Raw genomic sequence first — 57,671 nt, 5'->3', positions numbered from 1 at the left:
GCCGTTGCGCTGCTCGAAGGTGAGCAGCTCGATGAGGTCCTCGACGCGCCCTTCGCGTACGAGATGCCACTTCACGCGCAGCGCGACGGGCAGCCCCGAGATGACGCCCGGATCGGCGCGGCGCACGAACGCCGCGGCGTCCTTCATGAAGGCGGCGCGGTACTCGGGCCCGCCCATGGGCAGCCCCTCCAGGAAGTACACGAAGTCGTCGCGCAGGCAGGAGACGTCGTACGTCCTGCGCATCTCGGGGTCGTGCTCGGCGAGGAACCGGCTCACATGCGCGCAGGCGGCGATGCGGTCGCGCACGCCCTTGACGTCGGTGCGCCGCCGCGTGATGGACCCTTCGCGCACCCGCCAGTAGTAGACATGGTCGCTGAGCACGTCCACCGACCCGGCGAGGAAGTGCGCGGGAATCATGACGGGGGTGTCCTCGTACAACTTCCCCTCGGGGAAGGTGAAGCCGTGCCGGTCCCAGAAGGCCCGCCTGAAGACCTTGTTCCAGGCGACGCGGTCGGCGAGCAGCTCCAGATCGCGGCTGATGTGGGTCCGCGAGCGCGGCTCGGTGAGCCATTTGTACTGCCAGGCCTGCTGCCGCCCCCGCTCGTTGAGCCGCCAGACGTTGCCGCTCGCGAAATCGGAGCCGGTGGAGTCCAGACTGGCGGTCATCCGGGCGTAGGCGTCGTGCGGCACGACGTCGTCGCTGTCGACGAAGGCCAGGTATTCGGCGGTCGGAGTCGCGTGCCGCACGCCGGTGTTGCGGGCGGCGCTGAGCCCAGCGTTCGGCTGGCGCACATAGACGAACCGCGGATCCTTCGCCGCGAACTCGCGCGCGATCCGCGGGCTGCCGTCCGTGGAGCCGTCGTCGACGAGTACGGCTTCCAGATCGGCCATGGTCTGCCCGGCGATGGACTCCAGGCACTCCTCGAGGAACTCTTCGACGTTGTAGATGGGCACGACGACGCTGAGACGGGGCTGCACGGCGACCGGCCTTTCGTACGCTCCCGGTCAGGGGAGTGTTCATACGCTCCCGATCAGGGAGGCTGCGAATCAGGGGGCTGCGAATCAGGGAGGCTGCGAATCATGGGAATACGGGCGTATTCATCCCCTTTGCCCCCTCCGGTCAATTTCTTTGCCTCGGTTCACCCTGATGAGTGAGGAAGGGTCTTCGACAGGCCGTATCCGACTGGCTACCGTCGGTGCGCATGACGCGCTTCTCGGTAGTCGTCCCCGCCCATCGAGTCCAGGGCTACCTGCGGGAATGCCTGGACTCCGTGCTCGGCCAGAGCTTCGCCGACCTGGAACTGATCGTCGTGGACGACGCGTCGCCGGACGCCTCCGCCGCGATCGCCGCGCAGTGTGCGGAGCGCGACCCGCGCGCGCAACTCGTCCGCGCCCCCGCGCAGGCGGGCCCGGGCCCGGCCCGCAACATCGGCGCGGACCGCGCGACGGGCGACTACCTGCTCTTCCTGGACGGCGACGACGTACTCCTGCCGGGCGCGCTGGAGTCGATCGCCGCTGCCCTGGGTGACGCGGACGACCCGGACGTACTCCTGCTCGCCCACGACCGGATCGACTGGTGGGAGAACGTGCGGGGCGGCGGCGACGACCTGGCCGGGGACCCCCTCGCGGTGACGGTGGCGGCCTGGAACCGCGTCTTGCGCCGGGTTTTCTGGCAGCGGCACCGACTGGCGTTCGGCGACGGCCCGTACGAGGACGTGATCCCCGTCCACCGCGCGACCCTCGCGCCGGGTGCCCGCATCGCGGCCCTGGACGAACAGCCGTGCGTGCGCTGGCGCGAGCGCCGGGCCGGCAGCTTCGCGAAGTCGCCGGGCCGGGAGCATTTCGCGGTCGTGGGGCGGTACGAGGAGCTGCTGGCGGCGGCGGACGGGGCGGACCGCGCGCGGCTGCTGCCGCGGGCGGCGGCGCACTTTCTCTCGGTGCTGGAGGATCCTGGCCGCATTGCGCGGGCTGATCGCCGGGAGTTCTTTGGGACGGCGGCGCGGTTGTGCCGGACGTACGCGGCGGGGTCAGGGTCGGGTACGGGTACGAGTGCCGGTCTGGGCGCCGGCGCCGACGCGGGCGAGAAGGCCTTGGCGGCCCTGGCGGCATCGTCCTACGCCGCATATGAGACGCACCGCAGGCGGGAGTCGCACCGCGAGGACATCACGCGCCGCCTCACCCGGCAGAAGAAGAGGCTCAGGGCGCGTGTGATGCGGGTCAGTTACGGCGCGGACCTGCGCCGCCCGCTGGATCCCCAACTGGCGGTGTACGGCGCGTACTGGAACCGCGGGGTCTCCTGCAACCCGGCGGCGATCTACACCAAGGCGCGCGAACTGGCCCCCGAGATCCGGGGCGTCTGGGTGGTCTCCGGCCGGAACAGACACCGGGTGCCGCAGGGCGTCGAGTACGTCATCGAGGGCTCGCGGCGCTACTGGCAGGCGATGGCGAGAGCGACGTACCTGATCAACAACTCCAGCTTCCCGGGCGGCTTCACGAAACGCCCGGGCCAGATCTACCTCCAGACGCACCACGGCACCCCCCTCAAGAAGATGGGCCTGGACCAGCGCCGCTACCCGGCGGGCACGCACGGCATCAGCTTCCAGAAGGTCCTGGACCACACCGACCAGTGGGACTACAGCCTCTCCGCGAACCCGCACTCCACGGAGGTCTGGGAGCGGGTGTACCCGTCGGTGTCGTACGAGGCGCTGGAAGTGGGCTATCCGCGCAATGACGCGTACTTCGGGGTGCAGCTGGAGGCGGAAGCGGCCCGCATCCGCGGCGAGCTGGGAGTACCGGAGGACCGAAAGGCCCTCCTCTACGCCCCCACGCACCGCGACTACCGGAAGGGTTTCCTGCCCCGCCTGGACCTGGAGCGCTTCGTGCGCTCGCTGGGCCCCGAGTACGTCGTCCTGGTGCGGGCCCACTACTTCTACGGCGCGGACGCGGGCCTGCGGGCGCACCCCCAGCTGGTCGACGTCACCGCCCACGCCCGCGTGGAGGACCTCTGCCTGGCCGCGGACGCCCTGATCACCGACTATTCGTCCCTGATGTTCGACTACGCGTGCCTGGACCGCCCGATCGTGACGTACGCCCCCGACTGGCAGGCATACAGCCTGGCCCGAGGCACCTACTTCGACCTGCTCTCGGGCCGTCCGGGGGAGACGCCGGGGGCGGTGGCGAGGGACGAGGAGGAACTGACGGAGGTTTTCCGGGGCGGGAGTTGGGACTCCGGGGAGTCGGATGTGCTGCGGGCGGCCTTCCGTGAGCGGTTCTGTCCGTACGACGATGGGGGCGCGGCGGAGCGGGTGGTGCGGAGGATGTTTCTGGGGCTGTGAGGGGCTGGGAGGGGCTGCTGAACGATGGAGACTTCAGAACTGCGGCGTGCGGTGGCGGCGGCGATGGCGACGGCGTCAGCGCTCGGCCTGCCGGCGGACGACGTGACGGTCCTCCACAACTCGAACAAGCTGACGCTGAGGCTGCGGCCGTGTGACGTAGTGGCGAGAGTCGCCCCGGCCCCGGTAGTGCCTGGGGCCGTCGCGCAGCTGGCCTCCGAGGTGGATCTGGCGCAGAGTCTGGCCGAAGCGGGCTGTCCGGTGGCGGCGCTGGACCCCAGGGCGGGAGCGCGGGTCCACGAGCAAGGGGGCTACGCGATGACGCTGTGGACGTATTACGACCCACAGCCGCCGCCCCACCACCTCAGCCCGCCCGAATACGCCACAGCCCTCGGCGGCCTGCACGCAGGAATGCGCCAACTGGCCACCCCCACACCGCACTTCACGGACCGGGTGGAGCAGGCACAACGCCTGGTGGCGAACCACGACCGCACGCCGGCCCTGACGGATCCGGACCGGAACCTTCTCGCCGAAACGCTGCGAGACCTGCGCCGGACGATCACCGGGCGCGGCGCGACCGAACAACTGCTGCACGGCGAACCACACCCGGGCAACATACTCAGCACGCACACCGGCCTCCGCTTCGTGGACCTGGAGACCTGCTGCCGAGGCCCCATCGAATTCGACCTGGCCCACGCACCTGAGGGGGTCGGCGAGCACTACCCCGCCACCGTCGACCAGCCCCTCCTACGGGACTGCCGACGCCTGGTCCTGGCAATGATCACAACATGGCGCTGGAACCGCGACGACGAGTACCCGGAGGGCCGCAGGCTGGCGAGGGAGTGGCTGGCGGAGCTTCGAGAGGGCTGCTGACTCAACGCTCATAAGGCGACCGCACCGGAAAGTAGGCCGTCAGGAAGGCGCGGATCGTCAGGGCCATTTCCTCCTCCGACACATCGCTGTCCGGGGATTCGCCGATGCAGAACGCCGTCTTGTTGCGGGTCTGGAGGAGTTGGCCCAGGCGGTGGTGGTCGTCGCGGCGGCCGATGTCCACGAAGTCGTAGGCGATGGAGCCCGGCACGGAGCGGCCCGTGAGGTAGGCGTAGTGGTGGTGCAGGGATGAGACCAGGGACAGGTCCGTGGTGGAGCGGAAGCGGCTGCGGGATGTGGCGTCCAGTTCGGGCGCGAAACGTTCCGTGAGTTCCGCAAGGACGCTGCGGCGCAGGGCGTACGGCGCGTGGAAGAAGCTGTGGGTCGGGGTGCGGCCGCCGAACTCCCGTTGCAGCAGGGCGCGGTTGTTCTTCGCCGCCGCCAGGTAGCCCTCGTCGTCCGGTGCCACCGGCAGTGCCGGTACCGACGCCGACGACCAGAAGAAGCGGGCCGTGCCCGAGCTGAGGAAGAAGGTGTCCGGCGTGGTGGGGCGGCCCAGGAACATGTCGTCGTTGAAGTAGAGGAAGTGCTCCGACAGGCCCTCGATGCGGTGCAGTTGGCTCTCGATCGCGTGGGAGTTGAAGGTGGGGAGGGCCGTCTCCGGGTCCGCGAACAGCGTTTTGTGGTCGATCAGGGTTACGTTCGGGTGGTCCGTGTTCAGCCACTGTGGCGTCTGACCCGCCGTCACCAGGTAGATGTGCCGCACCCACGGGGCGTACATCGCCAACGAGCGCAGAGAATAGCGGAGTTCGTCTCGGTTGCGGAAGCGGACCGGGCCGTGGTCCGGCGACCCGGCGTCGTCGCGGTCGCCGTCGCCGCCGTCTCCCAGCGCCGCCGCCCGGCTCGCCCGCCATGCCGGGTCGGAGTCGTCGACCCAGGTGTAGACCGCGTCGACCGGGAAGTCGATGTCGTTGATGAGGAGTCGGGTGAAGATGTCCGGGGTCGGGTACGTTCTGTTCCCGACCCGGAGGGTCGCCGTCGCGGTCAGTGACGGTAGTTCCGTCCCCGCGAGCGTCGTGCCGAACGGGGCGCGGCGGGCCTCCGGCTCGGCCGCCGTCCCCCTTCCGTCAGCCGCCGCCCGTGACCAGAACGCCACCGTGCAGGCCTGGCCCACCCCGTGCCGCAGGGAGAGGGTCGTGGTGGTCACCGGCTTGAAGAGTCTGACGCCCGCCACCTCGCCCACCCGGTCAAGGCGTTCGGCCAGTACCACTCCGGGGGCCGCGTCCCGGGGGTTCACCAGCTCGGCGTACACGGGCTGGCCGTGCAGGGACTCGGCGAGTGCCTTCAGTGCGCCGTCCCGTTCGTCGTCCGCCACGGCGAGCGTGTGCGCCGTGCCCGCGGTGCGGACCAGGACGTAGGGGATGTCGCCCGCCTCGAGCGCCGTGGCGGCGAGGGAGAGGTTCCAGTCGGTCATGGCCGGCGCGAGCACGTCGTCGCGCCGCTCGGCCAGGCGGCCCACCGAGCGGATGAGGAGGCCGTCCGTGTCGGCGGCGGCGATCTCGTCCTCGCGGGCCCGCTCATCGGCATTGGGAGCGGCGTCCAGGGTGTACGGCGTGGTCGGGCGGAAGCCGCTGCCGCCGGATGCGACGCCGAGCGCCACCCGGTCCGCGCGGTCGCGCAGCCGCTCGGGGGCGTCGCGCCGGGCCACCAGCCTGGAGTACAGCTCCTGCCAGCGTGCGGTGACGTCCGCCGAGGAGAAGCGGGCGTAGACGCCTTCGCGTGCCGCACGGGCGTAGCTGCGGCGCGTCTCCGGGTCTCCCATCAACTCGGCCATTGCCGCTGCCAGTTCGCCCACCTCGCCGGGTGGGACCAGCAGGCCGTCCACGCGGTGCCTGACGATCTCCGCGGGGCCGGTCAGGACGTCGTACGCGACAACCGGCACCCCTGCGGCGAGCGCCTCCAGCAGGACCAGCGGGAACGCCTCGTTGTGTCCGGCGGTCATCAGCGTGAGGCCCGCCTTGGCCCACTCGGCGGCCATGTCCCGGCAGGGGCCGAGGAGTTCGACACGGTCCTGGAGGCCGAAGCCGTCGACCAGACGGCGCAGGCTCTGCCCGCGGTGGCCGTCGCCGAAGATCCGCAGGGTCCAGTCCGGATAGGCCTCGGCCAGCTCGGCGAAGGCGCGGATCGCGTGGTCGACGCGCTTCTCGCCGGTGAGCCGCGCCGCCATGACGATGACCTTGCTCTCCCCGTCGGCGCGCGGCCGGAAGCCGTCGGGTACGGCGTTCGGGATGACCGCGAGCTCGGGGGCGGTGGCGCCGAGGGACTCCGCGATCCAGTCCCGGGTGCGGTCGGTGAGGGTGACCAGGGCGTCCAGGCGCGGCGCGTGCAGCAGCAGGGGTTCGCCGGAGGGGCCGCGGCGCTGGGTGGGGCGGTGCTCCTGGTGCACGGTGACGACGCGGGCGGGGACCAGCTCGACGGCCGCCGCCATCAGGGCGGGCGTGGTGGTGACCAGGACGTCCGTGTCCAGGGTGGCCAGGGCGGCGGACATCTCGATGTCGGAGAGCCGGTCGAAGGCGGACTCCCAGGCCGGTTTGATCAGTTCGCTCGGCAGCGCGGCCAGCGTCCGGCACGCCGCGTCGTCGATGCGTGAACCGCGTACCGGACGCTCGGGGGAGACCGTGCGGTCCACCAGATAGCGGACGGGGAGGCTGCGGGCCTCGGGGAAGAACGGCTCGGGGCGGGTCCGGAAGACGGAGACGACCTCGACGTCGTGCCGGTCGGCGAGGTGCTGCGCCTGGGTGTAGGTGGCCAGCTCGGTGCCGCCCATCTCGTCGCCCCAGCCGAGGAGGTACGTGATCTTCATGAGGTCGTCTCCCGAGTGAGGTCCCTTGTTTCCGCAATTGATTCCGCACTTGCTTCTGCACTTGCTTCCGCACTTGTTTCCGCGTGCGTGATGTCCCAGCAAGTCACCGCGAACGCACCCGACTTGGTGAAGTGCGCGTGCGCCCGGATCAGGGCGCCGCCCGGCAGGGCGAAGACACGGAAGGGCGTGGGGCAGGCGGCGGGGTCGCGTACGTCCCGGAGCCAGCGGCCCAGAGGGAGCGGGGCGCCGCCGCCGGCCGCCGTCTCCTCCTCGATGTGGAAGTCCCACACCCACTGGCCGGGTCCCGCGGCGGCCATCTCCGCGAGCGGCAGCCGGAAGCTGAAGTCCGCGCCTTCCCAGAGGGCGCCGACGGGGACGGTCACGCCGTCGCGGCGCCGCACGGCACGGGCCCGCCGACGCCGTCCGGCGGGGGCCATGACGAGACGGCCGTGCACGGTGATGCCGTCGCCCCGGGGTACGAAGCGGAGGAGTTCGGCACGGGGGCGGGAGCGGGTCACCTGGAGTACCGCGCGGCCGGTGCGGCAGCGGACGACGCGGATGAGGGTGCCGGTGCGGGGGTTGGGGGCGTGCGGCACGGTGGGGGTCGGGGGCGGGGTGGTGTCCGCGGGCGCCGCGAAGCCGTGGCGGCGGGTGCGGCCGTGGGTGTCCGTGGTGATGAGGGTGAGGCGCCAGACGCCTTCGGTGAGGCGGGGGGTGCCTTCTTCTTCGCGTACGTCTTCGAGTGCGTCGCGCAGTGTCGTCGTACCCGTGAGGAGGGGGCCCTCGGAGGTGAGGGGCACCTTGTAGCGGCGGTGGGCGCGGGAGATGAGGAGGTGGGCGCGGGTGATGTTCGCGTCGCTGTGGGGGGTGGGGATGGGGATGGCGAGGTTGAGGGTGCGGCTGTCCCGGAGCGAGAGGTGAACGGGCGGGGGGAGCAGCTCTGTCCGGCCGTTGGCGCGGCCCGCCGTGGCTCGCTCCACTCGGAAGCGGGTGCTTCGGGCGGTGGCTCGGATGCGGTGCATTGTGCCACTTTGCCCGGTGTTCACTCCGGGGCTCGGCGTGGCGGGGTGTGGGTCACTCGGCTGGCGCAGGGGGTGTGACGGGGACTGGGGTGCGTGGGATAGGCCCCTAATGATCATTTCCCGTACGCGGCTTCGGATGTTGCCGCCGCTTCGTGTGCCCCTTGCCCTGAAGCCCGCTCCATCGCTCACTCGGCAACGGGGGCTGTGCCCACCCGTTCCGCCCTGCGGAACGCCTGCCCACTGCAAAGGCGACGGGGATGGGGGCGCGCGGGACATCGCTCCCCGCGTCGACTCCCTGACCGGGCTGCGGTTCCTCGCCGCCCTCGCCGTCTTCGTCCATCACTTCACCGGCATCAGCTCCCACGGCGGTGTCGCGCACGCGCCCCTCCTCTTTCCCTACTCGACCATGGGTGTGCACGGCGTCGGGTTCTTCTTTGTGCTCTCCGGGTTTCTGCTCACCTGGGGGCATCGGCCCGGTACCCGTGCCGGGCTCTTCTACTGGCGGCGGATCGGGCGCATCGGGCCCGCGCACATCGCCGCCGCCGTGCCCTGCGTCTGGGTCTTCTACCTCTGGGGCGGCATCCCCACCGACGACTTCAGCTTTCTCGCCTCGGTGTTCCTCGTGCAGACCTGGTTCCCCGGAGTGACGCCGACACTGCCGGGCAATCCGGTCTCCTGGACCCTCGGCGTCGAAGCCTTCTTCTATCTGCTGTTCCCCTTCCTGATCCGCTTCGCCCTGCGGCCCCGCACCCGCACCCTCGCCCTCCTCGCCTGCGCCGGGCTCGCGGCGATGTGGGCGGTCAACTGGTGGGCCGCCACGCACCTCTCGCCCTTCGCCACCGAGTGGATCATGCGGCATCCGATCACCCGGCTCCCCGAGTTCGGCGCCGGAATGGTCTGCGCGCTCGCCCTGCGCCGGGGCCACCGGCTGCGGATCAACCCGCCCGCCGTCGCCCTCGCCTTCGTCGCGTACGCCGTCGTCTACTGCCACCGCGAGACGGTCGACGGACCCGGACCCGGTCAACTCGACTGGACCGTACGCCCGTTGGTCGGCGCCTTCGCCGCCCTCCTCATCACCGCCTACGTCCAGCGCGAGCTGGCCGGCCGCCGGGGCTGGCTCTGCTCGCGCCCCATGGTGCGGCTCGGGCTCTGGTCGTACGCCTTCTATCTGCTGCACCAGACCCTCAACCGGCTGTACGTCGACACCTGGGGACAGCCGCAACCGGCCAACTCCGCGCTGTTCACGCTGATCGGTGTCGCCGCCGTGGTGACCGCGCTGTCCTGGGCGATGTTCACGTACGTCGAGGAACCGGCGAGGAAGTGGTGGGCCCGGCACACGCCCCGCGCCCTGACCGTCAAGCGGACGGCGGCTCAGGCCAGTTGGCGGGCGTGACCGTTTGGGGTGATACGCGTTACCCGTACCGCCCATGTTGTCCGCGTGTTGGAGGAGCCGTGCACCAGTCCGCCTACGAACAGATGGAACTCTGCGTCGAGCAGTACATGCCCAAGGGGCGGCGTCACCGCGTCGTCGATCTCGGCGCCCGTGTCTCCGACGGGCAGACCCGCACGCACAAGGCCCTTCTGGAGGGGCGCGACACGGAATACGTCGGCGTGGACGTGCTCGACGGTCGCAATGTCGACCGGGTGATGACCAAGCCGTACCGCATCCCCGTGAAGTCCCGCAGCGCCGACTTCGTCATCTCCGGACAGGCCTTCGAACACATCCCCTTCTTCTGGGCGACGATGCTGGACATCGCCCGCATCCTGAAGCCGAACGGCATCGCCTTCGTGACCGCCCCCTCGCGCGGCCATGTGCACGACGCGCAGGACTGCTGGCGCTACTACCCGGACGGATACCGTGCCCTCGCCGCCTACACCCGGCTCGAACTCCGCGAGGCGTATACGGACTTCCCGCCGATGAAGGGCATCCGGCACGCCTACGGAAGCATCGACGCCAAGCACGCCTACTGGGGCGACTCCGTGGGTGTCTTCCAGCGGCCCGCGCGGTATCCCCGGCTGACCATGGCCTTCGTGCGCGGCACCACCAAGTGGTGGGCGAACCGGGTCGGCGGTGTCGACGGCGTCCCGCTGCCGGAGCCCGTCGCGGGGCGCGCGCAGTGCGGCAGGCCGAAGGTGGTGGCCCAGCGCGCGACGGACGAAGCGCCTGTAACGGCATCAAGTGAGGCCGGTTAACCCCAGGTTGACGAAAAGTGACATCACGGATGAGTCACGCGTACCGTCCGATCCCATGGCATGGCGACGCGCAGTGAACGGCGCTCTCAAGCAACTGACCGGATATCAGCTGACCCGCAACCCCCTGCCGGGCCAGCGCGCGACGGTGCCCGGAGCGCCGAAGCCCGCCCCGGCGCCCAAGGCCGCCGCGAAGCCGAAGGGGCTCAATCTCCCGGCGGACTACGACGACGAGGCGAAGGACATCATCCGTGCGGTGAAGCCGTACACGATGACCTCTCCCGAACGTCTCAACGCCTTCATCCTGGCGACCCGGCACGTCGTACGGCACGACATCCCCGGCGACATCGTCGAATGCGGCGTGTGGCGCGGCGGTTCGATGCAGGCCTGCGCGAAGACGCTGCTCTCCGTCGGTGAGACCGACCGCGACCTGTACCTCTTCGACACGTACGAGGGCATGACCCCGCCCACCGAGGAGGACCTGCGGCGGGACGGCAAGTCCGCCGAGGAGCTGCTCAAGGTGCAGGGCAAGGACCGGCCGATCTGGGCGGTCGCCTCCCTGGACGACGTCAAGTCCGGGTTCGCGAAGGTCCCGTACCCCGAGGAGCGGGTGCACTACGTCCAGGGAAAGGTCGAGGAGACCGTCCCGCAGCGCGCCCCCGAGCAGATCTCGATCCTGCGCCTGGACACCGACTGGTACGCCTCCACGAAGCATGAACTGGAGCACCTCTACTCCCGGTTGGTCAGCGGCGGCGTCCTGCTCATCGACGACTACGGCTACTGGCAGGGGTCGCGGCAGGCGGTCGACGAGTTCCTCGACAAGACCGGCGAGCGGCTGCTCCTGCTGCGCATGGACGAGGGGCGGATCGCCGTCAAACCCTGAGGCGCAGGCCCTGAGCGTCAAACCCCGAAGGCTCCCCGCACCTTGACCGAGCCCCGCGTCCGACAGCCCCGTGGCAGCCGTCGGACGCGGGGCTCGTCGCGCGATCACCCGAATGGCTCTGTGCGGGTGACCCGCGACGGCGGCTGTTGTTAACCAGTAGGTCCCCCGCAGGACGCGCAGCCGTGCCCGACAGTTCTCCGGAAGGAATGTGCGCAGCGCATGACACCCCGACTCGCCGTCGTCGTCCCCGTCCACAACGTCGAGGAGTTCCTCGGCGCCTGCCTACGGTCACTGGCCGAGCAGACCATGCCGGACCTCGAAGTCGTCATGGTCAACGACGGTTCCACCGACGGGAGTCCGCGCATCGCCCGCGAGTTCGCCGCACGGGACGGCAGATTCAGGCTGGTCGAGCAGGAGAACGCGGGGCTCGGCGCGGCCCGCAACGCGGGGGTGCGGGAGGCACGGGGCGCGCACCTCGCGTTCGTGGACAGCGACGACGTCGTGCCGCCCGACGCGTACGAGCGGATGCTCGCGGCGCTCGACGCCTCCGGCTCCGACTTCGTCACCGGCAACGTCCACCGGCTGCGGGCCGACGGGGTCAGCGAGCAGTCGCCGATGTTCCGCAAGATGACGGAGAAGGAGCGGACCGGTACGCACGTCACCCGCGACTGGGGGCTGCTCGGCGACCGCATCGCCTGCAACAAGGTCTTCCGCAGGGACTTCTGGGACCGGCATGCCTTCGCCTTCCCGGAGGGCGTGCTCTTCGAGGACACGCCCGTCATCGTCCCCGCCCACTTCCTGGCCGGCTCCGTCGACGTACTCAAGGATCCCGTCTATCTGTGGCGCGACCGCGACGGCTCCATCACCAACCGCCGCGCCAAGCCGCGCGCCGTCCGCGACCGCACCGCCGCCGTCCTGACCGCGAGCGGCTTCCTGGCGGAGAAGGCGGCCGGGGCGCCGGACGCGGAGATCTGGGACGAGGCCAAGCGGCGGTACGACAAGACCGTGCTCGCCGGGGACCTGTGGCTGTTCATGGAGGCGCTCGCGCACGGCGACGCCGAGTACCGCGAGGTGTTCTGCGAGCAGGCCAACGCGTTCGCCGACACCGTCGACCGGGCGGTCCTGGACGGGCTTCCGCTCGCCCTGCGCGTCAAGTGGCGGCTCATCCGCCAGCGCCGCGTCGACGATCTGCTGACCTTCATGGCGTACGAGAAGGCCAACCCGGGAGCCTTCCGCGTCCGGGGCCTGCGCGCACGCCGGGCCGACTTCCCCGGCATCGAGGGGCTGCCCCGCGAGACGGTCGCCCTCAAGCGCTCCGACCTGCCGCTCACCGCACGGCTGACGCACGCCGCGTGGGACGACGAGGGCCGGCTGCGGCTCAAGGGCTTCGCCTACATCCGCAATCTGCCGGCCGGACGGATCGGGGCGCGGGCCAGGGTGGCGTGGCTGCGGGCCGGGCGGCGGCGGGTGCTGCCGCTGAAGCTGCGCACCGTGCGGGCGCGCGAGGCGACGTACCGCTCCAAGCAGGGGCTGCACAACTACGACCGGTCCGGGTTCGAGACGGTCGTCGACCCGCGCAGAACCGTCGGCAAGCGGCGCAGCACCACCTGGAACGTCGAGATGGGCGTGGTCAGCGGTGGACTTCCGCGCACCGGACCGGTGCGGATGAGCGGGCTTCCGGCGCTTCCCGTGCGGTATCTGGAGGAGTTCCTGCGGGTGGCCGTCACGACGAGCGGGGGGCGGCTGCGGCTGCGCACCGAACGCGTCGCGGCGCGGCTGCTCGCGCACGAGGGCTGCGGCGGCGCGGTGCGGCTGCACGGGCGGCTGGCGCCCGGCGAGTCCCGTGGCATCGACTCCGTACGCGTCGAGAACTGGTACACCAAGGACGCCCTCGACGTGCCGGCCCTGGTCAACGGCCGGGACTTCAGCGTGGACGTGCCGCTCGCCCTCTTCCTGCCGGGGGTGGACGAGCGCACCGGCGAACCCCGCAAGGCCGACCCGTGGGGCGTCGCGCTGATCCGGGACGGCGGCGAGCCCACCCCGGTCGCCGCCGTCCCCGAAGTGGCGCCGGGGCGGTACGGGCTGCGGCCGGGGCGCGAACTCCTCGTCCTCGCCAACGCGTCGGGCAACCTGGAGCTGCGCGACCAGACCGTGCGACCCCTCGTCGACGGCGTGACCTGGGACGGCGAGCTGGTCCTCGAGGGCAGCCACCCCGCCGAGGGCACCCGGCCCGCCGAACTGGTCCTGGTGCACGGCGGCCACGGCGACGAGGCCGTGCTGCCCGTGCGGATCGACGGCGGGCGGTTCACGGCGGCGCTGCGCCCGGAGGCCGTCGAGGGGCCCGGCGGCACCCTGCCGCTGGCCGAGGGCCGCTGGAACCTCCACCTGCGCGAGCCCGGCGCGACGGACCCCGAGGAGTACACCCCGGTCTGCCTCGCCCCCGGCGCCCATCGTCAACTGCCCCCCGCACAGACCCTGTTCGGCCGCGAGATGACCTTGGAGCGGCACGCCCACGACGGGCTGCACATCCGGTCCGGGTCCGCGCTTCCGCTCGCCGACCGGGGCGCGCCGAGCCAGCGTCGGCTGCGCGAGCGCTACACCGCACACCGCGCCGAGCCGCTCCGGGACGCCGTCCTGTACTGCAGCTTCGACGGCCGGCAGTACTCGGACTCGCCCCGCGCGATCCACGAGGAGCTGCTCCGCAGGGGCGTCGGCGCGCAGCACCTGTGGGTGGTGCGCGACCAGCAGGTCGAGGTGCCCGGCAGCGCCACGCCCGTCGCGCTGTGGAGCGCCGAGTGGTACGAGGCCCTCGCCCGCTGCCGGCACATCGTCACCAACACCCAGCTGCCCGACTGGTTCGAGCGCGCCGAGGGGCAGTTCGTCGTACAGACCTGGCACGGAACCCCGCTCAAACGCATCGGCCGCGACCTCGCGGGCCACGCCTCAGGAGACCCCGCCTACATGGCGACGCTGCCCGCCCGCGCCGCCCAGTGGAGCGTGCTCGTGTCCCCGAACCGCTTCTCGACGCCCTTGCTGCGCGGCGCCTTCGGCCACACCGGCGAAGTCCTGGAGTGCGGCTACCCCCGCAACGACCTGCTGCACGCCCCCGACCGCGCGAAGGTCGCCGCCTCCGTACGCGAACGCCTCGACATCCCCGAGGGCAAGCGCGTCGTCCTGTACGCCCCGACCTGGCGCGAGAACCAGCCGAAGAAGGGCGGCCGGTACGGACTCGACCTCCAGCTCGATCTGCCGGCCGCCGAGCGCGCGATCGGCGACGACTCGGTGCTGCTCCTCCGCAGGCACTACCTCGTCGGCGGCACCGTCCCCGAGTCGGACTTCGTCCGCGACGTCACACGCCACCCGGATGTGAGCGAACTCCTGCTGATCAGCGACGTGTTGGTCACCGACTACTCGTCCCTGATGTTCGACTTCGCGCAGACCGGCCGCCCGATGCTTTTCCACACCTACGACCTCGACCACTACCGCGACACCCTGCGCGGCTTCTACTTCGACTTCGCGGCGCAGGCCCCGGGACCGCTGCTCACGACGGGCGACGAGGTGATCGCCGCGCTGCGCGACCCGGCGGCGGCCACCGCCGAATACACCGGCGCGTACGACAGATTCCGCGAGGTCTTCTGCGATCTGGACGACGGGCACGCCGCCGCCGGTGTCGCCGACGCGATGTTCCGGGGAGGCCGCGCATGAGCACGCCCGATCTGCACGACGTCAGCTGTGTCGTCGTCGGCGGCAAGGACCCGGCCGCGCTGCGGGGCTCCGTGCGGTCCGTCATCGGCCAGTCGATGGGGAGCGTCGAGGCCGTGGTCGTCGACCCAGGCACCGATGCGGCCGTCGGTGAGGCGGCAGCCGCGCTGGCCGCCGACCAGCCGCACCGCGTACGGCTGGTGCGGGCCGAAGGGGAGCTCTCCACAGGGGCGTTGCGCAATCTCGGCCTCGACGCCGCGCGCGGCCGGTACGTGATGGTGCTCGGCGAAGGCGAACGGCTCCAGCAGCAAGCCTGCCGAAACCTCTTCGAGGCCGGGCGCTCCAGCGGCGCCGACCTGGTGGCGGGCCGCTGGACGCGCCGTGGCGGCAAGAAGGAACGCGGGCCCGGCTGGCAGGCGGCGCTGCACCGCAGGACGCGGACCGTCGACGACCTGGGCGCCGACGCCCCCGAGCTGGTCGTCAGGGACTCCCTCGTCGCCGGGTTCTGTGTCCGCCGGGACGCGCTGGAGCGGGCGGGGCTGCGGTACGCGGAGGACCTCGACCACAGCGAGGTCCTCTTCGGCGTGCGGGCGGCGCTCGGTGTCGGCGCCATCACCCTCGTACCGAACCTGATCAGCACCCACCGCGCGCCGGCCGACCCCGCCCGCGAGACCCCGGCCCTCGCCGATGCCAACTCCCGTGTCGCCACGCACCTGTTGAGCCTCGGCCGGCTCGACCTCTGCGACCGGCGCGAACGGGCCTTCCTCGGCGACCATGTGCTGCCCTGCGCCCGCACGTTCCCCCGGCTCACCGCCGAGCGCCGCCACGAGACGGCCGCCGCGCTCGCCCCGCGTCTCGCGGGCCGCGCGGACGCACGCGCCCTGGACGAGCTGGCGCCGGTGGAGCGTGTCTGCGTACGGCTGCTCGCGGAGGGCGACACGGACGGCGTCCTGGCCGCCGCGTACGCCCTCGACCGGCCCGGCACGGTGGTCTCGGAGCTGACCGAGCGCGACGGGAAGGTGTACTGGCGGTCCGAAGGGGCCGAGGATCCGCGCGTACGTGAAGTCCTCGACGTCACGGAACTCGGCCACCAGCACCGGGAGTCGGCGGACCTGCGCCTCCTGAACCGGCTCACCCGCTGCGATGTCGAGGGCGCCGAAGCGGTCCTGGAGGGGCGTATCGCGCTGCCGGCCTGGCTGCTCCCGGAACGGCCGCGACTCACCGCCCGGCTCGACGTGCGGGCGCGCGGCACCGGGCGGCGGGGCTTTCGCGTACCCGTCGACGAGGTGCGCTACGACGGCGGCGCGATCGTATGGCGGGCCACCGTCGGCCTCACCGGCGGACTGCGGGACCTCGGCAGCGGGGAGCGCGTCTGGGAGCCCAGGCTCCAACTGACCGCTGACGGTGATGAGTTGTGCAATGAACTCGTCGTCGAGCGGGAGACGGTGAGTGGCGACGCCCGGGGAGTCACCGTCACCGGCAAGGGGAAGCTGGAGCTGCGTCTGCGGCCCCGTGGCCGTGCGGTCCGGCTGCTGCGGGCCGCGCTGCACTACGCCACCCACTTCCGCCCCGCCCGCAAGCTCAGGCTGCGGGTCCGGGGCCTGCGCAAGCGGCTCGACCGGCTGCGCGCACAGCCCTTCAAGCTGCGCGTCTACCGGCGGGTGCTGCGCCGCCTGCCCGTCAGCAAGGGCTCCGTGGTCTTCGAGAGCCATATGGGCAAGTGCTACGGAGACAGCCCGCGCGCCGTCCACCAGGAGATCCTCGACCGGGGTCTTCGGCTGCGCTGCACCTGGTCGTACGCCACGTCCGCCGACGGATTCCCCAAGTCGGCGCGGCTCGCCCGGCGTTGGTCCTGGCGCTACCTCTGGGCCCTTGCCCGCGCCGAGTTCTGGATCGACAACCAGGGCTTCCCGCACGCCCTGGAGAAGCCGCGCCACACCACGTATCTCCAGACCTGGCACGGATCCGCGTACAAACGCATGGGCTTCGACGAGGCACGGATCAAGACGCAGAACGCCCCGCAGCGGGCGCGGCTGCAACGGGCCGTCGACCGCTTCGACCACTTCCTGGTGCGCTCGGAACACGACGAGCGGACCCTCGCCCGCGCCTACGGCATCCCCGACGAACGGCTGCTGCGCTGCGGCTATCCGCGCAACGACCGGATCGTCGCCGCCCGCGCGCGGGACGAGAAGACGGGCCGCTTCCCGCGCCCGGCCGTCGCCGCCGCGCTCGGCATCCCCGACCACAAGACGGTCGTCCTGTACGCGCCGACCTTCCGGGGCCTGCCCAAGAACAACAGGGCGGTACGACTCCCGCTGGACGTACGGAAGTTCGCGGACCGGTTCGGCGACACGCATGTGCTGCTCGTGCGGGCCCACTACATGGAGGCGGCCGGCCTTCCGGTCTGCCCGCCCGGCACCGTCCTCGACGTGTCGGCCCAACATGACGTCAGCGAACTGCTCTGCCTCGCCGACGTCCTGGTCACCGACTACTCCTCGATCATGTTCGACTTCGCGCTCCTGGACCGTCCGCTGGTGCACTTCGCGCCGGACCTCGACGCGTACGTCGCCGAGCGGGGCAGCTATTTCTCGCTGCGGGACGACGCGGGCGGGCCCGTGGTCGAGTCCGAGGAGGAGCTGCTGCGGACCCTGGCCACGCTGAAGCAGACCGACGGGGCGTGGGCGGACGCCCGGCGGGCCTTCGCGGAACGGTTCGGCGCGTACGACGAGGGGCGGGCCGCGGCGGACGTGGTGGACGCCCTGTTCAGGGAGCGGTTCGGGAACGCCGACAAGCTCGGGAGCACCGGCAAGCTCGGGAACGCCGACGACAAGAAGGGGGCCGGCGCATGACCACCACGACCATGCCCACCACGACCCTGGCCACCGTGCGCAAGAGCCGCGATGTCTTCCTCATCGCCAACACCGTCGACGAACTCGGCGGAGTCACCGCCTGGGCCCACCAGATGGCCCGCCTCTTCCAGGACAACGGCCACCGGGTGCACGTCATCGGCGTACACGAAGCCGAGTTGAAGCTCGACCTGCCCGACGACCTCGGCTACCCCGTGACCAGCCTCTACCGCGAGCACCCGCCGACCCCGCGCCCCGTGCGGGGTACGGGCCGCCTGAACCTGGTGGCCTGGCGCAGGGAAGCCGTGCGCATCGCCGCCAAGAAGCGGACGGTCGACCGGCTCTCCGCGCTGTTCCGCGCCGCACGCCCCGGCGCCGTCGCCGTCGTCACGCAGGTCTGGCCGATGGAGTGGATCAGGGAGGCGGACACCGCGGGCCTGCGCATCATCGGCATGAGCCACGAGTCGTACGCCTACACCCGTGCCTGTCACCGCTACCGCGCCGTCAAGCGGAACTACCCCGCCGCCGACCGCTGGCTCGCGCTCACCCAGGAGGACGCCGACGACTGGATCGCCGACGGCATGCACAACGTCGGCGCGATGCCCAACGCCCTGGCCCACCTCCCCGAAGTGCCCTCGCGGCGCGAGGAGAAGGTGGTGTGCAGCATCGGCAGGCTCGCCGACCAGAAGGGCGTCGACATGCTCGTCGACACCTGGGCCCTGGTGGCCCCGCAGCGCCCCGACTGGACGCTGCGGATCTACGGCGCGGGCGCGGACGAGGCGGACCTCAGGCGGCAGTGCACGCGGCTCGGTCTCGACGGATCGGTGGAGTGGCTCGGCCGGACCTCCGACGTGCCGGGCGTGCTCGCGCGGAGCTCGGTCTTCGTGCAGTCCTCGCGCGGCGAGGGCTTCCCGCTGGCCCTGATGGAGGCGATGGCCTGCGCGGTGCCGTGCGCGGCCTTCGACTGCGCGCCCGGCGTACGGGAGATCGTCCGGCACGGCGAGGACGGACTGCTCGCCCCGGCAGGCGACATCGAGGCCCTCGCCGACCGGCTGCTGAGGCTCACCGGCAACCCCAGGCTGCGGGACGCGATGGGGGAGCGGGCGCGGAGGAACGTACAGCGGTTCTCCCAGGAACAGGTGCTGCGGCGGTGGGAGGAGCTGTTCGAGCTGCTGGAGAGGTGACGGGGGGAACGGCGAGGGGCCTGTCCCGGACGACACCGTCCGGGACAGGCCCCTCGCCTCGTTCTGCGCCGCTGACGGCCCTCAGGAACGCCCCGAGCGCGAGAGCAGCGAGGCGAACAGGCCCTTGGCGCGGCCGTTGCCCCCGGACTGCGGCGCGGGCTCCGGCGTCCGCTCGTCCAGGACCGGGATCTCGTCGGCGTGGCGGGAGACCGGCTGCTCCGGAGACTTCGCCTTCTTGCCGCTGATCCGGATCATCGGGAAGTCGGCGACCTCCTCCGCGCCGTGCCACATGTCGTCCCGCTCCTTCAGGAACGCGGCCAGGTCTGCGTGCAGGGAGTCGTAACTGCCCCAGGTCCCATAGAACTTGGTCGCCGTGATGCACAGCGGCTTCAGGCCCGTGTTCGCCACCGCGCCCCAGGTCGCCGCGGCCACTCCCGGACAGTGCTCGGCGCGGAAGTCGTCCAGGACGACGATGCCGTCCTCGCCGAGCACCTCGCGGGCGGCGGCGATGTCTGCGTGCACGTGCTCGTAGAGATGCGAGGCGTCGATGTGCACGAAGCGGCAGCTGTCGGGCTCGACGTGCGCGGTGATCCCGGACGACGGCTCCTGGACGATCTGCGGCAGATCGTCGTGGAAGGCGCGGTAGTTGGCCTCGAAGGCGCGGCGGGTGAGCGTCGAGCGGTAGGAGCGGCCCATCTCCGCGGAGTTGGCCTCGTCGGGCGCGGGCGAGTCGAACAGGTCGCAGACCGTGAAGGTCTCGGCCGCCCGCAGATACGTCCCCATGAAGATCGCGCTCTTGCCGAGATAGGCGCCCAGTTCGAGCAGGTCGCCCGCTTCGGAGCGGTCGGCCTGGCGGCTGAGGATCCAGTCGAAGAGCACCTGGTCGACCGGATGGAACCATCCCTTCACATCGGCGAGGCGGCGCGGCCGCGGCAGCTCGTCCGTGGCGTTGCCGGGCGCGGACGCTTGGGCTGTTGCTTGCTGCATGTCTGGTCCTGGAGATGGGGGGAGGCTGACAGTGCTGCGGTGCTGCCGGACGTGTGGGGGCCGCCGGACGCACGGTGCCGCTACAGGCGCGGAGTGGGCTCGGTGACGTCGGCCCGGGGCAGCGGCTCATCGGCCACCCCCGCGGCCGGCGCGGGGTGCCGCTCCGCCAGTGGCGCCACAGACGGTAGACCCCCTGCCTCACCGAGCACCACATGCCTCACAACTCGTTCAGCGGCCCGTCCGTCGTCGTACACGCAGAAGCGGTCTCGGAAGGCCGCGCGCAGCTGGGCCGAGCGCGAGCCGCGCCAGTGGCCGGTGGCGAAGATGTCGGTGAGTTCGTCCTGGCTGCGGGCGATGGCGCCGGGCGGGAAGGCGCGTACGTCGAAGTAGGTGCCGCGGGCGGCTTCGTAGGCTTCCCGGTCCTCGGCGTGCAGGACGATCGGCCGGTCGAGGTTGGCGTAGTCGAACATCAGGGAGGAGTAGTCGGTGACCAGGGCGTCGGAGGCCAGGCAGAGGGACTCGATGCTGGGGTGGTCGGAGACGTCGATGAGCCGGCCGGAGGTCGCGGCGAGGGGTGCCTTGTAGGTGTGGTGGGCGCGGGACAGGACGACGAAGCGGGGGCCCAGCGCCCGCAGGAGGCGGTCCAGGTCGAGGGTGTGGAGCTGGGTGGTGCGGTAGTCGCGGTGGGTGGGCGCGTAGAGGATGGCGACCGTGCCGCGGGGGATGCCGAGGCTTTCGCGGAGCCGGGCCACGTCGGCGGAGGTGGCGCGCTGGTAGATGTCGTTGCGCGGGTAGCCGTATTCGAGGGTGGTGTAGGCGGCGGGGTAGACGCGTTCCCAGACGAGTGTGGAGTGGCGGTTGGCGGACAGGACGTAGTCCCATTTGTCTACGTTCTTCAGTAGTGCTCCGAAGTCGGTGCCGCGGGCGGCGGCGGGGCGGTCCTGGAGGTCGAGGCCCATTAGCTTCAGGGGTGTGCCGTGCTGGGTCTGGATCATGATCTGGCCGGGTCGTTTGACCAGTCTGCGGTCGAAGTTGACGTTGTTGACCAGGTACTTGGAGCGGGCGAGCGCGGTCCAGTAGGCGGCCGTGCCGGGGCGGATGCGGCCGGTGGCGGTGGGCAGGGTGTGGTGGTGGGCCTGCTCGGCGATCCAGGCGGTGCGGATGTGCGGTGCGTGTTCGCGTACGGCGGCCTCCAGGGCCCCGGGGTTGCAGCCGTAGCCCCGCCCCCAGTACGCGGAGAACACCGCGCGGTCCGAGCGGAGGGGGAGGCGCAGCTGGATGCGGTAGTGCAGCTGGAGCAGCGCCCCCCTGATCTTGCGGCGCACGGCGGCGGCGTACCGCCTGGCCCTGGTCCGCACCCGCATGGCCGTCCACAGGGTCCGGTAGGTGCGGTGCGAGCCGAGGCGTACCAGGGTGTGCCGCAGCCGGTCGCGGGTCCGCACGCGGGCGCCGGGGACGCGGTAGCGGCGGTAGTGGGTGCGGGCCTTGCGCAGGAAGTCGGGGCGGCTGCCGCGCGGCAGCCGGTTCCGCTTGGTGAAGATCACCGAGAGGTGGTCGACCATCCGCCGGAACAGCACGGGCCGCCAGGCCGCCGAAAGCTCCGGGCGCTCGTCGAGGAACGCGAAGACCCGCTCGTACTGGTCGAAGATGTCGAAGTGCCTGCGGGTCGTGGTGCCGAGGATGTTGCCTCCGCGCCGCTGCCGGTAGTGCAGGCACACCCGGTCGAGCGTGGCGATCGAGTCCGCCGACAGCATGACCGGGAAGGTCCAGGGCGTGTCCTCGTAGAGGCCGGGCGGGAAGACGAAGCCCTCGCGCTCGATGAACTCCCGGCGGTAGGCCTTGTTCCAGGCGACCATGAGCAGCCGCAGCAGGGCGGGCCGGTCGGCGAGCCGGAAGGGGGCCTCGCCCTCCTCGTCCAGGAGGTTCGCGTACTGGTTGCGGACGGTCTCGCCGGACCAGTGGCTGCGCGCGTAGTCGTAGACGAGGACGTCCGGCTCGTCCGTCTCCTTGAGGCGGTCCGAGATCGCGTGCAGGGCATCCGGGGTGAGGGTGTCGTCGCTGTCGAGGAAGATCAGGTAGTCGCCGGTCGCGTGCTCCATGCCGGCGTTGCGGGCGCGGCCGAGCCCGACGTTCTCGGCGAGGTGGACCGCCTTGACCCGGCCGTCGCCGACCGCGAACTCGTCGATGATCGCGCCGCAGGCATCCGGTGAGCAGTCGTCGACCGCGATCAGTTCGATGTCCGTGAACGACTGGTCGAGGACGGACTCCAGACATGCGTGCAGATACGCCTGCACCTTGTACACGGGGACGATGACACTGAACCGGGGCAAGGGACATCCATGGGTCGGCGCGGGCATACTGCCCGAAAACGCCCCGGGGGCCGGTCGGGTTACGCCGGATGCGGCAGACGGGGGACAGACGCGGACGGGGCGGCCCGGTCACAGGCCGCCCCGCTCGCCGTACGTATACTCAACAGCTTTGATCTCCGGGCCATTTGACGGTTGATCTGAAACTGTCTACTTGACCGCGCCCGCCATCACCCCGGACACGAACTGCCTCTGGAACGCGAAGAACACGGCCAGCGGGATCACCATCGAGATGAACGCGCCCGGCGCCAGGATCTGCACGTTGTCGCCGAAGGACCGCACCTGCTGCTGGAGCGCGACCGTGATCGGCGGATTCTCCGAGTCGGCGAAGATCAGCGCGATCAGCATGTCGTTCCAGACCCAGAGGAACTGGAAGATGCCGAGCGAGGCGATCGCGGGCGCGCCGAGCGGCATCACGACCCGTACGAACAGCCGCAGTTCACCGGCGCCGTCCAGGCGCGCCGCCTCCAGGAGTTCGCGGGGGATCTCCGCGAAGAAGTTCCGCAGGAGGAAGATCGCGAACGGCAGGCCGAAGGCCACGTGGAAGACGACCACACCGGTCGTCGTCTCGAAGATGCCGATCGAGCCGAAGATCTTCGACACCGGAAGCAGCGCCACCTGCACGGGCACCACGAGCAGCCCGACGACCCCGAGGAACCACCAGTCGCGTCCCGGGAACTCCATCCAGGCGAAGGCGTATCCGGCGAGCGACCCGATGACGACCACGAGCAGCGTCGCCGGGACGGTGATCATGATGCTGGACAGGATCGAGTCGGTGATCGTCTCGTCCTTGAGCAGGTTGCTGTAGTTGTCCAGCGTCATCTGGGACGGCTTGCTGAACACCGTCCACCAGCCGCTCTCGGCCATGTCGGACGAGGTGCGCAGCGAACCGAGCAGGAGCCCGACCGTCGGCACCAGCCAGAACAGGCCGATGACGACGAGGAAGACGCGTACGGCACTGCTGCTGAGGGCGCTGGTGATCCGCCCGCCGAGGGACTGCTTGGCCTTCACCACTTCGGTCTGACCGCTCACCGCTTCGGACTGGGTGGTCATCGCCGGGCCTCCCGCCGAAGTCGCCGGATGTTGCTGTGCTTCCCCGGGGGATAACCCCCGGACCCCCAGCCGGATCGTGGGTGACGCATCATCGCCTTCCCTCTCGCCGGAGCCGCCGAATGTTGCTGTGCCTTCCCGGGGGATAACCCCCGGACCCCCAGCCGGATCGTGGGTGACGCATCATCGCCTTCCCTCTCGCCGGAGCCGCCGAATGTTGAAAAGCATCACCGGGATCACGAGCAGGAACAGGAGCACGGCGATCGCGCTCGCCACTCCCGAGTCCTTGTCGAGGAACGCGGAGTTGTAGAGCTGAAGGGCAAGGACGTTCGCGTCGTCCTTCGAGGAGTTCGGCGCGATGATGAAGATCAGGTCGAAGATCTTCAGTACGTTGATCATGAGCGTGACCGCGACCACGGCGAGCACCGGCGCCAGGATCGGCACGGTGATCCGGCGGAACACCTGCCACTCGTTGGCGCCGTCCACGCGCGCCGCCTCCAGGAGTTCACGCGGCACGCTCGCCAGGCCCGCCGCGATCAGGACCATCGCGAAGCCCGTCCAGATCCACAGGTACGAGCCGATGACCGCTGGCGTGATCAGGGAGGGGCCGAGCCAGTCCACGCCGTTGTACGGCTCGCGGAAGTTGGAGGCGGGGAGGCGGAGTTGGGCCCCGTCGGCCTCCTTGGGGAGGGCGAAGGTGCCGTCGGCCGCCGCCTCGGTCGAGGCGACCACCTCGCCGCCCTTGACGGCCTCGATCTTGATGCCGGGGTAGCCGAACTCGGCCTTGTCCGGGGCGTTGACCTCGCCCCGGCCCTTGCCGCGCGTGAAGTCCTGCCAGGCCGTGCCGGTCACCTTGTCGGGGTCGGGCTTCGGTGCGGCGGCCGCCTTGGCGTCGTCCGGCATGTTGTCCGGGGCGACACCGGTGAGGGGGAGAACGACGGGGGTGCCCGCGTTCACCGTCTTACGGGTGATGAAGGCACCCCCGTCCGCCGACTTCAGCGGCGACTGCGTACTGGGATGCGCCTGCGGGAAGGCCGACGACTCGGCGAACGTGTCGTGCGCCGTCACCAAGATCGCGTTGGCGACACCCCGGTCGGGGTCCGACTCGTACACGAGCCGGAAGATGATGCCCGCCGCGAGCATCGAGATCGCCATCGGCATAAAGATGACCAGCTTGAACGCCGTCCCCCAGCGGATCCGCTCGGTGAGCACGGCGAAGATCAGGCCGAGGCCCGTCGCGACGGTCGGGGCGACCACCACCCAGATCGCGTTGTTCTTGATCGCGGTGAGGATGGTGTCGTCCGTGAACATGGTCTTGTAGTTGCCGAACGCCGTGAAGTCGCCCGACTCGTCGAAGAAGCTGCGGAAGACCGAGTACCCGATGGGGTAGAGGACGAGCGCGCCGAGCAGCACCAGGGCGGGCAGCAGGAACAGCACCGCCACGGACCTGCGGGTGCCGGTCACGCTCTTGCGCGACTTGCCGGCCGGGGGCAGCGCCGCGCTCGGCGTACCCCCGGCGTTCGCGGACGCCATCGCGCGTCAGTCCTTGTAGGCCGCGGCGGCGGCCGTCTCCAGCGCCTTCTGTGTGCCGGCCACGTCCTTCGGGTTCTTCAGGAAGTCCTGCAGCGCCTTCCACTCGCCCTTGCCGGGCGTGCCGCCGAAGGCCTGCGGGGCCTGGTCGGACATGTCGTAGCGGATGTCGTCGCCCGCAGCGATGAGTGCCTTGGCGATGGCACGCTGCACGTCGTTCGGGTACACCGCGAAGTCCAGGGCCTTGTTGGGGGAGACGAAGCCGCCCGCCTCGGCCCAGATCTTCGCCGAGTCCGGCGAGGCCAGGAAGGTCAGCAGCGCCTGCGCGCCCTTGCTGTCCTTCAGCGCGACGGCCGCGTCACCGCCGACGACCGCGGGGGACTCTCCGCTTCCGACCGCCGGGAACGGGAACACCTTGGCGTCCGTGCCGATCTCCGCCTTCGTCTCCGAGATCGGCAGCGAGACCATGTCGCCCTCGAAGACCATGCCGGCCTTGGGCTGGTCGCCGCCGGTGAAGGTCTGCTTCACGGAGGCGGGGAACTCGGTCTGCAGCGCCTTGTCCGCGCCGCCCGCGACGAAGCCCTTCTTCCCGAAGAGCTCGCCGAGGGTGGTCAGCGCCTTCGTCACGGAGGGGTCGGTCCACTTGATCTCGTGCTTGGCGAGCTGGTCGTACTTCTCGGGCCCCGCCTGCGAGAGGTAGATGTTCTCGAACCAGTCGGTGAGGGTCCAGCCGTCCGCGCCCGCGACCGAGATCGGCGCCACCCCGGAGTCGTACACGGTCTGGGCGGCCTTCATGAAGTCGCCCCAGGTCTTGGCCGGCTTGACGCCCGCGTTGTCGTAGACCAGCGCGTTGTACCAGACCAACGACTTGTTCGCGGCCTTGAAGTACACGCCGTACTGCTTGTCGTCGACCGCCCCGAGATCCTGCCAGCCCTGCGCGTAGTTCTTGTCGAGCTGCTTCTGCGCCTCCGGTCCGACCGGCTTGGCCCACTTGTTCTCGACGGCCTGCTCGATGGCGCCGACCTGCGGGAGCATCGCCACGTCCGGCGGCTGGCCGCCCGCGACCTTCGACTCCAGGAAGCTGATGATGGGGTCCTGTGCGGGTACGAAGGTGACGTCGGCGCCGGTCCTCTTCTCGAACTCGTCGAGAACCTTGAGGAAGACCTTGCGCTCCGAGCCGCCCCACACGGCGGCGACGGACACCTTCTCCCCGTCCAGTTTCGGAAGCTTGACCGCGGCGGCGCTTTCCTTGCCTCCGCCGTCCTTGTCCCCGCCGTCCTTGCCGTCGTCGTCCCCGCCGCAGGCGGTCATGGTGAGCGCGAGCGCTCCCGCGACGGCCGCTGCGGCGATCTTGGCGGTGGTACGCCGATGGTGCGGTGCCCTGCGTATACGAAGAGTGCTGCGCATCACTGCCCCGTTCTCTGCCCGGACGAGTCCCGTGCGGCTTTGTCTACGCCCGCCCGGGGAGCACCGGCAAGAGCGCCAACCACGTCAACTGCGTGATCGTGATGGCGTTGTGACGTGGCGTCATCGGCTGCCCGTCCAGGTTGTGGGCAGGTGTTCCGCACGGCGAGTGGGGTCTCCCCTGCTCGAGCGAAGCCGAGAGCTTGGGGAAGGGTGGGCACAACCCGCGGCGCCGGGCACCGATGAAGCAGGGCCCGGCGCAGGCGCAGTGCTACAGCAGCGACGGCACCTCGTCCGCAGCAACGGACCGCGCCGCCCTCTCCAACGCGCTGGCCAGCAACGCCAGATCAGTAGGGCCGTTCCCCAGCTCGCGAACAGGCCGCCGCGCCGGCGGATCCCCCATCCGCTCCCACTCCAGGGGGACAACGGTGGGCCGCAGCGTCGCCGTACGAGGAATCCGCCCGGTGACCCGCCCCGCCTGGAAGGCGACCACCCGCCCCTCGGCCGTACGCAGCTCACCGCGCCCAGGAGCAGGCTCCTCCGCCCCAGGGGAAACCGCGTCCAGAACGATCCGCGACGACGCCCGGCCCCCGACCTCCGACTCCGCCATCCGCTCCGCACGCCCCGAGGCCGCGGCCGTGGCCGTAGCCACGACATGCACCCCCAGCCGCTCCCCGTCCCGGGCCACCGCTTCCAGCGCCCGCACGACGGACCCCGCCGCAGGCCGCCCGGGCGACCCCAGCGCAGGTGAAAGCAGTGCGTCGAAGTCGTCGACAAGTACGACGAGTCGAGGCAGCGGAGGCCCCGGCTCAGGCCCCTTCCGCGCCCCGGCGGGCCGCAACCGCATCGTGGAACTGGGCGGCGGATCAAGATCCCCGTCGGAACCGGCAACCGGCCGCGCGGGCTGCGCCGCCGCCACGGAGCCCCCGGCCCGCTGCCCGACCAGTCGCCCGGAAACCTCCTGCCGCGTATGCCACTCGGCAAAGCCCAGCCGCCCCAGCAGCTCCGCCCGCCGCTTCAGCTCGGCCGTCAGCGACTGCGCGAACTCCCGCATCCGCACAGGGTCGTTGGCGGCGAGGTAGGTCGTGACATGCGGCAGATCCGTGCAGGCGGAAAGCCCCTCACCGAGCCGCACATTCCCCCCGCTGGTCCCGCCGACCGCGCTCCCCGTGCTGTCCCGCCCGTCGATCAGCACGATTCCCAGCCGGTCGGGCCGCTCGGCCGCCGCCAGCGACGCCGCGACGGACCGCAGCAGCTCCGTACGCCCGCTCCCCGCGGGGCCCTCGGCCAGGAGATGCGGCCCCTCGGCGGCGAGGTCCACGACGACGGGCCCCCGTGGCCCCGCCCCGAGCACCGTCCAGGCCCGCCCGCCGAGCGCCTCCGGATCATCGGCGGCGGCCGCCCAACGGGCCATCAGGGATGCCGGCGTGGCCCGAGCGAGCCCCAACTCGTCCAGAAGCCGCGCCATTTGGGGCAGCGGCGCGGACACGCGCGCGTGCCCCTCACCGGGCGCCCCGTCCGTGCGGAAAGGCGCCAGCGCGCGGGCGAACCGCTCGGCCCAGGCCTGCGACACCGCGTCCACCGCGGCTATCGTCCCGTGCCCCACGGGCTGCCCGTCCGCCGTGCGCAGCAGCCGCAGCGCCGTCGCCACGTCACCGCTGAGCAGCGCGACGGCACCGCAGGCCCGGAAGGCGGGCGACACCGAGCAGGCCGCTTCGTACGTCGCGGACACCGGGGACGCGGGCGAGGCGGCCGGCGTCTCGGCGAGGCAGACGACATGGATGCCGGCCGCGCGCCCGTCCCGCGCGAGCCGCACCACGGCCTCCCGCAGATCGGCGGAGCCGGGGTCGCCGTCCACCACGACGACGGTGCGGGACGACGGGCCTTCGGCGGACTCGGCCCGGCCCGCCCCCGAGGCGTCGGCCAGGTGGTCCTCCAGGCGGCGCAGCAACTCGTCCGTACGGGACAGGGCCTGCTCGCGGTCGTAGGCGAGCAGCAGGCGGCAGTCCTGGCCGTGCGTGGGCCGCAGATGGGGCAGCCAGCCGAGCCAGGACCACTCGGCGACCCGCTCCGGCAGCGGCCGCGCCCGGTCCGCGCCGAGCAGCACGAGCTCCAGGGTGTCGGGGGAATGCAGCGCGGCGAGCTGGGCCACCACCGCGCGGGACAGGCCCGTGAGCCGCTCGCGCGGTCCCGCGAGGCCGAGCGCGCCCGCTTCCCGCAGGCTCACGGTGACGGGGACGGCGGGCAGCAGGCCCCGGTCGTCGGGGGTGGCCCGGTCGACCGTGCCGAGCCGGACCGCGAGCGCCTCCGGGTGGCCGGGACCGCGCTCCCAGAGGCGCGGGCCGGGGCCGAGCGCCGTCAGGAGCAGCGCGGCGGGATCGGGCCAGGACTCCGGGGTGCGCGCGGCGGCGGCCACCGCGAGGTCCTCCGGGGTGGGTCCGGCGGCCGGGTCGGGGGACGTGGCATCGTCCCCGGTGTCGTACGCATCGTCGTACGCGTCGTGACCCGCCTGTGCGTGCTCGTCGTCCCGCCCGCCGGTCAGCCGCCGGGCCCATGCGGAGAGGCCGCCGCGCTTGCGCAGGCCGCGCGGCACGGTCGTCCCGCGCGGTGGCGTCCCGGTGCGGGTCCGCTCGGCGTCGGGGGCGCCGCCCTGCTGGGGTACGAGCGGCGCGTCGGCGGCCGAGGTCTGTCCCGCGTGCGCCCCGTCGTGACCGCTCTCTCCGGAGGCGCCCCAGCTCGCCGAGCCGTACGCGTGATGGGTGGCGTCGACGGGGCCGGACGACTGTGGGGCGTCGGCGGCCACGCGGGTGCGCACGCGCACGTGCCCCTCGCCGTCCGGGGCCGTCGCGGGCGCACCACCGACGGTGTCCCCGCCGGTGAGGCGGAGGGCGGACTCGCCGATGCGCAGCAGGGAGCCGGGGGAGAGCCGGACGGGGCGGCCGGTGACCTCGCGGCCGTCCACCGACGTGCCGTTCGTGGAGTCCAGGTCCGTGACCGTCACCCGGCCGTCCGGGCCGAGCGTCACCGCGCAGTGCAGCCGGGACACGTCCGGGTCGTCCAGCGGGACGTCCGCGTCCGCGGAGCGGCCGATGCGGATCTGCCCGCCGTGCAGCAGGTGCACACCGCCCGCGTCCGGGCCCGCCACCACGTGCAACTGGGCTGTCGCGCCCGCCAGTTCGGGCCCCGGCTCGGCGGGGGAGCCGAGCGAGAGCACCGCTCCGTCGATCAGCGGGGGCTCGCCGAGGGTGCTGCGCTGGGCGTCGAGGCGCTCCGCGTCCGCGTACAGGACAAGGGGTCCTTCGCCGGCCGCCACGGCCGACGCGAGGCCGGAGGCGACGGCCGCGAGCGAGGTCCCTGCGGGCGCGGTGACCAGCACGTCACTCGCGCCGCGGGCGGCGGGGCCGCCTTGGGGCTCGGTCTGGCCGCTGCGCGGCCCGAGGACGGTCAGCCGGATCTGCATCGCCGTCAGCGGTCCCTTCTGCCCTTGCCGCCGGGCAGGGGGACTCGCGCTGTGATTCCCCCACCACACACGGGCACGTCGGCCGGTATCGATACGCATCCTCGCACCTGCCACTGACAACACGCCCGGCGGCCACCCGTAAGTGATCTTGATTGGTCGGCTCTGCTCGGAAAAGTGCCTGCTTGGACCGTTGCGATCACTACTCGCGCGTCAGTGACGGAGGTCAATTCGCCGCCACCCGGCAACCAACGGCCCCGGTCGGGCGTCTTTCCACCGAACAACGATCCGGACACCTTGGGGTCGGGGTGGAATGTGACCCGCCGGTGCCCCGTTCGGCGGCATTACAGTGGGTCGGAACACCTTCCGGCGGGTAGCCGGGTCCGGACAGACCAGCCAGATCAGCAGGGAGCGCATGACGTGCGGCCGGTAGGCAGCAAGTACCTGCTCGAGGAGCCGCTCGGGCGCGGCGCCACGGGCACCGTCTGGCGAGCCCGCCAGCGCGAGACCGCGGGCGCCGAGGCGGCCGTCCCCGGCCAGCCGGGCGAGACGGTCGCGATCAAGGTCCTGAAGGAAGAGCTCGCCAACGACGCGGACGTCGTGATGCGCTTCCTGCGGGAGCGGTCCGTCCTGCTCAGGCTCACGCACCCGAACATCGTGCGCACCCGCGACCTCGTCGTCGAGGGCGATCTGCTCGCCCTCGTCATGGACCTGGTCGACGGCCCCGACCTGCACCGCTACCTCCGTGAGAACGGCCCGTTCACGCCGGTCGCGGCGGCCCTGCTCACCGCGCAGATCGCCGACGCGCTCGCCGCGAGCCACGCGGACGGCGTCGTGCACCGCGACCTGAAGCCGGCGAACGTCCTCCTGAAGCAGTCCACGGAGGCCGACGGCGGCGCGCTGTACCCGATGCTCACCGACTTCGGCATCGCCCGCCTCGCCGACTCCCCGGGCCTGACCCGCACCCACGAATTCGTCGGCACGCCCGCGTACGTGGCGCCGGAGTCCGCCGAGGGCCGCCCGCAGACCAGCGCGGTCGACATCTACGGCGCGGGCATCCTGCTGTACGAGCTGGTCACGGGACGTCCGCCGTTCGCCGGGGGCTCCGCACTCGAAGTCCTGCACCAGCACCTGAGCGCCGAGCCGCGCCGCCCCTCCACGGTCCCCGGACCGCTGTGGACGGTCATAGAGCGCTGCCTCAGCAAGAACCCGGACCACCGGCCCAGCGCCGAGAACCTCGCGCGCGGCCTGCGGGCCGTCGCCGAGGGCGTGGGCGTGCACGCGTCCAGCGCGCAGATCGCCGCCGCGGAGGGCGTGGGCGCCCTCCTGATGCCCGATCCGGCGCCCGCGACGGTTCCGGGCACGGCCGGCGCCGCCGACCCCACGCAGGTGCTTCCGAGCAACGCGGGGTCGTACGACCCGAACGCCGCGACGAGCGTCATGCAGAACACCGGCCCGGGCGCGGGCCCCGGCTCCGGAGACGCCGACCCGACGTCCGTACTGCCCTCCGGAAGCCACGGCGCCGCCGACCCGACGGCCGTCATGCCGCCGGTGCCGCCGAACCAGCCCGGTGCGAACCCGGACGACCCGCACCCCTGGCAGGGCCAGATGCGGGCGGCCCGCGACCGCAACGAACAGACGCAGGTCCAGTATCTGGACCCGAGCCAGGACCCGCTGCGCCGCCGCCCCCAGCGCCAGGTGGCCCGCCCCCAGCAGCAGCCGCAGCAGCAGCGCCAGCAGTACGCGCCGCAGCAGCAGCGCCCGCAGCAGTACGCTCCGGCGCCGCAGCCCCAGCAGCAGCCGCGGCCCTACGCCGCGCCGCCGCAGCAGGCGCCGCCCCAGCAGGCGCCGCCCCAGCAGCCGCCGGCCGGGCGTGCGCCGCGCGAGCCGCGGCAGCGCAGCGCGAACCCGATGAAGATCCCGGGTCTCGGCTGCCTCAAGGGGTGCCTGTTCACGATCGTCATCCTCTTCGTGGCGAGCTGGCTGATCTGGGAGCTGAGCCCGCTCCAGGAGTGGATCGGTACGACGAAGGGGTACTGGGACCAGCTGACGGACTGGTACGACACGGTGTCCGACTGGATGGGGAAGTTGGGCGGCAACTAGCACGCGCGACATGAGGCCGGCCCGGGACCACTGGTCCCGGGCCGGCCTCTGTTTTTCGGTCTCTTCTTGACGAATCCCCTCCCGACTCTGGGGATTTGTCGACACCTGTGGGGTGATTTCTGCTCCTGGAGTGAAGGTTGGCGTCGAGGCCGCGTAGTTTTGTCGCCAACACGCATCCGTAGGAGCAGTCTTGACTCGCAAGATCGGCAGTCGGTACACCGCCCACCAGATCCTTGGTCGTGGCAGCGCCGGCACGGTGTGGCTCGGCGAGGGGCCCGAGGGGGCCGTCGCCATCAAGCTCCTGCGCGAGGACCTGGCGTCCGACCAGGAGCTGGTCGGCCGCTTCGTCCAGGAGCGCACGGCGCTGCTCAGCCTCGACCACGCGCGCGTGGTCGGCGTCCACGACCTGGTGGTCGACGGCAACGACCTCGCGCTCGTCATGGACCTCGTCCGCGGCACCGACCTGCGGACCCGCCTGGACCGGGAGCGGCGGCTCGCCCCGGAGGCCGCGGTCGCGATCGTCGCGGACGTCGCGGACGGCCTCGCGGCGGCGCACGCGGCGGGCATCGTGCACCGTGACGTGAAGCCCGAGAACGTACTCCTGGACATGCAGGGCCCGCTCGGCCCCGGCGGCTCGCACCCGGCACTCCTGACGGACTTCGGCGTCGCCAAGCTGATCGACTCCCCGCGCCGGACCCGCGCGACGAAGATCATCGGTACGCCGGACTATCTGGCCCCGGAGATCATCGAGGGCCTGCCCCCGCGCGCGGCGGTCGACATCTACGCCCTCGCGACGGTCCTGTACGAGCTGCTCGCGGGCTTCACGCCGTTCGGCGGCGGCCACCCCGGCGCGGTGCTGCGCCGCCATGTCACGGAGACGGTCGTCCCCCTCCCCGGCATCCCGGACGAGCTGTGGCAGCTGATGGTCCAGTGCCTGGCGAAGGCCCCGGCGTCCCGCCTGCGCGCCTCGGAGCTTGCGGCGCGCCTGCGGGAGCTGCAGCCGCTGGTCGCGGGCATGCCGCCGCTGGACGTGGACGAGCCGGACACGGAGCCGCTCCCAGAGGAGGAGGCGGAGGAGCCCGCCGCCGAGCCCACCCCGGGTGCCCCACGCCGCGGCGCGGTCCCGCTGGTCCCCGGAGCGGCCCCCGACTCCAACCGGGACACCCACACGTCGATGCGCGTGCCGGGCCCGGACGAGCTGGCCGGCGGCGCCCGCGGCACCGCCCGCGCCCCCCGCGCCACCGGCACCGCCCGCCCCGGCTCGGCCCGCCACCGAGCATCGGCCCGCCGCCGAAGGATCACCCTGGGCGTGGCGGGAGCGGTCCTGGCGGCAGCGGCGGGCATCGGCACCTGGGCAGCAACCAGCGACAACGACGCGGACGCAACCCCCCAGGACACCAAAAACTCAACCCCAGACTCCCCCTGACCAGCCCACCCGGTCCGGCAACTACCGCGCCCACTGCCTTGGCGGCCCCGCCCTTTCGGCGGCTGCCCTGCCCGCTGCTTTGGCTGCGCCGCCCTTTCGGCGGCTGCCCTGCCCGGTGCCTTGGCCGCCGCGCCCCTCCGGCGGCTGCCCCGCCGGTCCCTTGCCGTGGCTGCCCTGCCCGGCGCCTGCCGCAGCCGCCCAGTCCCTCCAGCGGTTGATCCGCCGAGCCTCGCCGTGGCTGCCCTGTCCGGTCCCTGCCGTGGCCGCCTTGCCCCTCCCGTAGCTGCCCTGCCCAGCCCCCCGCCGTGGCTGCCCTGCCCGGTCCCCGCCGCAACCGCCACACCCCTCCTGCGGCTGCTCCAGCCGGCCCTTGCCCCAGCCGGCCCCTGCCCCACCCCTGCCGAAGCCGCACCCCCCAGCCCTTGCCGCTGCCCCCCACCCCTGCCGAAGCCGCCCCACCCAGCTCCTCCGACGGCCGCCCCGCTCAGCCTCAGCCGTCCTAGACCTGCCCAGCCCCAGCCTCCAGCGCCACCCCTTCCCCCACCCGCACCGGCAGATTCGCCCCGCCCACCCCAGCTCTTCCTCTTCGGGGTAATCGGGTGGGTGGGCGGGAGAGATCCGGCGCGGAGCGGCGGGCCAGGCTCCGCCACCCTGGCGGCAGATGCACGACGGCGCGCCCCCCGGGAGGCAGGCCCCGCAGGCCGAGCGCAACCCGTCCTCCCCGCCCGGGAGGGCAGACCCCTTGCCCTCAGCCGTTAGGCTGGACCCGTGGCAGTCGTCGATGTATCCGAAGAGCTCAAGTCCCTCTCCTCGACCATGGAGTCGATCGAGGCCGTCCTGGACCTCGACAAGCTGAGGGCAGACATCGCCGTGCTCGAGGAGCAGGCGGCCGCGCCGTCCCTCTGGGACGACCCCGAGGCGGCGCAGAAGATCACCAGCAAGCTGAGCCACCTCCAGGCGGAGGTGCGCAAGGCGGAAGCGCTGCGCGGTCGCATCGACGACCTCGGCGTCCTCTTCGAAATGGCCGAGGAGGAGGACGACCCGGACACCCGCGCGGAGGCCGAGTCCGAGCTCTCGGCCGTCAAGAAGGCGCTGGACGAGATGGAAGTCCGCACACTCCTTTCCGGTGAGTACGACGCCCGTGAGGCCGTCGTCACCATCCGCGCGGAGGCCGGCGGCGTCGACGCCTCCGACTTCGCCGAGAAGCTGCAGCGCATGTACCTGCGCTGGGCCGAGCGGCACGGCTACAAGACGGAGCTCTACGAGACCTCGTACGCGGAAGAGGCCGGCATCAAGTCGACCACCTTCGCCGTCCAGGCCCCGTACGCGTACGGCACGCTCTCGGTCGAGCAGGGCACGCACCGGCTCGTCCGCATCTCGCCGTTCGACAACCAGGGCCGTCGCCAGACCTCCTTCGCCGGTGTCGAGATCCTCCCGGTCGTCGAGCAGACCGACCACATCGAGATCGACGAGAGCGAGCTGCGCGTCGACGTGTACCGCTCCTCGGGCCCCGGCGGCCAGGGCGTCAACACGACCGACTCCGCGGTCCGCCTGACCCACCTGCCGACCGGCATCGTCGTCTCCTGTCAGAACGAGCGCTCGCAGATCCAGAACAAGGCGACCGCGATGAACGTCCTCCAGGCGAAGCTCCTCGAGCGCCGCCGCCAGGAGGAGCAGGAGAAGATGAACGCCCTCAAGGGCGACGGCGGCAACTCCTGGGGCAACCAGATGCGTTCGTACGTGCTGCACCCGTACCAGATGGTGAAGGACCTGCGTACGGAGTTCGAGGTCGGCAACCCGGAGTCCGTTTTCAACGGCGAGATCGACGGCTTCCTGGAAGCCGGAATTCGCTGGCGCAAGCAGCAGGAGAAGTAACGGAAGAAGGAGCGTGGCGCGCACGCCACGCTTTGTCGACAAGGCAACTGCTGACCCACGGGCGGCAGTTGCCTTTTGTCGTGCGGGCCCTTCCTGACTCTTACGTCACAGTCACATCTCCGTACGCCGGTCAACTGCCCCTATTTCAGGCATCGCGCCCGCAACGACCTTGACGCTGTCATGAAAAGTGGAAAGGCTAGCGAGCGGCATGCGTATCTCTGGGACGCGTGTGATCTGTGGGGGCCGATCCAGCGCCCCCGGCACCGCAGTCCCGGACGCTGCCTCACTGACGATTCAGCTACTGGGGGTAGCAGCCAGATGACCAAGAAGACGCGGATCCGCGTGGCACGGATAGCGGCCGGTGCGGTGATCGCCGCAGGCGCCTCGCTGACCGCCGCCGGTGCCGCCTCGGCCCTGGACGTCGGCGTCGAGCTCGGCGGTGCGGGCGTCCACGCCAGCGCCGACGAGAACGGCATCGGCGTCGACGTGGGTGTGGGCGAGGACGACGACGAGCCGACCGAGGAGCCGACGGAGATCCCGACGGAGCCCACGGAGGAGCCGACCGAGCCGACCGAGGAGCCGACGGAGCCCACGGAGGAGCCGACCGAGCCCACCGAGGAGCCCACGGAGCCGACCGAGGAGCCGACGGAGCCCACGGAGGAGCCGACGGAGCCCACCGAGGAGCCCACGGAGCCGACCGAGGAGCCGAGCGAGCCGGGTAACGGCGGCGGCAACGGCGGCAACGACAACGACCCCGACGGCGGCGCCAACCCCGTCGAGCAGGGCAAGGGCAAGGACAGCCTGACCGACACGGGCTCCACCCCGGTCGAGCAGGGCGGCGACAAGGCCGACAAGGGCGAGCTGGCCGAGACCGGCGCCGCCGAGACCACGTTCCTGCTGATCGGCGCCGCGACGATGATCGCCGGCGGCATCGGCTTCCGCGTGCTGCCGCGCTTCGTCGGCAACCGCGGCGCCGCTGCCTGATTCAGGGCACAGCGGCAACGTACAGAATGTACGTAATGCACAAAGGAAGGGCCCGGAGCGGCAGCTCCGGGCCCTTCCGGGTGTCTTTGCGCGCCCCTGGCGCGCTAAGCGGTCTGGTGTGCCAGCAGTGCCATCGCCGCGATCAGCACGACGAGCACGCCGATCAGGGCCGCAGGGCTGAGGCCGCCGAACGGCCCCTCTTGCTGCATGCGCTCGCGATTGGCCCGGCACACGGGGCAGCGGCCTTCGCTCACGGGCGCCGCGCAGTTCGCGCACACCAACCTGTCATAGGTCATGCGCTCCTCCTCCCGCACAGTCACAGCCTGCCCAACGCTAGGGGGAACTCAACCGTTCCCCCTTCCACTGTGCCAGCTTCCGCGGATTTCGGCGCGGCCCGCCCGGCACAGTCGGTTTCCGACTGATCTGTTCCGTGGTATATCCGCGACAATTCGCGCAACTCAGGACGCTGACTGCGCTCCCGCACCGGCTTCGCGTATGGTCACGCACACCTACCCCCGGCTACCCGTGGTGCATCCGTGATCCGATTCGACAACGTCTCCAAGGCCTACCCCAAGCAGGCAAGGCCCGCCCTCCGGGATGTCTCCCTGGAGATCGAGAAGGGCGAGTTCGTCTTCCTCGTGGGCTCGTCCGGCTCCGGAAAGTCCACCTTCCTGCGGCTGATCCTGCGCGAGGAGCGCACCAGCCACGGCCAGGTGCACGTCCTCGGCAAGGACCTCGCCCGGCTCTCCAACTTCAAGGTTCCGCACATGCGGCGCCAGTTGGGCACCGTCTTCCAGGACTTCCGTCTCCTCCCCAACAAGACCGTCGGCGAGAACGTCGCCTTCGCGCAGGAGGTCATCGGCAAGTCCCGCGGCGAGATCCGCAAGTCCGTGCCCCAGGTCCTCGACCTCGTCGGCCTCGGCGGCAAGGAGGACCGGATGCCCGGCGAGCTCTCCGGTGGTGAGCAGCAGCGGGTGGCGATCGCGCGCGCCTTCGTCAACCGCCCCAAGCTGCTCATCGCCGACGAGCCGACCGGCAACCTCGACCCGCAGACCTCGGTCGGCATCATGAAGCTGCTCGACCGGATCAACCGGACCGGCACGACCGTCGTCATGGCGACCCACGACCAGCAGATCGTGGACCAGATGCGCAAGCGGGTCATCGAGCTGGAGAAGGGCCGTCTCGTCCGCGACCAGTCGCGCGGCGTCTACGGCTACCAGCACTGACGACCCCGTCTCGCCCGTACCGTCTGATCCAACTGATCCACTGAAAGGCCGCCATGCGCGCCCAGTTCGTCCTGTCGGAGATCGGCGTAGGTCTCCGCCGCAATCTCACGATGACCTTCGCGGTCATCGTCTCCGTAGCGCTCTCGCTCGCCCTGTTCGGCGGCTCGCTGCTCATGCGCGACCAGGTGAGCACCATGAAGGGCTACTGGTACGACAAGGTCAACGTCTCGATCTTCCTGTGCAACAAGGCCGACGCCGAGCAGGACCCCAAGTGCGCCAAGGGCGCCGTCACGAACGAGCAGAAGGAGCAGATCCGTACGGATCTGAAGAAGCTGCCCGTCGTGGAGACGATCGAGTACGAGTCGTCCGACGAGGCCTACAAGCACTACAAGGAGCAGTTCGGCGACTCCCCGCTGTCCAGCTCGCTCACGCCGGACCAGATGCAGGAGTCGTACCGCATCAAGCTGAAGGACCCGGAGAAGTACCAGGTGGTCGCGACCGCCTTCTCCGGCCGTGACGGCGTGCAGTCCGTGCAGGACCAGAAGGGCATCCTGGAGAACCTCTTCGGGCTGCTCAACGGCATGAACTGGGCGGCGCTCGCGGTGATGGCGCTGATGCTCGTGGTGGCACTGATGCTGATCGTCAACACCGTGCGCGTCTCCGCGTTCAGCCGCAGACGTGAAACCGGCATCATGCGGCTCGTCGGCGCGTCGAGCTTCTACATCCAGATGCCGTTCATCATGGAGGCGGCCGTCGCCGGCCTCATCGGCGGCGGTGTGGCCTGCGCCATGCTGCTCGTGGGCCGTTACTTCATCATCGACCACGGTCTCGCGCTCTCCGAGAAGCTGAATCTGATCAACTTCATCGGGTGGGACGCGGTCCTGGCCAAGCTGCCGCTGGTGCTCGCCATCGGTCTGCTGATGCCCGCGCTCGCCGCGTTCTTCGCGTTGCGCAAGTACCTCAAGGTGTGACAAGTCCCGCCTGTTCCACAGGGCGTCGTACGGTTCAACCGACCGTGCGGCGCCCTTCGTTGTCCTAGACTCACCGGCATGTCAGGCCCCGACCGGTTCTGCGACCGGCTGTCCCGGCCCCGCCGTATCCGCCGCGGGGCGACCCTGGCATTGGTCTTCGCGAGCGTGCTCGCCACGGGCGCGGCCACCGGCTCCTGGACCGGCGGTGCGGACCGCGACGAGAAGTCGGCCGCCCCCGCCACCCGCTCCGTCGCCACCTCCGGAGACGCGGGCGACCCCGCGGACCCGGCCGAGACCGCCGACAAGGCCGCCGACGCCGCGGCCGAGGCGATGGCCGACGGCAAGTCCGGCAAGGAGGCCGCGCAGGACGCGGTCAGCCGCAGCGGCGACCGCTGGGGATCGGTCTACTCCCCCGGGGAGTACCAGGAGTTCGAGCAGGCCCTGGACGGCGCGTACACCGGAGTCGGCCTCTGGGCCAGGCGCGCGGCCGACGGCCACATCGAGGTCTCCCGGGTGCAGCGCGGCGGCCCCGCCGACCAGGCGGGCGTCCGCGCGGGCGACCGGCTCGGCAGCATCGACGGCAAGAAGGTCGCGGGCCTGCCGGTGACCGAGGTGGTCTCCCTGCTGCGCGGCGACCGCGCGGGCACCCCCGTCACCCTGGGCCTGAAGCGCGGCACGCGCGCGTGGCGCGAGACGCTGCACCGGGCACGGCTCTCCACGGACCCCGTGACGGTCACGGAGATGGCGGGCGGCGCGGTCCTCATCAAGGTCGACTCCTTCACCAAGGGCTCGGGTGAGCGGGTGCGCTCCGCGGTGCGCGAGGCACCCGCGGGCGCCGGCATCCTGCTCGACCTGCGGGGCAACTCCGGAGGCCTGGTGTCGGAGGCGGTCACCGCGGCCTCGGGCCTGGTGGACGGCGGCCTGGTGGCGACGTACGACGTGCGGGGCGAGCAGAAGGCGCTCCACGCCGAGCAGGGCGGCGACACCTCCAGACCCGTGGTCGCGCTGGTCGACGGCGGCACGATGAGCGCGGCCGAGCTGCTCACGGGCGCCCTGCAGGACCGCGGCCGGGCGGTCGTGGTGGGCTCGAAGACCTTCGGCAAGGGCTCGGTCCAGATGCCGAGCCGGCTGCCCGACGGCTCGGTCGCCGAGCTGACGGTCGGGCACTACCGCACTCCTTCGGGGCGTTCGGTCGACGGGCGGGGCATCACCCCGGACCTGGAGGTCGAGGACGCCGCCGAGACCAGGGCGGAGACAGTATTGACTGGCCTCGGACCCCCCTCGTAGTGCGAAAATGGCCGCACTATGGCGAAGGAAAAGGTAAAGCGCAAGGCCGCGAAGGCCGCTGAGAAGGCCCCCGCCCGGAAGATGGTCGCGCAGAACAAGAAGGCGCGGCACGACTACCACATCCTGGACACGTACGAGTGTGGCCTCGTCCTGATGGGCACCGAGGTCAAGTCGCTGCGGATGGGCCGGGCCTCCCTGGTGGACGGCTTCGTGCACATCGACCACGGAGAGGCGTGGCTGCACAACATCCACGTGCCCGAGTACGTACAGGGCACCTGGACCAACCACTCGGCCACGCGGAAGCGCAAGCTGCTGCTGCACCGGGCCGAGATCGACAAGCTGGAGTCGAAGTCCCAGGAGGCGGGTCACACGATCGTGCCGCTCTCCCTGTACTTCAAGGACAGCCGGGTCAAGGTCGAGATCGCCCTGGCCAAGGGCAAGAAGGAGTACGACAAGAGGCAGACGCTGCGCGAGAAGCAGGACACCCGCGAGACCAACCGCGCGATCTCGGCGGCGCGGCGCCGGCAGGGCATCGGCTAGTCCCGGGCAGCGGATCGGCCGGTGATCGCCCGGCCGCCAGGAATACGCTGGCATCGTCGTGCGTTGGTCACGTACGATGGTTCATGCCCCGCTGGTGACGGGGCGGCCCCTCCTCGGAGGGTTTGAAAAATCAACATGGGGATGATCGGTTTCGACAGCGGATGTCGAAGCAGGGGAAGCGTGTCGAGGAAGCGGCAATGATCTCGTTAACCATATGTCGCAACCAATAATCGCCAACACCAAGCGCGATTCCTTCGCCCTCGCTGCCTAAGTAGCGACTTGCGAAGTGTCAGCCCGGGGGTGATCCCGACCCGGATCCTGGCATCATCAAGGGATCTAAACTTCTAGGCCCGGTCACGGGACCTTGAAGGAAATCAAACAGTGACTGGGCCCGTCGGAGACTTGTCCGCGAGATCTCCGGGGCCGAGAAAATCGAAGCGGACTGCACACGGAGAAGCCCTGATTCTGCACCGTTGGACGCGGGTTCGATTCCCGCCATCTCCACCGAGGCGGAGGTGACTGTGCTCGCAATAAAGCGCGAGCACAGTCCACCTCGTCGAATATCTGGGGGCATGCCCCCAGACCCCCTCATCCCATGTGAGGTTAAAGCCCCCCGGCCACTGGCCGGGGGGCTTTAACCATGCCTGGAAGCGGGCGGCAGGCACATCTTCTGGGCATGTGACTCGTTACTGCATCCGAGTAGAGGTACACAGCAGCCGGGCGGCACCAGGGCCGGGCTGCGCGCGCAGGAGCAGGAGGCAGTCGCTTGGATGCCACCGTCACTCTCGTCGGGTCTCTTCTCGCCTGCCTGGGCGTTCTGGGCGCCGCCGTCGTGGCGTATCTCGGCAAACGCGGGGAGAACGCGCTCACCGGTTTCTCCAGTCTCACCGAGAAACTGCAGACCGAACGGGACCGGCTTGAGCGGCAGGTCGCCGAACGCGACGCGAAGTTAGCCGAGTTGAACGCCCTGCACGTCCATGACCAGAGCGAGATCGCCCGGCTGCTCATCGACAACCAACGGCTCGGAGGCACGCCGTGATCCAGCTCGAGCGACTCCTGGCCCGCCGTTGGCGCAGTGTGTTCCTCGTCTGCGTGCTGCTCGCGCTCTCCGGGGTCGCGGTGATCCTCTGGGCCCGGATCGACGCCGGTGACCGCCGCGCGGACCGGCTCTCGGCGGAGGCGGAACGGCGCGGCGAGGCCGTCTCCACGCTCGCCCGTGACGTACGTACGCTGCGGGCGCAGGTCCGCGCCCACGGCGACACCCCCGCCGCGCCCGACCCCTCGGACGCCGTCGACGACCTGCTGGCGCGGGTGCGGGTGCCTGCGGGGGCCGCTGGTGCGGACGGTACGGATGGCTCTGACGGTGTCGACGGGGCTGATGGTGCCGACGGCACGAAGGGGGCGGACGGGAAGTCCGGGGAGCAGGGAGAGCGCGGGGCCGGCGGGAAGCCGGGGCCCGCGGGGGAGCAGGGGGAGCCGGGCGAGCCCGGTGAACGCGGGGCGCCCGGCGAAACCGGGCCGCCGGGGGCCGCGGGCGCCGACGGGGCGAAGGGCACGGACGGGGCCGCGGGTCCGCCCGGCGCCGCGGGCGAGGGCGGCGGCGCGGGACCCGCGGGCCCGCCCGGCGAGCGGGGACCCAAGGGCGAGCCGGGCGACCCCGGGCCCGCCTGCCCGGACGGCTACCGCCTCCAGCCGCCCGCCGACGACCCCGACGCGCTGGTCTGCCGCAGGGAGGGCGCGGCGCCCGTCGCACCGGGGCCGGTGCTTTCCGTGCTGGCGGCACTGCTGTCGCGAACGCGCCGCCCGCGCGAAGGGTGTCCGGAGTGGGGTCTGTCGCGGGGCGCCGGAGTCGGGGATGCTCCTGGGTCATGAGTAGACCCGTGAGACGCGTCAACACCCGTATGCGCCACTGGATCTGGCCCGCCGTGCTCGGCCTCGCGGCGGCCTCCCTCTCGCTGAGCGCCCCGGCCGGTGCGGACTCCGACCGCAGCGGGCTGCCCGAGGCGATCGACACGATCCTCGGGGATCCCCGGATGGAGGGCGGCGCCGCGAGCGTCGTCGTCGCCGACGCCACGTCCGGCGACGTGCTCTACCGACACCTGCCGAGCGGCCGGCTGATGCCCGCCTCCAACACCAAACTCCTCACCTCCGCGGCCGCCATGGAGCGGCTCGGCCCCGACCACCGGTTCACCACCGACGTACTGACCGACGGCAAGCAGCACGGAAACGTGCTCTCCGGAGACCTCTATCTGCGCGGCACCGGCGACCCGACGACGCTCGCCGAGGACTACGACCGGCTCGCGGCGAAGATCGCCGACGCGGGCGTCCGGCGGGTCTCGGGGCGGCTGGTCGCCGACGACACCCGGTTCGACGACCGGCGCATCGGCGACACCTGGAGCGGCGACGACGAGTTCTCGTACTACGCCGCCCAGATCTCCGCACTGAGCGTCGCCCCGGACACCGACTACGACACCGGGACGGTCGTCGTCGAGGCCACGCCCGGCGCGCGGGCCGGGGACAGGCCCAAGGTGACGGTGTCCCCGAAGACGGACTACGTAGAGGTCGAGAACACCGCCAAGACCGTCCCGGCGGGCGGCGAGGACACGCTCACCATCGAGCGGGAGCACGGCACCAACACCATCACGGTCACCGGAACCGTCCCCGTGGGCGGTGCCGCCACCAAGGAGTGGATCACCGTCTGGGAGCCGACCGGCTACGCGGCCGCGATCTTCCGGGACGCCCTCGCCGCTCACGGGGTGAAGGTGAGCGGACCCACCAAGGCGGGAATCGCCACTCCGAAGGGCGCGCGGCAGCTGGCGAAGCACGACTCCATGCCGCTGAAGGAGCTGATGATCCCCTTCATGAAGCTCTCCAACAACATGCACGCGGAGAACCTCACGAAGGCGATGGGCCACGCGTCGACGGGTCGGTCCGGAAACTGGACGGACGGAATCGCCGCCATCAGCGCCTACTTGAAGACGGCCGGTGTCGATCCGGGCAAGCTGCGCCAGGTCGACGGCTCCGGGCTCTCGCGCAAGGACAACGTGCCCGCGGACCAGCTGATCAAGCTGTTGCTCGCCGTGAAGGGCGAGCCCTGGTACGCGGACTGGTACAAGTCCCTGCCCGTGGCCTGCGACCCGGACAAGTTCGTCGGCGGCACCTTGCGCTCCCGGATGTGCGGGACGCCGGCCGCGCTCAACGTCCATGCGAAGACCGGGTCGTTGACGGGCGCTTCGGCGCTCTCCGGGTACGTGAAGGACGCGGACGGCCGTGAGCTGGTCTTCAGCATCATCCTCAACAACTACCTGCCCTCCTCGGTGAAGGCCCTGGAGGACGCGATCGTCGTGACGCTCGCCAAGTCCACCAAGGACAAGGCCGAGCCGGTCAAGCCGCGTGCGAAGCGTGCGGGCGAGCCGAGCGGGGACCTGGAGTGCTCGTGGCGGAAGCCTGCGCGATGCTGAGCAGCAGCGCGACGCACGCGGCGGTGACGGGAACGGCGTAACCCGTGGTGGGGCCCAGGTGCTCCACCACCCAGCCGCCGCCCGCCGCACCGCAGGCGATGCCCCCGAGGAGGCCGGTCACGGCGAGGGTCATGCCCTCGTTCAACTGCCCCTCGGGGGTGCGCCGCTGGACCAGGGTCATGCCGGTGACCATGGTCGGGGCGGTCGCCATTCCGGCGACCAGGAGGGCCCCGGCGAGCACCAGGAGCGACCCGGTGAGCGCGGCGGCCAGCAGCGGAAGCGTCATCAGGGCGGCCATCGCGGTGGCGCACAGGAGCTGCCGGCGGCGCAGCGAGCCGCGCGGATCGACGGCTCCGTAGAGGAGGCCCGCCGCGCAGGAGCCCGCCGCTTGCAGGGCGAGGATCGCGCCGGCGGCGGACTTGTGCCCCCGCGCGTCGGCGTACGCGATCGTCACCACCTCCATCGATCCGAAGACGGCACCCGTGGCGAGGAACACGGCGAGCAGAGCGGGCATCCCGCGCGCGTGGAGGGGCGATTTCGCCTTCGTGGTCGTACGTTCCTGAAGCGGCGGTTCCGTCGTGCGCTGGGCGGCGAAGACCAGGACGCCGGTCAGCAGCAGGACGACGCCCACGAGGGTGCCGGCCTCCGGGAAGAGCGCCGCGCACAGGAAGGCCGCGAGGACCGGGCCGAGCATGAAGCACAGTTCGTCCGCGGCCTGTTCGAAGGAGTTCGCGGTGTGCAGGGCGCGCTCGTCGCCCTTCAGGAGATGAGCCCAGCGGGCACGGGACATGCCCCCGGTGTTGGGTGTCGTGGCCGTCGCCACGTAGGAGGCGAACAGGGTCCAGTCGGGCGCTCCGTAGTGCACGCACAGCAGCAGGGAGAGCGAGCCGAGCGCGGCGATCGTGGTGGCGGGCACGGCGATCCGGGCCTGGCCGTGCCGGTCGACGAGGCGTGCCGTCCAGGGGGCGACGACCGCGGTCGCGGCGAGGCCCGTCGCGGTGACGGCACCGGCGAGGGCGTACGAACCGCGCGCTCCGGCGATCATGATGACGGCGCTGACGCTGAACATCCCCATGGGGAGGCGGGCGATGAGGTTGCCGACGGTGAAGGCGACGGCTCCGGGTATGCGGAAGAGACGGGAGTAGGGGACGCGGCGGGGGAGTTCGGCGGGCGGCATGGGATCACCATCGCCGGGGCGGTGACATGGGGTCCAACACCTTCCGGGTGCGGATTCACGCACTTCCGTTGTAGGTTCCGCGGGTGACCGCAGAGCCTCGTACGCCTCATGACCTGGTGGACCCGCGCCTCCTGCGCGGCTTCGTCGCCGTGGCCGAAGAGCTGCACTTCACGCGGGCCGCCGCCAGGCTGTACGTCGCCCAGCAGGCGCTGAGCCGTGATGTGCGGCGCCTGGAACGGGAGTTGGGTGCGGAGCTGTTCGCGCGCTCGACGCGGCAGGTCTCGCTGACGGCCGAGGGGCAGCGGCTGCTGCCGTACGCGCGGCGGGTCCTGGAGGCGCAGCGGGAGCTGGCGGCGGCGTTCCCGCGCGGGCGTGCGGGCGCCGCGGCTTCGCCGAGGCCGCTCCTGGTGGACCTGAACAGCCCGGGTCTCGTCTTCGGGCGGATCCTGGAGCGGGCCCGCGAACTCGCCCCCGAATGCGAGCTGATGGCCCGCTTCGAGAGCGGGCTGACCTGGGCGGCGGCCGAGATCGCGGCGGGGCGGCTCGACGTGTCCTTCGGGCGGTACGCCGGTCTGGAGCCGGCGCTGCGGGCGCCGCTCGCGCAGCAGCCCGTGCGCTACGAGCCCATGGCGGTGCTGCTGCCGCTGGACCATCCGCTGGCCGAGCTCGACGCGGTGCCGCTGGACGCGCTGGCCGGGGAACAGGTGTACGCGGGCGCGGGCAACGACCGGACGCTGGAGTGGACCGATCTGGCGCACCGGCTCTTCGAGGGGCGGGGCATCGAGGTGGCGTCGCCCGCGCCGCTCGCGGTCGGCGCCGAGGAGTTCGGCCGGATCATGGCCAAGAACCGGAACCCGGTGCTCGCCGTGGTGGACTTTCCGGCCATGCCCGGGGTGGTTCTGCGCCCCTTGACCGACCCCGTGCCCCTGTCACCGGTGTCATTGGTGTGGCGGAAGGGGCTGGTGCATCCGGGAGTGGAGGCGCTCCGCGCGGCGGCCGCCGAGCTCGCCGAGGCCGAGGGATGGCTGCGAAGGCCCGAAGGTGGTTGGGTTCCGGCCGCAGATGCACTCATCATGATGAGTCTGGACTGACTGATTAGTACGACTGTCGCCGCCGTGCGCTACATTCATAGTCCGGGCGCGGTGTGGTAGGGGGGCGCTCGGATCGGGTGGGGGCCCGGTCCGGACGGCAAGTTGCCCGGAGTCGTGCGCGCCCGAGACAGGTTATGTGGGGGGTTGCGCGTACGCATGGACAATTGGCGAGAAGATGCCCTACCGGAACACACCCATGATCCGAACGAGGTCACCGTTCAGATCGACGGGGTGGGGCGACAGCTGGCGGATCTCTCCGTCGATGGTGGCCAAGACGCGCCGGACGGACCGGTTTTCGTCGACGAGACGGGCCGCCGCAGCAGGCGCTACCGACGCATAGGCGTCATCGTCGGCATCGCCTGCGCCGTCTACGCGGTGATCATCGTCGGCACGCTGCTCTCGGGGAACTCCAGCGCCCCCTGGCTGCCGATCAAACCCAAGGACGACAAGCCGGCGAGCCAGGTGGACACACCCGACCGCCCGGCGGACTCCGCCGACCCCTCGGCCACGCCCGGCGTGACGCCCTCGCCGGGCGCCACGGAGAGCGGTGGCACCGCGCCCGCGACCGGCGGCGGCGACTCCGCCGACCCCACCGAGACCGACGGCGGCGGAAAGCCGGGCGAATCCCCCGACCCGGACCCGACGGACGACGGCGGCAACCCGGACCCGGACCCGACGGACGACGGCGGAAACCCCGACCCGACGGACAAGCCCACCACCCCCGACCCGGACCCGGACCCCACCGAGCCGACGGACCCGCCCACGGACCCGGACCCCACCGAGTCCTCCGGCGGAGGCGCCGCGGGAGGCGGCGGCGAGGTCCCCGTGGTGAACCCGGCCTCCGATCCACAGTCCCCGCAGACGAGCGCCCAGTCGGTCGGCTACCAGTCCCCGTCCAGCGCCGACCAGCCCTCGGAGAGCGCACAGCGATGAACTCCCGTACCGACAGGGGCCGGTCCGCCGGCTCCCGGAACAGTCACGCCCACTCCCGGAGAGGCGGCCGCCGGGCCAAGCAGGCGCGTACCCCCAGGCGACGCAGACTCCCCCTGCGCTACCTGCTGCCCTCGCTCCTCCTCGTCGCCCTGATGGCGATGCTGATGCTGCGCGGCTACACCCACAGCGAGATCCTCGCCGACCACCGCGTGCGCCCGCCCGCGGCCACCGACAAGGTGCCGAAGAAGGTCCTGGAGGGCGGCCCGGTCATCGACACCCGAGGCGGCCACGAGGAGACGCTGAGCGTCCCCGACCACCGTCTGGTCCTCACCTTCGACGACGGTCCGGACCCGGAGTGGACGCCCAAGGTCCTCGACGTACTGAAGAAGCACCACGCGCACGGCGTCTTCTTCGTCACCGGCACGATGGCCTCCCGCTACCCCGACCTCGTGGAGCGGATGGTGGACGAGGGGCACGAGGTCGGCCTGCACACCTTCAACCACCCGGACCTCTCCTACCAGTCCACGAGCCGCATCGACTGGGAGCTCTCGCAGAACCAGCTGGCGCTCGCGGGCGCGGCCGGCATCCGCACGTCCCTCTTCCGTCCTCCGTACTCGTCCTTCTCCGACGCGATGGACAACAAGTCCTGGCCGGTGACGAAGTACATCGGCGGGCGCGGCTACCTCACGGTCGTCAACAACACGGACAGCGAGGACTGGAAGCGCCCCGGCGTCGACGAGATCATCCGCCGTGCCACGCCCAAGGGCGGCAAGGGCGCGATCGTCCTGATGCACGACTCCGGAGGCGACCGCTCGCAGACGGTCGCCGCGCTCGACACGTTCCTCCCCGACCTCCAGGACAAGGGCTACCAGTTCACCAACCTCACCGAGGCCCTGGACGCCCCCAGCGCGCACGCGCCCGTGACCGGCATAGAGCTGTGGAAGGGCAAGGCCTGGGTCTTCCTGGTCGGCGCCTCGGAGAAGATCACCGGCGGCCTGGTCGTCGCGCTCGCGGTGATCGGCGTCCTGGTGATGGGCCGCTTCGGCCTGATGCTGCTGCTCTCGGCGGTCCACGCCCGCCGCGTCCGCAGGCGTGGTTTCCGCTGGGGCCCGGACGTCACGGAACCGGTCTCGGTCCTGGTCCCGGCGTACAACGAGGCCAAGTGCATAGAGGCCACGGTCCGTTCGTTGATGACCAGCGACCACCCCATCGAGATCATCGTCATCGACGACGGCTCGACGGACGGCACGGCACGGATCGTGGAGGGCCTTCGCCTGCCGAACGTACGCGTCGTCCGCCAGCAGAACGCGGGCAAGCCGGCGGCCCTCAACCGAGGCATAGCCAACGCCCGTTACGACCTCATCGTGATGATGGACGGCGACACGGTCTTCGAGCAGTCCACCGTCCGCGAGCTGGTCCAGCCGTTCGGCGACCCACGCGTGGGCGCAGTGGCGGGCAACGCGAAGGTGGGAAACCGGGACTCCCTCATCGGCGCCTGGCAGCACATCGAATACGTGATGGGCTTCAACCTGGACCGCCGGATGTACGACATGCTGCGCTGCATGCCGACCATCCCCGGCGCGGTGGGTGCCTTCCGTCGTACGGCACTTGAGCGGGTCGGCGGCATGAGCGACGACACGCTCGCCGAGGACACCGACATCACGATGGCGATGCACCGCGACGGCTGGCGGGTGGTGTACGCGGAGAAGGCCCGCGCGTGGACCGAGGCCCCGGAGACGGTGCAGCAGCTGTGGTCCCAGCGCTACCGCTGGTCGTACGGCACGATGCAGGCGATCTGGAAGCACCGCCGCTCGGTGATCGAGTCGGGCCCGTCGGGCCGGTTCGGCAGGGTGGGCATGCCGCTGGTCTCCCTCTTCATGGTCCTGGCGCCGCTACTTGCTCCATTGATCGACGTGTTCTTGTTGTACGGATTGATCTTCGGCCCCACCCAGAAGACGATCATTGCCTGGCTGGGCGTCCTGGCCATCCAGGCGGTGTGCGCGGCGTACGCCTTCCGGCTCGACCGCGAACGCATGACCCATCTGATCTCGCTGCCCCTCCAGCAGATCCTCTACCGGCAGTTGATGTACGTCGTACTGCTGCAGTCCTGGATCACCGCCCTGACCGGAGGCCGCCTTCGCTGGCAGAAGCTCCGGCGCACGGGAGTGGTGGGGACGCCGCCTTCGATTCCGCAGCAGCGGACGGGCGGCGCTGATCGGAGGCCCGTCGCATGAGTTATCCCACGCAGCCGCTGCCGCAGGTTCCGACGGCGGTCGAACCGCCGGTGGCGGCCGAACCGCCGGTGGCGGCGCCGACGCCCAAGAAACCGGGCCGGGACCGTTACTTCGACGTACTGCGCTCGCTGGCCCTGGTCCGCGTCATCATCTACCACCTGTTCGGCTGGGCCTGGCTGACGATCATCTTCCCGTCCATGGGCGTGATGTTCGCGCTGGCGGGTGCGCTGATGGCGCGCTCGCTGAAGCGTCCGGCGTGGGGCGTGATCCGGGGCCGAATACGCCGATTGCTGCCCCCCATGTGGGCATTCAGCGCGGTGGCCCTGTTCCTGCTCTTCTACGGCGGCTGGAATGTGGCGGACGATCCGGACCACGGGGACACGTGGGGCCTGGTCTCGATGCTCAACTACGTGTTCCCGATCGGCGCCCCGCCGTTCCCCTGGCACATCGGGGACAAGGCGGGCCTCCTGGAGGACACGTGGCCGGCGCAGGCGGCGGGCCCGCTCTGGTACATCCGCGCGTACCTGTGGTTCGTGATCGCGTCGCCACTGCTGCTGTGGGCATTCCGCAGGCTCCCCTGGGCAACGCTGTTCGCTCCGCTGGTGCTGACGGCGGTGCTGGCGACGGAGATCGTGAAGATCCCCGGGGAGACGGGCAACGCGGTCTCGGACTTCGCGGTGTACGGCAGCTGCTGGGTCCTGGGCTTCGCCCACCAGGAGGGAGTCCTCGCCCGGGTCCCGCGCTACGTGGCGGTCTCGGTCTCAGCCCTGATCATGGCCTTCGGCCTGTGGTGGGCCTCGGGCCATCTGGGCCCGGACGGCTGGGACCTGAACGACATCCCGCTGGCCCAGGCGGCATGGTCCTTCGGCTTCGTGGTCATCCTGTTCCAGTACTCCCCTTCCTGGCAGGAGCTGCCGGGCCGCCTGGCCAAGTGGGACAAGCTGGTGACCCTGTCCAACAACCGCGCGGTGACGATCTATCTCTGGCACAACCTCCTGATCATGGCGACGGTGCCGATCATCGACATGGCGTACGACCTCCCGTTCATGGAGGACGAGCGCTGGAGTTCGGCGCTGGACTCGACGTACATGCTGTGGATGACGGTGCTGGTGTGGCCGTTGATCGGCCTGATGATTGCTTCGGTGGGGTGGCTGGAGGACATCGCGGCGAAGCGGAGTCCGAGGCTGTGGCCGAATGGGGCGAGGCCGTCAAAGTCCAGGAGGGCTGCGGGGAGGGGCGGATCGCACAGGGGCTGAGGCTGAGGCCGAGTCTGCATCCGAGTCCGAGGCGTCAGCTGTCGTCGCCCCCGCTTGGGCCGCGGTCCCGTCTGCTCGTGCGGCTGGTGGTGCTCCATGAGGTGACACGTCACCGTTCTTCGAGGGGTTCCTGACGGGCTAGGAACTCCTCGAATGCCGCCCTCTGCTTCGGATCCATGAAGCCCTGGCGGACATTGCGGGACTTCTCCTGGAGCCAGTGCGCCTCGCCGGGGTCCAGTAGCTCGGCGACCACCGCGCCATTGCGGGCAACCGCCGTACGTCCTCCTGCGCGACGTCGGAACAGCGTGAACGCACCGAACTCCGCCGGGTGGGCCAGTTCCGGCTCCTCCGCCACATCCGGGTTCTTGTCCCCGGCGTCACTGGTCGGGTAGGCCGTGGGAGCCCAGTGCTCCCAGAGCGCCAGCGTGGCCGCGGGCACCAGTACCGCGTGTTCCGCCTCTTCGCGTCCCTCCCATATGAACGTGACGGTGACGGGTTCACCGACCGCCTCGGCCAAACCGAGCACCCTCTCGACCTCATCGTTGATCGGGTAACTCACCACTACGTTCATCTCAATTCCCATGGCGCCCGAGGCTACTTGCCGCCTCTGACAAGGCAGCCCTCCGTCAAGGGGGCGACGGCGGTCTCACTCGCTCAGTGCGGAGAGGCCATGCCGCACGTCACCTGGGCTGACGCGGACTCCTTATGTGCCGATATGCCGACCGCTTCGGCGAACATGCCGCTGGCATCGGCCATGCGCCATGGATAGCTTCCGTCACCCCAGAGTCCTCCGTCTCCAGGAGCTGACAGTGATCTGCCGTCCCACTTTGCTTGCAGCGGCCGCCCTGACTGCTGTCGTGGTCGTCTCGCTCTCGGCTTGTGGGGGAGAGGGTGAGGGGATCGCGGGGGTGGATGCGGGGGGTGGGGGCAGAGGGTCGGCTTCGCCTACGGCGCCCGAGAAAGTGGGTGACCGGCCAAAGGTCAACTTGCCCGCGGGCGTTGAGCTCTTGTTCTCCCCGAAGACGACGGGCGAGCCGAAGGCCGACGCCGTGCTGCGAGACAACATGGAGTACCAGCGAGCCGTCGTCGAGGCGATCGAGACGCAAGACGCCAAGTCCGATGCCGTCGTGTTCTACAGCAAGGATTCGGCCCTGCTCGGAACGGTTGAATGGGTCAGCGGATTCATCCAGGACGGCACGACGGTCACGGGAACCGTGCACTACTACAACCGCCGGGTCGCCTTCAGCGACGACGGTTCGGCCGGGCTCACGTACTGCGCGGATGAGTCCAAGGGCTACACGAAGGACCGTAAGACCAAGAAGGTCAACGTCACTCCGGCCACCGAGAAGTCGTTCGTCTTCTACAACGACCGTATGCGGAAGAGCTCCACGGGCGTATGGCAGGTCACCAGGAGCTACTCGGAACGCGGGAGCAAGGTATGCCAGCCGTGAGCCGACGCACCACTGTTCTTGCCACGCTCCTCGCAACGCTGTTCACCACGCAGACCACGCCGACGGCATGGGCGGACTGGGCGAACACGAACTCCCCCAACAGGCAGGTGAAGGGCGGCATGAACGGCCGCTCGATCACGGCTCAGACGACGGTGCAGACCACCGTCAACGGTGCCGCGAGGTCTCTCGACGGAGGGAGCTTGTCGTCGGTGGACGTCAATTGGAGTCCCCCGGCGTGCTGGTACGAGCCCGCGTTCTCGCCCAAGGAGATCGAGAAGACGGTCAAGGCGTGGCGGAATTTCGGCAAGAGAATTCCCCTGGCCGGTGGCATCGGGGACCTTGTCGCCAACTACCTCGACGACCGCTACAAGGACGGCAACCCCTATAAGAACTACAACCTCGACAAGCAGGGCGAGGGAATGTTCTGGGCGGCGGTGGTCAACCCGAACCGCAAGGACGACCCCGAGGCGCTGGCCTGTGACCGGCCGCCGTTCTGGGTGGACAAGGGCGATGCCCCTGGGGAGCCCCTCGCAGTCAGTGCAGAGACCCTCGCTTCGTACGCGTATGACGAACTTCCCGTCCCTGACACGGACATCGCGATGGCACCGCCGACGGAGACCAAAGTCAATCTGCCGACTTGGATCTGGCTGGAGAGTGCGAAGTTCAGGAAGGTCTCGGTGACCGCGAGCATTCCGGGGTCCGGGCTCTCCGCGACCACGACCGCCGAGCCGGTCTCCCTCACGATCGATCCGGGCACGGCGGACGCCGAGACGTTCCCGGCGTCAGGGGAGTGCCCCATCAGAGACGGACGCATCGGCAAGCCCCGGGCCAAAGGAACGCCGGCGGAGGTACTGCCGCCGTGCGGGGTGCAGTACTTGCGCCCTTCGGGTCGGGGTGGCTCGTACGAGCTGAACGCCACCCTCACGTGGCGGATTTCCTGGACAAGCAGCCAGAGGGATGGGGGACGACTGCCGGATGGGGTGTTCGGGGCGGCGCGGAAGGTCGCCGTGGGGGAGATTCAGGCCGTCAACCGGTGAGAGGGAGTTCGTGGGATGGCGGATCGACTGGTAGTCGACGGCGATGAACTCGAACATTTCATGGAGCTGCTGAACAACTCGAAGGACTCGCTGAGACGCATGCGCAAGGCGTTGGCGGACGCGACCACCATGGGCCTTGGGACCGACGATCTCGATTGGGCCTGCGAGGACTTCCAGGACGAATGGAAGTTCGGCACGGAGCAGATCGGTGAGCAGACCGAAGACCTTGCCAAGATCATCAATGCCAGCAAGGACAGCTACCGCGAGGTCGACAAGGCCCTTGAGGAGTGTCTTAAGGAGAAGGGCACGGGAACGGGTCAGGGTGCGGGCAAGGGTTCCGGTGGCGGGGGAGTGAAGTGACGTACGATCCCGGAGCCGTGACTGTTCCCGCGGATTCGCCGGCCCGCCGCAACGGTCCGCTGCCGCAAGGCTTGAAGTCTTCCCCGTCAGTACCGAATCCGGACTACCCGGATCTGGGATTCAACCCTGCGCCCGGCGACCCCGACACGGTGAAGGCGCTCCGCCGGAAACTCGTCGACTGTGCCGCGACTCTCCACGAGGCGCACGGCGTCGTCACCAAGCTGATGGACGGCAGCTACTGGAAAGGCGACGCGGCGGTCGCCTTCCGGGAGCAGATCGAGGACGGTCCGCTTCCGAAGAACCTGAAGAACGCGGCCAGTTCCATTGGTAAGGCGGCCAAGCATCTGGACCGTTGGCATGAGGAACTCGGTGAATTTCAGCGCCGCGCGAAGCGTCTGAATCAGGCGGCGAAGGATGCGCGGGATGTCTTGGAGGCCGAGAAGGGGCGGGCCGAGCGTGCGGGTGATGATCCCGGGCTGAAGGAGAAGGGCGCTCGGCACGAGAGTGCGAAGAAGGCCTTGGAGCGGGCCGACGGCCAGGTACGGGACGCGCAGGACGAGCTCGACCGGGTGCTGAAGAAGGCCCGGGACTTGGCCCATGAGCACGAGGAGCGGGCCAACTATCGGGCCGGCAAGATTCGTGACGCGACGAACAAGCTGGCGCCGAGCGAACCAGGCTGGTTCGACAAGGCGACCGACTGGGTCAAGGAGAACCTGCCGGACATCCTCAGCGCATTGGCCGGCGTCGTTGCCCTGGTGGCGGTCATCTTTGCGGCCCCTTTGGGGATCACGATGGTGGCGGCGTTGATGTTGGCGGCTTCGGCGTTGAGCGCGGGGGCGCTTGGGAGGCGGCTTTGGGATCCGGAGGTGCGGGCTTCCTTGATGGACGGGTTCACCAAAGGGGAGTTCGACGCGGATTTTTGGAGTAATGCCGTTTCGGTGGGGGCTGATGGGTTGGGGATGCTTCCTGGGCTTGTCGCTGTAGTCAAGGGAGGAAGGGAGGCCGCGGATGCCCTGCGTGCAGGTACTCAAGCCGTGACCCTTGGGCAGAAGATGGCCACTGTCGGCATCAAGACCATGGAGGAAGCACGGGGCGTCGCAGCGCTGGACAACCGGCTCATCGCACGCGTCGTCCAGGGGGCGAGCAACCCAGCCAAGGCGGCGAAGGTAGTGGCCACGGGCTCAGGGTCCCTCGGGGTAGGCACAGCGAGCTTCGGCCTGATCGATAGTGCCATGGACGGCGACGACACAAAGGTCAAGGACGGTTCAGTCGCTGGGATTGATGGAGCACGGCTAGGCCTCGACAGCGGGGGAGTTCTGAGTCTCGCCCGCCACGTCTTCTCGTGACCGTTTCGACGTAGAAGGAGTTCCGCATGAATCCTGCCGACTTCGCGACAGCTTGGGATCACCCGCCAACTCGCCAGGCCTGGCTGCGGCATATGGGTATGAATATGGTCGGGCTCATTGGGTGGATCGGCGGCTGGATTACTCTTCTCGGGATCTCTACGTACACACCCAACTGGGTCGTATGGGTCTTCATGCCCTACTTCATCTATGGGTTCTACCGGGTGAGCGTCCAGTTCAAGTACTTTCCGCCAGCCCTGCGCATGCTGCGCATCCTTCGAACGTATCCATGGCAGGTGCTGCGGGGAGTCACGAATGGACTGACCAAGTACCCAGATGTTGCAGGTAGGCAGTACGGATGGTTTGAGTTCCCTAATCCAGCGTCTCCGGATCAGCAACTTCCCTTGGTCTTCGGTCAACACATGCGCATGGAGTGGTGGAGCCGAAGGATGGCCCTCCGCGCCAAGCCCAAGCTAAAGGCCCAGATCGAGGTGGTCTGGTTTGCCGGTGATCCCCGCTTCATCGGTCTCCTCGCCGCACCGACCTCGAACGGCAAGGCTCCCCGACGCTTCCAAGTCCTCCACCAGCAGATGAGCGCTGGGGGAGGCCGTCGCTTCTCCGACTGGGGGGCAACCCCCGAAGACATCGAACGAGGCCGACGCGTCGGCATCTTCCCGGCCTAGCCATAGCTGTAGCCGCGTCGAGCAGAGGCATCAAGCCCCGTGACCAGCGCCATCCCTCACTTCATCCTCCACGAATCCGCCCAAGACCCCAATGCCGACGTGTGGTTCGTCGAGCCGGCAGGCTTCACGGCCCTACCGATCGACATCCTGCTGGCCTCGCAGGATTCCCTCGCCGCAGAGAGGTTCCGCACCGCCCTCGTACCGCTCCTCGGCGCGGCGCCCAGCGATGCAGCCCGCCAGCAGCTCATCGCCCAACTGGCATCAGGCCAGCAGATGATGGCGGCCCTCCGCGAAGCCGGAACAGTGCACTGCTCGGTCGGGCTGCATCGAGACGACCTCTCCGGCGGCGAAAGCGGTGACCGCCCACCCCTCCTCTCCCTCCTAACCCTCACCTGGCGCAACATCACCACCGCCCCGCCCGCCGTAACCGCCGCCCGCGCGGTAGCGAAGGCCGAGGGTCATACCCGTATCGCGTACCTCGAACTCCCCTGTGGCCCCGCATCGATCAGCGAGACCATCCGCATGCCCTCCCCCGAAAGCGGCCTCCCTCAGCAGCCTCTTCTCCAGGTCCATGCCCACCTTCCGCATCCGGAAGGCAAGCACCTGGTGGTCCTCTCACTCGCTACGGGGGCCGTGACCCGCCGGGAGCAGTACCGGGCCATCCTCGATCAGATGGCGGAGCTGATCAGCTTCGACGATCCGAGGTCTGTGGCCCCAACAGACCAATTCCGCACACAGTGTTGACGCAAACATCCCGCACACCTACGGTCCCTCGACAGAGCTCAACACGAATCAACAAATTGAAACGCGTAGTAGAGCTCGGAGCTCGCTCACCCCCACCGTCGAAGAAGGGACCTTCGATGTTCGAACGCGCCCGCAGACCCTTGACCGCCGCGTTCCTCGCCGTGCTGTGGCTCGTCGCCGCCGGGCTTCCGGCCCACGCCGAGCCGGACCAGCGCCCCGCACAATCCACCCCCGCCCCCGAGGAATCCGCCTCCGCCCCCGTCACCATCCCCAACGCCACCCAGTTCACCGACACCACCGGTGCCGGCGTCCACGCCCACGGTGGTGGAGCCATCAAAGTCGGGGACTACTACTACTGGTTCGGTGAGAACCGGCACGCGGACAACACCTTCAAAGCCGTCTCCGTCTATCGGTCCGCCGACCTCAAGAACTGGGAGTTCCGGAACCACGCCCTGACCCAGGACAGCGACCCGGAGCTGGACGTCGCCAACATCGAGCGGCCCAAGGTCATCTACAACAGCGAGACCCGCAAGTTCGTCATGTGGATGCACAAGGAGAACGGCAAGGACTACACCGAGTCCCGCACCGCCGTCGCCGTATCCGACACCGTCGACGGCGACTACGACTGGCAGGGCAGCTTCCGGCCGCCCAGCGGGACCACCTCACGGGACATGACGCTGTTCAAGGACGACGACGGCACGGCGTACCAAATATCGTCCGGCAGCGAGAACGCCGACCTCTTCATCTACCGGCTGACCGCCGACTACACCCGCTTCGAGAAGGAGGTCGCCAACCCCTGGCCCGGCAACCATCGTGAGTCCCCTGCCCTGTTCAAGCGTGACGGCGTGTACTTCATGCTCACCTCCGGCACCAGCGGGTGGTATCCCAATCAGCAGAAGTACGCCACCGCCAGCAGCATCACCGGGCCCTGGACCGAGATGAAGGACGTCGGTGACGCGACCGCCTACGGGTCTCAGACCGCGTACGTCCTCCCCCTGCAAGGCGCCTCCGGGAACGGAAACGGTGCCGGAACCGGCTATCTCTATATGGGCGATCGGTGGGGGAACTCCATGGGCGGTACCGTCAACGACTCCCAGTACGTCTGGGCTCCCCTCGACTTCCCGACCCGGACCAGCATGAGTCTGCCCTGGTATCCGGAGATCGCCGTCGACGCCGATGCCGGGACCGTTCAGGGGGCCGGTGGCGGGCCCCACTACACCCTCGCCGCCCGGCACAGCGGCAAGTGTCTCGACGTCGCCGATGATTCGTCCGGCGACGGTGCTTCCGTCGTGCAGTACGGATGCGACGGCGGGCTCAATCAGCAGTGGCGGCTGGAGGACGCGGGCGACGGGTATGTGCGGGTCCTCGCCCAGCACAGCGGGAAGTGTCTCGATGTCGCCGATGAGTCCGGCGGCGACGGTGCCTCCGTGAATCAGTACCGCTGCGGCTCCGGTGCGCATCAGCAGTGGCGGTTCGAGGAGACCGGGAGCGGCAGCGGCAGCTACCGGCTCGTCGCTCGGCACAGTGGTAAGTGTCTTGGTGTTGCTGATGAGGCCACTGGTGATGGTGCCCGTCTTGTCCAGTGGAGCTGCAACTCCGGCGCCGAGCAGGAGTTCAGGCGTACTGCCGTTTCGTGATTTCGGGAGGGGTGGGTGGTGGTGTGGGGTGGGGGGGTTGGGGGGGGGGGGCCGGGGGCGCCCCCCCCCCCCCCCCCCCCCCCCCCCCCCCCCCCCCACCACCCCCCCCCCCCCAACCCCCCCCCCCCCCCCCCCCCCCCCCCCCGGCCCCCCGCCCCCCCCCCCC

42 protein-coding genes and 1 other RNA gene (1 of these 43 cut by a window edge) are annotated in these 57,671 nt (G+C 70.5%); 31 read left to right on the top strand and 12 right to left on the bottom strand.

Features of this window, described 5'->3' with window-relative positions; translation table 11 throughout:
• A protein-coding gene (locus ACIBKX_RS06805; RefSeq protein ID WP_363276728.1) for a CDP-glycerol glycerophosphotransferase family protein crosses the window boundary here: on the bottom strand, positions 1-978 show its 5' portion. The gene continues 2,499 nt to the left of window position 1, outside the view; 978 of the gene's 3,477 nt are visible here — the first part of the coding sequence; the start codon lies at positions 976-978; the stop codon falls past the left edge of the window.
• A gap of 224 nt (positions 979-1,202) precedes the next feature.
• On the opposite strand from ACIBKX_RS06805, the gene ACIBKX_RS06800 reads away from it, so the two are divergent.
• Together ACIBKX_RS06800 and ACIBKX_RS06795 are read left to right on the top strand one after the other, a co-directional pair.
• Positions 1,203-3,335, top strand: a complete 2,133-nt coding sequence (locus ACIBKX_RS06800) for a bifunctional glycosyltransferase family 2 protein/CDP-glycerol:glycerophosphate glycerophosphotransferase (RefSeq protein ID WP_363276729.1) — start codon at positions 1,203-1,205, stop codon at positions 3,333-3,335.
• A 24-nt stretch (positions 3,336-3,359) separates the two neighbouring features.
• A complete protein-coding gene (locus tag ACIBKX_RS06795) occupies positions 3,360-4,205 on the top strand; it encodes an aminoglycoside phosphotransferase family protein (protein WP_363276730.1) in 846 nt (281 codons plus the stop codon).
• Position 4,206: 1 nt separating this feature from the next.
• Here ACIBKX_RS06795 and ACIBKX_RS06790 read toward each other — a convergent pair whose 3' ends face one another.
• Together ACIBKX_RS06790 and ACIBKX_RS06785 are read right to left on the bottom strand one after the other, a co-directional pair.
• Complete coding sequence (locus tag ACIBKX_RS06790; protein WP_363276731.1) at positions 4,207-7,065, bottom strand: stealth conserved region 3 domain-containing protein; 2,859 nt, start codon at positions 7,063-7,065, stop codon at positions 4,207-4,209.
• On the bottom strand, positions 7,062-8,087 hold the full coding sequence (locus tag ACIBKX_RS06785; RefSeq protein WP_363276732.1) for a hypothetical protein: 1,026 nt from the start codon (positions 8,085-8,087) through the stop codon (positions 7,062-7,064). Before ACIBKX_RS06785 ends, ACIBKX_RS06790 begins: the two co-directional genes overlap by 4 nt.
• A 154-nt stretch (positions 8,088-8,241) precedes the next feature.
• On the opposite strand from ACIBKX_RS06785, the gene ACIBKX_RS06780 reads away from it, so the two are divergent.
• The 6 genes from ACIBKX_RS06780 to ACIBKX_RS06755 all read left to right on the top strand — a co-directional run bounded on the left by ACIBKX_RS06780 (position 8,242) and on the right by ACIBKX_RS06755 (position 18,892).
• A complete protein-coding gene (locus ACIBKX_RS06780; protein ID WP_363276733.1) occupies positions 8,242-9,480 on the top strand; it encodes an acyltransferase in 1,239 nt (412 codons plus the stop codon).
• Positions 9,481-9,539: 59 nt separating this feature from the next.
• Positions 9,540-10,280: a methyltransferase domain-containing protein gene (locus ACIBKX_RS06775; RefSeq protein WP_363276734.1), complete on the top strand. Its 741-nt coding sequence runs from the start codon at positions 9,540-9,542 to the stop codon at positions 10,278-10,280.
• Between the two features lie 55 nt (positions 10,281-10,335).
• The gene (locus ACIBKX_RS06770; RefSeq protein ID WP_399375656.1) at positions 10,336-11,160 is read left to right on the top strand and encodes a TylF/MycF/NovP-related O-methyltransferase; all 825 of its coding nucleotides are present in this window, start codon (positions 10,336-10,338) and stop codon (positions 11,158-11,160) included.
• 219 nt (positions 11,161-11,379) lie between these two features.
• Positions 11,380-14,865, top strand: coding sequence for a CDP-glycerol glycerophosphotransferase family protein (locus ACIBKX_RS06765; protein ID WP_363276735.1), 3,486 nt, complete (start codon positions 11,380-11,382; stop codon positions 14,863-14,865).
• Positions 14,862-17,711 (top strand): CDP-glycerol glycerophosphotransferase family protein, encoded by a 2,850-nt coding sequence (locus ACIBKX_RS06760; protein ID WP_363276736.1) that lies wholly within the window; start codon positions 14,862-14,864, stop codon positions 17,709-17,711. The genes ACIBKX_RS06765 and ACIBKX_RS06760 overlap by 4 nt, the downstream gene beginning before the upstream one ends.
• Entirely contained in the window at positions 17,708-18,892 is a 1,185-nt protein-coding gene (locus ACIBKX_RS06755; protein WP_363276737.1) for a glycosyltransferase, read from the top strand. The genes ACIBKX_RS06760 and ACIBKX_RS06755 overlap by 4 nt, the downstream gene beginning before the upstream one ends.
• Before the next feature lie 81 nt (positions 18,893-18,973).
• Here ACIBKX_RS06755 and ACIBKX_RS06750 read toward each other — a convergent pair whose 3' ends face one another.
• From ACIBKX_RS06750 to ACIBKX_RS06725, 6 genes are all read right to left on the bottom strand, one after another.
• The gene (locus ACIBKX_RS06750; RefSeq protein WP_363276738.1) at positions 18,974-19,879 is read right to left on the bottom strand and encodes a class I SAM-dependent methyltransferase; all 906 of its coding nucleotides are present in this window, start codon (positions 19,877-19,879) and stop codon (positions 18,974-18,976) included.
• Positions 19,880-19,959: 80 nt separating this feature from the next.
• Positions 19,960-22,209, bottom strand: coding sequence for a CDP-glycerol glycerophosphotransferase family protein (locus ACIBKX_RS06745; RefSeq protein WP_399375655.1), 2,250 nt, complete (start codon positions 22,207-22,209; stop codon positions 19,960-19,962).
• 186 nt (positions 22,210-22,395) lie between these two features.
• On the bottom strand, positions 22,396-23,298 hold the full coding sequence (locus ACIBKX_RS06740) for a carbohydrate ABC transporter permease (protein ID WP_363272039.1): 903 nt from the start codon (positions 23,296-23,298) through the stop codon (positions 22,396-22,398).
• Between the two features lie 180 nt (positions 23,299-23,478).
• On the bottom strand, positions 23,479-24,828 hold the full coding sequence (locus ACIBKX_RS06735) for a carbohydrate ABC transporter permease (protein WP_399375654.1): 1,350 nt from the start codon (positions 24,826-24,828) through the stop codon (positions 23,479-23,481).
• A 6-nt stretch (positions 24,829-24,834) separates the two neighbouring features.
• Positions 24,835-26,232 (bottom strand): ABC transporter substrate-binding protein, encoded by a 1,398-nt coding sequence (locus ACIBKX_RS06730; RefSeq protein ID WP_363272038.1) that lies wholly within the window; start codon positions 26,230-26,232, stop codon positions 24,835-24,837.
• 268 nt (positions 26,233-26,500) lie between these two features.
• The gene (locus ACIBKX_RS06725; protein ID WP_363272037.1) at positions 26,501-29,689 is read right to left on the bottom strand and encodes an FHA domain-containing protein; all 3,189 of its coding nucleotides are present in this window, start codon (positions 29,687-29,689) and stop codon (positions 26,501-26,503) included.
• 417 nt (positions 29,690-30,106) lie between these two features.
• Between ACIBKX_RS06725 and ACIBKX_RS06720 the strand changes: the two genes are divergently transcribed.
• The 4 genes from ACIBKX_RS06720 (at position 30,107) to ACIBKX_RS06705 (ending at position 36,074) form a co-directional block, all read left to right on the top strand.
• Entirely contained in the window at positions 30,107-31,789 is a 1,683-nt protein-coding gene (locus ACIBKX_RS06720; RefSeq protein ID WP_363272036.1) for a protein kinase, read from the top strand.
• A gap of 190 nt (positions 31,790-31,979) precedes the next feature.
• Positions 31,980-33,215 (top strand): serine/threonine-protein kinase, encoded by a 1,236-nt coding sequence (locus ACIBKX_RS06715; RefSeq protein ID WP_363272035.1) that lies wholly within the window; start codon positions 31,980-31,982, stop codon positions 33,213-33,215.
• 768 nt (positions 33,216-33,983) lie between these two features.
• Positions 33,984-35,090 (top strand): peptide chain release factor 2, encoded by a 1,107-nt coding sequence (prfB, locus tag ACIBKX_RS06710; RefSeq protein WP_363272034.1) that lies wholly within the window; start codon positions 33,984-33,986, stop codon positions 35,088-35,090.
• Positions 35,091-35,408: 318 nt separating this feature from the next.
• Complete coding sequence (locus ACIBKX_RS06705) at positions 35,409-36,074, top strand: hypothetical protein (RefSeq protein ID WP_363272033.1); 666 nt, start codon at positions 35,409-35,411, stop codon at positions 36,072-36,074.
• A 104-nt stretch (positions 36,075-36,178) separates the two neighbouring features.
• Here ACIBKX_RS06705 and ACIBKX_RS06700 read toward each other — a convergent pair whose 3' ends face one another.
• On the bottom strand, positions 36,179-36,370 hold the full coding sequence (locus tag ACIBKX_RS06700; RefSeq protein WP_363272032.1) for a hypothetical protein: 192 nt from the start codon (positions 36,368-36,370) through the stop codon (positions 36,179-36,181).
• A gap of 240 nt (positions 36,371-36,610) precedes the next feature.
• Here ACIBKX_RS06700 and ftsE point away from each other — a divergent pair, with 240 nt between their 5' ends.
• The 8 genes from ftsE to dacB all read left to right on the top strand — a co-directional run bounded on the left by ftsE (position 36,611) and on the right by dacB (position 43,559).
• Positions 36,611-37,300 (top strand): cell division ATP-binding protein FtsE, encoded by a 690-nt coding sequence (gene ftsE, locus ACIBKX_RS06695; protein ID WP_363272031.1) that lies wholly within the window; start codon positions 36,611-36,613, stop codon positions 37,298-37,300.
• A 53-nt stretch (positions 37,301-37,353) separates the two neighbouring features.
• On the top strand, positions 37,354-38,271 hold the full coding sequence (gene ftsX, locus ACIBKX_RS06690; protein WP_363272030.1) for a permease-like cell division protein FtsX: 918 nt from the start codon (positions 37,354-37,356) through the stop codon (positions 38,269-38,271).
• 78 nt (positions 38,272-38,349) lie between these two features.
• Positions 38,350-39,558 carry a S41 family peptidase gene (locus ACIBKX_RS06685; RefSeq protein WP_363272029.1) on the top strand — a complete coding sequence of 403 codons (1,209 nt, stop codon included), beginning with the start codon at positions 38,350-38,352 and terminating at the stop codon, positions 39,556-39,558.
• Between the two features lie 18 nt (positions 39,559-39,576).
• Positions 39,577-40,098 (top strand): SsrA-binding protein SmpB, encoded by a 522-nt coding sequence (smpB, locus tag ACIBKX_RS06680; protein WP_363272028.1) that lies wholly within the window; start codon positions 39,577-39,579, stop codon positions 40,096-40,098.
• A gap of 137 nt (positions 40,099-40,235) precedes the next feature.
• Positions 40,236-40,605, top strand: a transfer-messenger RNA (tmRNA) gene (gene ssrA, locus ACIBKX_RS06675).
• A 259-nt stretch (positions 40,606-40,864) separates the two neighbouring features.
• Positions 40,865-41,137 carry a hypothetical protein gene (locus tag ACIBKX_RS06670; protein ID WP_363272027.1) on the top strand — a complete coding sequence of 91 codons (273 nt, stop codon included), beginning with the start codon at positions 40,865-40,867 and terminating at the stop codon, positions 41,135-41,137.
• Entirely contained in the window at positions 41,134-41,970 is an 837-nt protein-coding gene (locus tag ACIBKX_RS06665; protein WP_363272026.1) for a collagen-like protein, read from the top strand. The genes ACIBKX_RS06670 and ACIBKX_RS06665 overlap by 4 nt, the downstream gene beginning before the upstream one ends.
• Positions 41,967-43,559 carry a D-alanyl-D-alanine carboxypeptidase/D-alanyl-D-alanine-endopeptidase gene (dacB, locus tag ACIBKX_RS06660; RefSeq protein ID WP_363272025.1) on the top strand — a complete coding sequence of 531 codons (1,593 nt, stop codon included), beginning with the start codon at positions 41,967-41,969 and terminating at the stop codon, positions 43,557-43,559. Before ACIBKX_RS06665 ends, dacB begins: the two co-directional genes overlap by 4 nt.
• On the opposite strand, the gene ACIBKX_RS06655 is transcribed toward dacB, so the two are convergent.
• Positions 43,483-44,736, bottom strand: a complete 1,254-nt coding sequence (locus ACIBKX_RS06655; RefSeq protein WP_363272024.1) for an MFS transporter — start codon at positions 44,734-44,736, stop codon at positions 43,483-43,485. The genes dacB and ACIBKX_RS06655 overlap by 77 nt on opposite strands.
• An 83-nt stretch (positions 44,737-44,819) precedes the next feature.
• Here ACIBKX_RS06655 and ACIBKX_RS06650 point away from each other — a divergent pair, with 83 nt between their 5' ends.
• The 4 genes from ACIBKX_RS06650 to ACIBKX_RS06635 all read left to right on the top strand — a co-directional run bounded on the left by ACIBKX_RS06650 (position 44,820) and on the right by ACIBKX_RS06635 (position 50,250).
• Entirely contained in the window at positions 44,820-45,827 is a 1,008-nt protein-coding gene (locus ACIBKX_RS06650; RefSeq protein ID WP_363272023.1) for a LysR family transcriptional regulator, read from the top strand.
• Between the two features lie 231 nt (positions 45,828-46,058).
• On the top strand, positions 46,059-46,760 hold the full coding sequence (locus ACIBKX_RS06645) for a hypothetical protein (RefSeq protein WP_363272022.1): 702 nt from the start codon (positions 46,059-46,061) through the stop codon (positions 46,758-46,760).
• Positions 46,757-48,994: a glycosyltransferase gene (locus ACIBKX_RS06640; protein WP_399375653.1), complete on the top strand. Its 2,238-nt coding sequence runs from the start codon at positions 46,757-46,759 to the stop codon at positions 48,992-48,994. Before ACIBKX_RS06645 ends, ACIBKX_RS06640 begins: the two co-directional genes overlap by 4 nt.
• Entirely contained in the window at positions 48,991-50,250 is a 1,260-nt protein-coding gene (locus ACIBKX_RS06635) for an acyltransferase (protein WP_363272021.1), read from the top strand. The genes ACIBKX_RS06640 and ACIBKX_RS06635 overlap by 4 nt, the downstream gene beginning before the upstream one ends.
• 109 nt (positions 50,251-50,359) lie before the next feature.
• Here ACIBKX_RS06635 and ACIBKX_RS06630 read toward each other — a convergent pair whose 3' ends face one another.
• Complete coding sequence (locus tag ACIBKX_RS06630; RefSeq protein ID WP_363272020.1) at positions 50,360-50,833, bottom strand: hypothetical protein; 474 nt, start codon at positions 50,831-50,833, stop codon at positions 50,360-50,362.
• Between the two features lie 424 nt (positions 50,834-51,257).
• Between ACIBKX_RS06630 and ACIBKX_RS06625 the strand changes: the two genes are divergently transcribed.
• From ACIBKX_RS06625 to ACIBKX_RS06595, 7 genes are all read left to right on the top strand, one after another.
• Positions 51,258-51,701 carry a hypothetical protein gene (locus ACIBKX_RS06625; protein ID WP_363272019.1) on the top strand — a complete coding sequence of 148 codons (444 nt, stop codon included), beginning with the start codon at positions 51,258-51,260 and terminating at the stop codon, positions 51,699-51,701.
• On the top strand, positions 51,689-52,738 hold the full coding sequence (locus ACIBKX_RS06620; protein ID WP_363272018.1) for a hypothetical protein: 1,050 nt from the start codon (positions 51,689-51,691) through the stop codon (positions 52,736-52,738). Before ACIBKX_RS06625 ends, ACIBKX_RS06620 begins: the two co-directional genes overlap by 13 nt.
• A 15-nt stretch (positions 52,739-52,753) precedes the next feature.
• Positions 52,754-53,098 (top strand): hypothetical protein, encoded by a 345-nt coding sequence (locus ACIBKX_RS06615; protein WP_363272017.1) that lies wholly within the window; start codon positions 52,754-52,756, stop codon positions 53,096-53,098.
• A 17-nt stretch (positions 53,099-53,115) separates the two neighbouring features.
• Positions 53,116-54,444 (top strand): putative T7SS-secreted protein, encoded by a 1,329-nt coding sequence (locus ACIBKX_RS06610; RefSeq protein ID WP_363272016.1) that lies wholly within the window; start codon positions 53,116-53,118, stop codon positions 54,442-54,444.
• A gap of 26 nt (positions 54,445-54,470) precedes the next feature.
• Positions 54,471-55,124 (top strand): hypothetical protein, encoded by a 654-nt coding sequence (locus ACIBKX_RS06605; protein ID WP_363272015.1) that lies wholly within the window; start codon positions 54,471-54,473, stop codon positions 55,122-55,124.
• A gap of 39 nt (positions 55,125-55,163) precedes the next feature.
• Positions 55,164-55,868 carry a hypothetical protein gene (locus ACIBKX_RS06600; RefSeq protein ID WP_363272014.1) on the top strand — a complete coding sequence of 235 codons (705 nt, stop codon included), beginning with the start codon at positions 55,164-55,166 and terminating at the stop codon, positions 55,866-55,868.
• 116 nt (positions 55,869-55,984) lie between these two features.
• Positions 55,985-57,505 carry an RICIN domain-containing protein gene (locus tag ACIBKX_RS06595; protein ID WP_363272013.1) on the top strand — a complete coding sequence of 507 codons (1,521 nt, stop codon included), beginning with the start codon at positions 55,985-55,987 and terminating at the stop codon, positions 57,503-57,505.
• The last annotated feature ends 166 nt before the right edge of the window (positions 57,506-57,671 follow it).

The sequence above is a fragment of the Streptomyces sp. NPDC050658 genome (assembly GCF_044457025.1).
GTDB lineage: Bacteria > Actinomycetota > Actinomycetes > Streptomycetales > Streptomycetaceae > Streptomyces.
Note: the sequence above shows the minus strand (reverse complement) of the source record. Positions and strands in the feature narration are given on the sequence as shown.

What these genes read in the sequence shown, in the direction of transcription:
- ACIBKX_RS06620 (WP_363272018.1), top strand. Translation starts at nt 51,689, where the DNA reads ATGCCAGCCGTGAGCCGACGCACCACTGTTCTTGCCACGCTCCTCGCA.
- ACIBKX_RS06760 (WP_363276736.1), top strand. Translation starts at nt 14,862, where the DNA reads ATGAGCACGCCCGATCTGCACGACGTCAGCTGTGTCGTCGTCGGCGGC.
- ACIBKX_RS06635 (WP_363272021.1), top strand. Translation starts at nt 48,991, where the DNA reads ATGAGTTATCCCACGCAGCCGCTGCCGCAGGTTCCGACGGCGGTCGAA.
- ACIBKX_RS06735 (WP_399375654.1), bottom strand. Translation starts at nt 24,828, where the DNA reads ATGGCGTCCGCGAACGCCGGGGGTACGCCGAGCGCGGCGCTGCCCCCG.
- ACIBKX_RS06605 (WP_363272015.1), top strand. Translation starts at nt 54,471, where the DNA reads ATGAATCCTGCCGACTTCGCGACAGCTTGGGATCACCCGCCAACTCGC.
- ACIBKX_RS06595 (WP_363272013.1), top strand. Translation starts at nt 55,985, where the DNA reads ATGTTCGAACGCGCCCGCAGACCCTTGACCGCCGCGTTCCTCGCCGTG.
- ACIBKX_RS06700 (WP_363272032.1), bottom strand. Translation starts at nt 36,370, where the DNA reads ATGACCTATGACAGGTTGGTGTGCGCGAACTGCGCGGCGCCCGTGAGC.
- ACIBKX_RS06740 (WP_363272039.1), bottom strand. Translation starts at nt 23,298, where the DNA reads ATGACCACCCAGTCCGAAGCGGTGAGCGGTCAGACCGAAGTGGTGAAG.
- ACIBKX_RS06640 (WP_399375653.1), top strand. Translation starts at nt 46,757, where the DNA reads ATGAACTCCCGTACCGACAGGGGCCGGTCCGCCGGCTCCCGGAACAGT.
- smpB (WP_363272028.1), top strand. Translation starts at nt 39,577, where the DNA reads ATGGCGAAGGAAAAGGTAAAGCGCAAGGCCGCGAAGGCCGCTGAGAAG.
- ACIBKX_RS06770 (WP_399375656.1), top strand. Translation starts at nt 10,336, where the DNA reads ATGGCATGGCGACGCGCAGTGAACGGCGCTCTCAAGCAACTGACCGGA.
- ACIBKX_RS06655 (WP_363272024.1), bottom strand. Translation starts at nt 44,736, where the DNA reads ATGCCGCCCGCCGAACTCCCCCGCCGCGTCCCCTACTCCCGTCTCTTC.
- ACIBKX_RS06755 (WP_363276737.1), top strand. Translation starts at nt 17,708, where the DNA reads ATGACCACCACGACCATGCCCACCACGACCCTGGCCACCGTGCGCAAG.
- ACIBKX_RS06615 (WP_363272017.1), top strand. Translation starts at nt 52,754, where the DNA reads ATGGCGGATCGACTGGTAGTCGACGGCGATGAACTCGAACATTTCATG.
- ACIBKX_RS06795 (WP_363276730.1), top strand. Translation starts at nt 3,360, where the DNA reads ATGGAGACTTCAGAACTGCGGCGTGCGGTGGCGGCGGCGATGGCGACG.
- ftsX (WP_363272030.1), top strand. Translation starts at nt 37,354, where the DNA reads ATGCGCGCCCAGTTCGTCCTGTCGGAGATCGGCGTAGGTCTCCGCCGC.
- dacB (WP_363272025.1), top strand. Translation starts at nt 41,967, where the DNA reads ATGAGTAGACCCGTGAGACGCGTCAACACCCGTATGCGCCACTGGATC.
- ACIBKX_RS06725 (WP_363272037.1), bottom strand. Translation starts at nt 29,689, where the DNA reads ATGCAGATCCGGCTGACCGTCCTCGGGCCGCGCAGCGGCCAGACCGAG.
- ACIBKX_RS06800 (WP_363276729.1), top strand. Translation starts at nt 1,203, where the DNA reads ATGACGCGCTTCTCGGTAGTCGTCCCCGCCCATCGAGTCCAGGGCTAC.
- ACIBKX_RS06790 (WP_363276731.1), bottom strand. Translation starts at nt 7,065, where the DNA reads ATGAAGATCACGTACCTCCTCGGCTGGGGCGACGAGATGGGCGGCACC.
- ACIBKX_RS06730 (WP_363272038.1), bottom strand. Translation starts at nt 26,232, where the DNA reads ATGCGCAGCACTCTTCGTATACGCAGGGCACCGCACCATCGGCGTACC.
- ACIBKX_RS06785 (WP_363276732.1), bottom strand. Translation starts at nt 8,087, where the DNA reads ATGCACCGCATCCGAGCCACCGCCCGAAGCACCCGCTTCCGAGTGGAG.
- ACIBKX_RS06685 (WP_363272029.1), top strand. Translation starts at nt 38,350, where the DNA reads ATGTCAGGCCCCGACCGGTTCTGCGACCGGCTGTCCCGGCCCCGCCGT.
- ACIBKX_RS06630 (WP_363272020.1), bottom strand. Translation starts at nt 50,833, where the DNA reads ATGGGAATTGAGATGAACGTAGTGGTGAGTTACCCGATCAACGATGAG.
- ACIBKX_RS06765 (WP_363276735.1), top strand. Translation starts at nt 11,380, where the DNA reads ATGACACCCCGACTCGCCGTCGTCGTCCCCGTCCACAACGTCGAGGAG.
- ACIBKX_RS06705 (WP_363272033.1), top strand. Translation starts at nt 35,409, where the DNA reads ATGACCAAGAAGACGCGGATCCGCGTGGCACGGATAGCGGCCGGTGCG.
- ACIBKX_RS06750 (WP_363276738.1), bottom strand. Translation starts at nt 19,879, where the DNA reads ATGCAGCAAGCAACAGCCCAAGCGTCCGCGCCCGGCAACGCCACGGAC.